This is a genomic window from Ferdinandcohnia sp. SAFN-114 (genome assembly GCF_059415045.1).
The window spans coordinates 1-57,671 of sequence record NZ_JBPFDQ010000002.1; the positions used below are offsets into that span (position 1 = coordinate 1).

Here is a 57,671-nt window from a genome sequence, read left to right on the forward strand (position 1 = left end):
TATCAAATTAATGAAAAAGTGTTAAATTTAATATGGATAGGTGTTTTATATATGTCTCATTTGGCTAGGTCAGTTCAATCACCCGCCTTTTTGTTTTTGCAATGCTACCGAATTCAATCAGGTGATATTTCGGCAGATTTTACAACTCTACAAAAGAATGTTCCTGGTGTGGATAGAAAACACATAGTAGCTAGTGAAGATTGGTGGACCTACCACATCATAGATTCTCAAACTAATCTTAAAGCGGAATCTGTATTAGCTGGGCATGCAAATATTGCAAGAGGACTTCATGCTGAAAGGATGAGGCAAGACCCTGCCTTCACCGTGTATGAAGGGAAAATAGAAAGTGATACGTCAGAGTTTGATCCTCGTAACAACCAAGATATTACGATTTCTGCAGGAAAACTTGAAAAGATTGCTAAATGCCCATATGCCTATTTTTTAGAAAATGTTTTGAGACTAAAAGTAATTGAGGATATTTCCTATGACCCGACTCGATGGCTTGACGCAAAAACGAGGGGAAGTTTGCTACACGAGATTTTTGAGAAGTTCTATAAAGAAATCAAAGCCCGTAAGGAAAGACCTTCCTTCGAAAAACATATACTCTTGCTAACCAAAATAGCAAAAGAGAGGTTAGAATTTGTAAAAACGCTCGTTCCACCACCAAATGCACGAACGGAAAGACTTGAGAAGGAGGAAATAATCGAGTCGTGTGAAACCTTTTTGAGAATCGAAGAAGAAAATAATGAGTTAGGGGAACCCTTGTATTTTGAATATTCCTTTGGTGAAGACGCACCAGCAGTGATTGAACTTCCATCAGGAAAGGTTCATGTTAGGGGAATCATCGACCGAGTTGATCAGTTACCTGATGGTTCATACCATATTATTGATTATAAAACGGGAAGTAGTTGGGGATATAAGACACAAGAGTTTTTTAAAGGTGGAAGACAACTCCAACATCTCCTCTACACACTTGCAATTGAAGCGCATTTGGGAATAAAAGATGGAGCGGTGAAAAAGAGCTCTTATTTATTTCCAACCCGAAAGGGAGCAGGGAAACGATTTGAACGAGAGCAGGAAGAAGCCACCCGTACAAATGGAAAGGACATTTTAGACAAGCTTCTTTCGATTGTGGAACATGGGCATTTCACGATGACTGATGATGAGAATGAATGCAAATTCTGTGAGTTTAAACAAATATGCAGACGTTCCACATATGACAAAGAAACATTAAAACAAAAACAACAAGACGAGACGGCAAAAGGATTAACAAGTTTTAAGGGGGTGCGCGCCTATGACTAAGGTAATTGTTGATCAAGAGGCAAGAGAAAAGATTACAAATGTATTGAATCAAAACTTTCTCGTAGAAGCTGGAGCGGGTTCGGGGAAAACGACAAGCCTAGTTGATCGAATGGTCAATCTTATATATACAGGAACGGCGAAAATAGATGAGGTTGTCGCGATCACATTTACAAAAAAGGCAGCAGATGAGCTTAAAACACGATTCTTAACCGTTCTCGAAAAAAAGTGTAAAGAAGAATCAGACCTGGATGTAAAATTTCTGCTTGAAAAAGCATTGCAAAATATTGAACAAACCTTTATCGGTACGGTTCATTCCTTTTGTGCTCGATTACTACGAGAAAGGCCAATTGAAGCGGGTCTTGATGTTAATTTTAAGGAACTTGAAGATTCAGAAGATGAAAAAATTGCTGAGGCTGCATGGCTTGTTTACATACATAAGTTAGAACAAGATAACCCACAGAAAGCGAAAATGATGAAGGAACTTGCGATTGAGGAACAGGATTTGTTAGATCGCTTCCGATATATGAAAAACTATCCAGATGTTCATTGGGCTAGTGATGCAGTGGAAAAACCATATCTTGATGATGTGTTTCGTCGTTTTATATCACTTTTATCAGAAGCAAGTCGTTGCATACCAGAGGATATTCCCAAGGGACCCGACAAACTCTAGGAAGCCGTGGAAGAATCACTACGTCAAATAAGATTCAATGCCAAAACGGACTCTCTAATGATTACCATTTTTCGATTGTTTGATAAAAACTTAAAGGTTACGCAGAACCGATGGACTTCAAAAGAAGATGCTAAGGAATATGAAGCTAGAATAACCGATTTTGTTGATGCGCAAATCAAGCCATTGCTGAATAAGTGGAATGAATTTTGTCATCCATTTGTCATTGACTTATTTAATGAAGCTCTAAAAGAATACGAAAAAATGAAACAAGAACGCTCATTAATGAATTTTCAGGATTTATTGATGAAAACAGCAGCCCTTTTAAAGGACAATTCAGAAGTACGTACGTATTTTCAGCAGAAATACAAAAGGTTGCTTGTAGACGAGTTTCAGGATACGGATCCGATTCAAGCGGAAATTATGTTTTATTTAACAGGAGACGATGTTTCGGAACGAAATTGGACAAAGTGTAAACCACGTCCTGGCTCCCTTTTTGTTGTGGGAGACCCAAAGCAAGCAATCTACCGTTTCCGACGTGCCGATATTGATATTTACAATCTAGTGAAGGAACTGATTGAAGCTCATGGTGGTGAAGTTCTTCAGTTAATCATGAATTTCAGAACGGTTGAAACTGTTACAAGCCTACTAAATGGCGTATTTCAGGAGCATCTACCCGAAAAAGAAACAGTCCATCAGGCCGCATACCGTCCATTGTATTCCTATAAAGAAGCAGGTAATTCCGTTATAGCAGGGATTAAGAAACTAGTATTGTCGGATAATTTCGCAAAAAATAAAACGACAACGCTAGATGAAGATGCAAAGTGTATAGCGGGTTATATCCAAAAATTAATCAATGAAGGTCATGAGCCAGCTGAATTCATGATCTTAACTCGTCAGAAAGAGGGTATTGATGTTTACACGCGCGTTTTGGAGGGAGTAGGGATTCCAGTGAGTGTCAGCGGTGAAATGGAAATTGGAACAATTCCCGAATTCATGGACCTTCTTCGCCTTCTCGATGCTCTTGTGGATACGACTGATCAAATTGCTTTCGTTGCAGCACTTCGAAGTGTCTGGTTTGGTATCAGTGATGAGGAACTATTCCAATGGAGACAGGCAGGAGGAGCATTTTCTTTATATTCGGAAACTCCCGAAAGTCTAAATGGAGTAACGAAACAGCATTTTGATGTTGCAATCTCAAAGCTACAACAATATGCCAAATGGAAAACTACCTTTTCACCGCTTGTCGCAATTGTGAAAATAGTGGAGGATATCGGTTTATACCCAATATTCGCCGTTAAAACCTATGGTAAGAGGGAAATGACAAATCTCATCCAAATCCTTGAAGCACTGAGGGTAAAAGAGGAAGAAGAGGCATTAACCTTTAGACAAGCTGTTCAATTTGTAAAAACGCAAATTGAGGAAAAAACAAATGTTATCAGCCTTGAGGAAGACGAAAATGCGGTACGAATCATGAATGTTCATAAAGCAAAAGGCTTGGAGGCATCGATTGTATTCTTAGCCCATCCCGGTAAAAAACCTGAAATTCGCAATAAAATATGGTCCCATATCAAACGTGAAGACAATGGCGCTACGGGGTATTTTATGTTTGGAAGAAAGCATGGTCAAACGACGAAACCTGTTGCACAACCCCTGTTTTGGGAGGAACACTTAGACGAGGAGGAAGCATACTTACTAGCTGAAGAAATTCGCGTTCTGTATGTTGCTGCTACTAGAGCTGAGAAAGCCATGATCATTAGTACATTTGAGTCTAAAAATACGAAAAATCCATGGAGTCTTCTATTAGATGGACTACCTGTGCTCGAGGATATAGATATCCCAGAAGTGATAACGGATGAAAATGACAGAAAGGGAAATATCACAACTCAAGATGATTACAGACTTGAAACACAAGGATTACTGGACTGGCTCGAGGACCGAAAACAACCTTCCTATGCTACATTTAGCCCTTCTGGAGAAAAACAAGATATATTCACGCTCGGAATTGAACGTGAGGAGGGTGGAGGATTGGCATGGGGAACTGCCGTTCATGAGGTTTTTGAGGGGGTCGTTAAAGGTAAAGAAGCTGAAATCGTTATTGTATCCACCATGAAAAAACACGAAATCTCTTTAGGACGAATGGAAGAAATCGCGCAAGTTGTGGAACGTTTTAAACAATCGACGATTTGGGCAGAGCTCAAAATTGCAGATCAAGTTCTAACAGAAGTTCCTTTCACTATACAAATCGATGCAAAAGATCCTTTGTATCAATATGTCAAAAAAAGGGACAATGCTGAGATTGTTTTTGTAAATGGAATCATTGATCTCGTTTATAAACTGAACGGTTTTTGGAAGATTGTTGATTATAAAACAGACAGGCCAAGGGATGTTGAGATGCTACCAGAATTAACAAAATACTATCGAAGCCAAATCGACCTATACCAGCGAATTTGGGAAAGAATCACGGGTGAACAAGTGGCAGACAAACAGCTCTATTTTGTCACCCCAAATAAAATCATGACCCTTTAAACATCTTTTTTGAGGTATGTTTTTTTCTAAAAAACAAATTTTAACAAGTAAGTCAAATCTAAAGGGGACCAATACAATGAAAAAGAAAATTGCCATCATCGGAGGGAATGGATTAATCGGTTCAATTCTGGAAGCAGGGCTTGGTGACAAGTACGACATCACTATTCTCGATAAAAAGGTAGACAACCATCCAAATCACGTCGAGGTAGATGCAACGGATTTTGAAGAACTGATTCATAAAATTCCTGCTGACTGTAATGCACTCGTTAACCTGTTGAATGTTAAAACGAAAAACGATTTTAAAGATGTTACTCAATTTCGCAAAAAGACTGAGATTCATTTCCTTGCATCTTTTTACATTTTTAGGGCGGCAATTGAGCTCGGGATAGCTAAGGTGGTCTATGCAAGCAGCAACCATGTAACTGATTTTTATGAGAATGGTGGAGTTTCAGTATTTGGTCGTGAAATTACTGTTGATGATTATCCCTACTCAAAATCATTATATGGCACTCTCAAATTGGCATCAGAAAATATCGGGCATATTTTGGCTTATGAGGAGGAAAACAATCTTTCTGTCATTAATTTGCGAATCGGTAGTGTCAGGCGTAATGAAGTGGAGGATTTACAAACTAATCCCCGGATAAACAAAACATTACTTAGTCACAAGGATGTGATTCAGTTATTTGATTTAGCCATTCAATCAACGGTAAAATTTGGGACATATTATGGGGTATCAGATAACAAGGACAAACCTTGGTCAACGGTTAATGCAACACGTGAGCTTGGATATGTTTCAAAGATGAATGCGCAGGACGTTTTAGAACAAGCTGATATCAAAATGGATAGTTCACAGCCATATTACGAAGATCTGGAAAATCAAAATTGGCTAAACTAAAATAAAGCTAAGGCACACCAAGTGTAGGATTTTACGAATGGTTTTATACTGCAAAGCTAGATAAAAGCATACGCAAATCTTTTTTACGTATGCTTTTATCGTTTTGTTCCTAAAAAACGATACACAAATGGATGGATTTTACAATTCCTATCACTTTTTGAATGATTACTTCCTTTTTTTGGATTTTACGAATGGTTTTATACTGCAAAGTTAGATAAAAGCATATGCATTATTTATTTAAGTATGCTTTTATTGATTTTTTTCTTAAAATCGATACACAAGTGGTTAATTATTACATTTTTTATCTCTTTAGAAATTACTTCTACTACATTCTCCTTTTGATATAATAATAGAATAACCTTGAAGGGGTTGTTACTAATTTGAAAAAGAGGAAAATGATGCTACTTTTTATTGGAATTTTACTCATTATTGGGGTTGTATATTTCGGAAGTATTCATTATAAGATATCTCAGTACGTGGATGCAGTTCCTCCCAAAAACGCCGATTATTTGATTATTCTTGGTGCCAAGGTGAATGGTGAAATTCCATCACTTGCGTTACAATACCGAATCGATGCGGCAGCCAAATATGCGAAGGAAAATAAGAACACAATCTTAATCGCTTCAGGTGGCATGGGGCCGGGTGAGGATATTACAGAAGCGGAAGCGATGAGAAGAAAGCTTTTGGAAACAGGGATTTCTACATCAAGAATATATCTTGAAGACCGCTCAACAAGTACTTATGAAAATATTAAATTCTCAAAAGAATTAATACCTGAGGATGCGAAGTTAGGGATTGTAGTGACAAATGATTATCATCTTTACCGTTCAGTCCAAATTGCCAAAGACGCTGATTTGAAGGTCAAGGGACTACCGGCAAAAACTCCAAAAATTACTTTGGTAAAAGCATACGGTCGCGAGTATTTGTCCGTAACAAAATATTATGTAGAAAAGTTTTTCCTTAAATAAAATAATCATGCATCACAAATGGCGAGGAGATAATCTCGTCATTTTTTTGTAGGAAACGAATTCCATTGACTAGCCTAATAATTTTCAAATAAAATCCATAAACTACCCAAAAGCTCAATGATAAAAGGGGGCACTTTTTTGGGAAGATGTATAGTAATGGTTGTTCTTTTCCTATTTTTAAATCATTTACCTACAGAGGCAACAGAGCGCTTTGACTTTGAAAAAACGGGTAAGGCTACCTGGGAAGTGAAGACAGATGAGAAGATGGTAGCCATCACATTTGACGATGGACCAAGTCCAGTTTACACACCACAAATTTTAGATGTTTTAGCAAAGCATAAAGCAAAAGCCACTTTTTTTGTTGTTGGAAAACATGCAATTAAACACCCCGAAATCATTCGTCGAGAAGTATTGGAGGGGCATGAAATTGCAAACCATACCTTTAATCATTCAAACATAGTACGTGATTCCCAAAAACTTGAAAATGAGATTGAAATAACCACCGACACTCTTAAGGAAATAACTGGATTTAGCCCAACTCTTTTTCGTCCAGTTGGTGGGAGTTACAATGACGTTATTATTAACACTGCAGCAGAAAATGGATACCATGTTGTGCTATGGTCTTGGCATCAAGACACGAAGGACTGGAAAAATCCAGGGGTTAGCAGGATCACGAAAAGGGTTATTTCAGGTGTAAAACCAGGGAACATCATTCTTTTTCATGATTCAGGTGGAAATCGAACGCAAACCGTTCAAGCATTAGACCAAATACTCACAGAACTAGAGGAAGATGGATATGAATTTGTTACTGTATCAGAAATGCTGTTCCGGACCCAAATAAAACAAAGCAATTAGATATATATGTAAACCAAAGAATCGTCTAGGATTACCAAGACGATTCTTTTTTATCTTATTCAATGGATTCAAGTAATAAATCAACAATATGGACAGCACGGATTTGTTCCGACAAACCTTCCCGTTCGATGCCAAGTTTCATCTGTAGCAAACAACCGGGATTTGCTGTGACAATTGTTTTGGCTTGTGTATCTTTAACGTTTTTCATTTTTGAATCTAATATTTTCATCGACATTTCAGACTCTACAATATTATAGATGCCAGCAGAGCCGCAGCAGCTGTCCGCATTTTTCATTTCCATATAAGTTGCGCCATCAATAGATTGAAGTAGCGTTCTAGGCTCAGACGCCGTCTTCATTACATTTCGCAAATGGCATGAATCCTGGTAAGTGATAACTTGTGCAGGAAGGGAAAGATCTTTTTTATGAAACTCTAATTCTACCAAAACAGATGAAATATCTTTCAGCTTATTCGAAAAACTTTTCGCTCGTTCTGCCCACTGGGGGTCATCTTTTAGTAAGTGGTCATAATCGATTAAAAATGCACCGCAGCCGCCTGCATTTGTGATGATATAATCAGCTTCTATCTCTTCAAATGCCGCAATATTTTGTTTCGCCAGTTCCTTTGCTTTGTTTTTCTCGCCACTATGTCCATGTAAGGCCCCACAACAAGCCTGTGTTTTTGGGATGACAATCTCACAACCAGCCAATTGAAGAAGCTTCATGGTGGCATCATTTGTTTTCATAAACATCGTATCCATTAAACATCCTGTGAAAAAGGAGACCTTTTTCTTTCGTACACCAATTGGTTCAAGATGGTATGGCCTGTTCTTTAGTTCCTTTAAGGATGGCACTTCAGGAAGTACGCGTTCCATTGTCGCAAAGCTATCAGGTAAAAACTTCAAAAGACCACTTTTTTGAATCACTTTTTGCATGCCAGAGCGCTGGTAGACTCCAAGTAAACCTGTTAACGTACGCATCCTATTTTGATGAGGGAAGAGACCTTCAAAAACCGTACTTCTTACAGCTTTCACAGGTAGCGAATGCTTTTTATTTTGATGAACGATATCCCTTGCTTCTTCTAAAAGGTGCCCGTAATTGACGCCTGAAGGACAAACTGGTTCACAAGCTCGACAGCCCAAACACATATTTAGTGATTTTTCAAAGTCTTCATCAGGTTCAATAAGTCCGTCTACAACTGCCTTCATTAATGCAATTCTGCCCCTTGGTGAGTGAGATTCTTGATAGCCGGATTCGATATAGGTAGGGCAGGTAGGAAGACAGAACCCACAACGCATACAGTTTAATAATTCATTTTGGTCCATCCGTGATTGGAATTCTTTTTGGATTTTATGTTGCTCTTGAATCGTTGTCATTTTGAAACCACCACACGTTTTCTAGAATCCTTTGCAAACATTTTGCCTGGATTCATGATGTTGTTAGGATCAAGCCCCGTTTTAATCGCTTGCATCGCTGCAATCCCTGCAGCACCTAGCTTCATTTCAAGATAGGGTGCTTTCATTACGCCGACACCATGTTCACCCGTAATTGTACCGCCAAGCTCAATCGCCTTTTTAAAAATTTCTTCAAATGCCTTTTCAACGCGCTCAATTTCTTCACGGTCTCTAACATCTGTTAAGCAAGTAGGGTGTAGGTTTCCATCTCCGGCGTGTCCAAAGGTACAAATATTCAAGTCGTATTTTTTTGCGATTTCACCAATTGCATTTACCATGTTTGCAATTTCAGAACGTGGTACAGTTGCATCTTCCAAAATGGTAGTCGGTTTTAAGCGTGCAAGAGCAGAAAGTGCAGCCCGCCTTGCTGTACGTAAGGCTTCTGCTTCTTCCTCAGATTCCGCAGATTTCACAGATACTGCATTTTCTTCCTTACAAATCTCTTTGATTCTAGCAATATCTCGTTTTACTATTTCTGCAGGACCATCCTGTTCAATGAGAAGGACTGCTTTTGCATCGGTTGGAAGTCCAATTTTTGCGAAGGCTTCGACCGCTTCAAGAGTAGGTTGGTCAAGGAATTCTAAGGTAATTGGGATGATTTTACTTGCAATAATCTTTGAAACCGATTTTGCTGCCGACTCCAAATCCTGATAAAGGGCAAGAATTGTTTCTTTCGTTTCAGGCATTGGAATGAGCTTAAGCGTGGCTTCGGTAATGATACCAAGTGTGCCTTCTGAGCCGACAAAGAGGCGAGTGAGGTCATATCCAGCAACATCTTTTGCTAGCTTTCCTCCGGTTTTAATAATTTCACCATTCGCCAATACAGCCTCTAGCCCCATGACATAATCTCGTGTTACCCCATATTTAAGGCCACGCAAACCCCCGGAATTCTCATTGATATTGCCTCCAATTGTTGATATTTTCATCGAACCAGGATCTGGTGGATAAAATAAACCCTTCGCCTCTACAGCAGTTGTCACCTCCTGAGTAATTACCCCAGGTTGGACTGTGATTGTTAAATTCTCTTCATCAATTTCTAGTATCCTATTTAAATGTTTAAAAAGAAGGACTACTCCACCCTCAGTTGGACAAGTACCTGCACAGAGATTTGTCCCTGAGCCGCGAGGGACAATTGGAATCTTGTATTCATTACAAACCTTGACGATTTCGGATATTTCCTCTTTGTTTCGAGGAGAAATCACTGCATCCGGCATCGACTGGAATTGTGGTGTCGCATCATACGAATACACAAGTCGACCTGTTTTTGAATCATCGTAATTTTCAGGTCCGACAATTTTAATAAATTGCTGTTTTGCTTTTGTATCAATCATGAGAACGCCTCCAAAAAATCTTCTTATGTATAAGCATAAAAAAAAGCGGATATTTCCGCTATGTAGAAATCCACAAATATTTGTGGCGTTAATCAAAAATTTTTATAGATTTATCCAAAAGTAATATCCCCAGATAAAGTGCTGCTAAATCTGTAAAGTTCTTTGGATGTAAGCCGGTGTGCTCTTCTATTTTATCAAAACGATAAGAAAGAGTGTTCACATGAATATGAAGAGACTCAGCAGTTTCTTTGATGGACTGATTATTTAAAATAAATTCAATTAACGTCTTAACTAGTGTTCGATCCTTATCTAAGAGCTTAATGATGGTACGTCTCACATATTCCGACTGCACATGTCCGCTAGTTTCATGAACAAGCATTTCTAAAATGAGTTCTTCATCAAATTGTATAGAGTCATTCCGTTTTGCAACTTTAAGAGCGCGTTCAGCTTCCTCAAAAGATCTTTTTAGTAAGGGTTCCTCGCTCCCAACTCCAAACGATATCTTTACAGTAAAACTATCTTCTAAATTTCTTTTAATTAATTGAAGAATGTTTTGTGTTTGCTCTTTTGAACGGTCAGTTAAAAGGAGTAGGAAACGTTCATTTCCCCATCTGACAAAAATTTCATTCTCTGTTAAAAATGGACTTTGTTGCAGGTGATTGGATATATCCCGGAGTGGAATTTCTGTTTCACTCTTAATGAAGCCCATTACCACTTGACGTTTAAGATTAAGATCAATATTCAAATGCTCTGCACGCTTAACAAACTCTGGGGTTTTTTCATTAATGTGAAGCCAATCAAACACAAAGGTTTCAAGTGCTCGAGACTCTAATTCCATTTGCTCAGCATAATAGCTCTCTTGGATTAAGAGCTCCGTCATTTTTTTCAAGAGCTCCCCGTATGAGGATACTTTTTCAGGGTTTCCGGTTATACCGATTACCCCAACAACATTGTGCTGATAAAGAATGGGTAAATTGATGCCTGCCTTTACCCCTTTTAGGTGATTTTCCAAGTCTTTTGTGATGATCATTTTCTTTTGTTCCCTACTTGAAAGGAGGGCACCTTCGTGAAAACTTCCGATTCGACTTGAATCCGTACTTGCAATAATCGTTCCCGAAATATCTACGATAATAATATCTTCATCAATTAATCTACGTACTTCTTTAATAATTTTTTTAGCAAGGGATGGTATAAGCATAAAGATTCCTCCGAAATCAATCATTATATTCATTCTATCATTTCAAAAAAATAATGTAATTGCATCTTTAAAGCTAAAGAAGTTATTCTGTTTTATAATAGGAGAGAGAGAATGTGGAAATAGTGTAGATAGACACTTTGGAAGGGATGTTCAAATAGTCCGGTGAAAATTGACACTTCGATAGAGGAACTTCGACTAACTACCGACACGTCCTGTGTCGAACTTCGAAGTCACCACATCCTGTGGAAGCTCGTTGGCTTGTTTTTTCCGTTCCTTGGAAAAGAAAACCACTTTTACGGCGTTCAAAATCGTCTGCTCACGTATCAGTAACATACGTTCCACTACTCAAAACTGCGCCGCCTCGAAATTTCGACGCACAGGATGTGCTAGTGTCGGCGTCGCCACAGGACGTGGCGCCATCGCTGAAGTGGTCCTTTTCAACCTCCAATTTGAACATATAATAGAAGGGAAGAAAATAGATGTTTCAAGATATTTCTGTTGATGAATTACGGGAATTACAGAAGGAGAAACCGATAGCCATTGTTGATGTGCGTTCCCCTTCTGAATTTACTGAATCGAATATACCTGGTAGTGTAAATATCCCCATTTTTACGGATGAAGAACGTGCAGAAATTGGAACAGTTTACAAACAAATCAGTCCAGACGCAGCTAAGGAAAAAGGACTTGAAATTGTTTCTGCCAAGCTTCCTAATTTTATAAAAGAGTTTTCGAAACTCCCTGAAGATGAAAAGGTTGTTTACTGTTGGCGCGGAGGAATGCGTAGTAAAACATCAGCAACCCTTATTGATTTAATGGGAATCAGCTCGAAAAGACTTATTGGGGGAATTCGCGGGTATCGAGAATGGGTGGTAGAAAAACTAGAAGAGGTTGCCACCGATTTTAAACCAAAGGCCTTGGTCATTAATGGATACACAGGCTCCGGGAAAACAAAAATTTTAAATGAGCTTCAAGGTAAAGGATATCCTGTTCTTGATTTAGAAGGGATGGCAAACCATCGTGGTTCGGTTTTTGGGATGATTGGGAAGCAGCCACATAACCAAAAAGTGTTTGACTTGATGCTTGTAGAACGGATTCTGCAGATAAAAAAATCACCATATGTATTGTTGGAGGCAGAAAGCAAACGTGTTGGACGTGCGACTCTACCTGACTTTTTACTGAAATTAAAGGAAGAAGGATACCATATTTTTGTTGACCTGCCGATGGAGGAGCGCGTGTTAAACATTTTAGAAGATTACCGTCCATGGGAGTTTCCAAACGATTGTATGGCTGCCTTCCAACGCATCAAAAGGAGAATTCATACTCCAATTGCAACACAAATCGAGAAAGATCTTGAATCCGGAGATTATCATTCAGCCGTGAAACTACTATTAGAATATTATTATGATCCAAGGTATCACTTCACAGCAGAACAAATACCAGAGGACCGAAGCAAAGTACTGCATGTGAAAAAAGTAGAAGAAGCTACCCAATTAATTAAAGAGCTTATTACAGAAAAAATGTTAAAGTCACCAACAAAGTCCTAATGGAGTAACTAAGACCTAGTGCCAATTGCACTAGGTCTTTTGGCAATCTTTTAACATTTCTATAGACTTATGAATCATCTATTACTTTTTAAGTGATAAACGGACATATATTTGTCAGCTTTCGTCGAATTGCTTTTAACGTAATTTATAAATAGGGGGATCACATAAATGACGAAACGGGATTTCAAGAAAACGATTGTAAGTGGCACAGTAGCATCCGCACTTATTTTATCATTAGCAACACCAGCCGCTTTTGCAAATGAGGAAGGAACTGAGCAAGATACAGTTGTTGCGGAAGAAACGGTTGTAGAAGAAATTCCAGTAAACTATGGGGCTTCTAAAGAAGAGATTGTAGAAGAAAACGTTGGCGAAGAAGTGGCAGAGGAAGAAGCTACTGAAGATGTAGAATCAAATGAAAATGGAGAAAGCACTGAAAAAGAGTCAACTGAGGAGGAAGTTCAAGCTGAAGAAACACCATCTTTAGTACCTGGAGATTTCTTTTACTTTGTAAAACAAATGATTGAAAAAGTACGTCTTGCAGTAACAGTGGATGATTACAAGGAAGCAAAACTTCTAGCTGATTTCGCTGCAGAGCGTATCGCGGAAGCAAATGCATTATTAGTTGAAGGTAAAACAGAAGAAGCTGAAGAGTTACTTCAAAAAGCAATTGAAACTCAAGAAGCTGCAACTGAAACTCTACCAGAATCGGATGAGGTTTCTGACGAAGAAACAGAAGCTACAGAAAAAGATTCTGTTGAAGAAGAAAAAACAGAAGAAGATTCAGTAGTTACTGAAGAAGAAATAACTGTTGATTTAGATGAAGGCACAGAAGTTGAAGTGAAGCTTGCAAATAACATTGACGCATTAACGGCAGCACTAGCAAATGTTAAAAATCCAACTGCTCAAAAAGCGTTAATGAAAAATATTCAAAAATCATTTGCAAAATTAGATAAGAAGCTTGCAAAACTTGAGGGAAAGTCTGAAAAGTTTGAAGCTAAGCATAAAAATGAAGCGATCCAAAAAATAACTGAAGTACCAGTTGTTGAGGAAGAAGTAGCTGTTGAGCCAGTAGTAGTGGAAGAAACAACTGAAACAGATGTACAACCAGTAGTTGCTGCTCCAGTAGTAGAGAAGAAACAAGTAAAAGTAAACGAAAAGCGTGACCAAGCTCTTGAAAAGTCACAAGAGAAAAAACAACAAGCACAAGTTAATAAGACTGAAAAACAAAAAGAAGCAAAAGAACACAAAAATAATAATCATGCGAACAAAAACAATGGCCAAAGCAAAGGTAACAACGGTAAAGGTCAAGGCAATGGTAACAGCCAAGGCAAAAACGGAAACGGACAAAACTAATATGTAACGAATTATTTATTCAAGGGAAGAAATCAAATCGATTTCTTCCTTTTTGTCTTTTACATTATGAGTAGAAAACAACTTTTATCTTTTAACACTCTGTATAATGCAATCATACTAGGTAATAAGTAAAATGGACATAAAGTTCGTATTTTTCGGACAACTGCTCTAGCTTAGTCATAAATAAGGGCAGTTAATACTATTATTTATTGAAAACGCTTTCTATCTATAGGTTTATTTAGTTGCAATGTTGTGGCTTTAAGATATTGCAACTTCCACTATATAAAGGAGGTAAATCTATGAGTCTTTCAAACACAAGAATATCCTATCAGAATTTAAAAATGAATTTCAATGAAGTGAACCCTGGATTAACTGACCGCGAAGCCATTGAAGAATCGAATCGTTGCCTTTATTGCTATGACGCCCCTTGTATTACTGCTTGCCCTACCGGTATTGATATCCCTACCTTTATTAAAAAAATCGCGTCTGGAAATATAAAAGGATCAGCAAAAACGATAATGAAATCAAATCCTATCGGTGCTAGTTGTGCTCGTGTTTGCCCAACAGAGGAACTTTGTGAAGGAGCATGTGTTTTAAATCGTTCTACAAAACCTATCATGATAGGTAACTTACAAAGATACGCGACAGACTGGGCTATACGAAATGAACAGGTACTATTCGAACCAGGAAAGAAAAATGGAAAAACAGTTGCAATTGTTGGGGGTGGTCCTGCTGGTCTTTCGGCAGCAAGAGAACTAGGATTACTCGGTTACGATGTTACTATTTTTGAGGCAGCGGAAAATGCTGGAGGTTTAAACACTTACGGAATTGTCTCATTTAGGCTTCCACAGAACATTTCATTCTGGGAGGTTAAGCAGGTAGAAAGCTTAGATGTAAAAATCCAAACCAATACTAGAGTTGGAGAGGATATTTCGGTAGATGAAATTCTTACTAACTTTGATGCTGTGATTCTAGCAATTGGGATGTCAAAAGTACCTTCACTTGGTATTGATGGTGAAAATTTGGATGGAGTATTTGATGCCATTGATTTTGTAAAGGAAACCAAAACAAAGCCAATTTCGGACCGTTTCTTGGGTAAGAGGGTGGTAGTCATTGGTGCAGGAAATACAGCAATTGATGGAGCGACATGTTCAGTCCGATTAGGAGCTGAAAATGTAAAAATCTTATATAGAAGAACGGTTAAAGAGATGACTGCTTATGATTTTGAATATGAATTTGCCAAACAGGACGGTGTTGAATTTAGATGGCTAACAGCGCCTAAAAAAATTATTGGTGACGAACAAGGCCTTGTTAAAGCAATCGAATGCATCAAAATGGAGCTTGGTGAGCCGGGTAAAGATGGGCGGAGAAGTCCTATTCCAATTGAGGGCTCTGAGTTCATCTTAGAGGTCGATGCTGTAATTAAAGCCATTGGTCAAACAAGATATACAGAGCTTATAGAACAATTCGGTCTTGAGCATGATGGTGGAGTTGTGAAAATTAATCAAGAAACCCTCCAAACATCGAATGAAAAGGTATTTGCCTGTGGCGATGTGATCTTTGGAAAGGGCCAAGGAGAAGCAATGGTAGTTTCAGCCGCACAGCAAGGTAAGGATGCAGCATATGCGATTCACAAGGTCATGTTCGGTGCAGTTTCCGATATTGTGTAAAAAACTAAAAGGTGATAAGGAGGCTTATCAATGGCAGATTTACGAATAAATATAGCAGGTATAGAATCCCCTAATCCATTTTGGTTGGCTTCTGCTCCCCCAACAAATTCTGGTTACCAAGTGCAACGGGCATTTGATGCAGGCTGGGGTGGAGCAGTATGGAAGACATTAGGTGACCCCATTTTAAATGTCACCTCCAGATTTGGAGCTGTTAGTTTTAATGGGCAACTAGTAGCGGGGTTTAACAATATTGAATTAATTTCTGATCGTCCATTAGAGGTGAATTTAAAAGAAATAAAAGAAACGAAAAAGCTCTTTCCCAATCATACAATCATTGCCTCACTAATGGTTGAACCAAAACAGGAAAAGTGGCATGAAATCGTAAAGAGAGTGGAAGAAGTAGGTGTAGATGGACTAGAACTTAATTTTGGATGTCCACATGGTATGGCTGAAAGAGGAATGGGTTCTGCATCGGGTCAGGTACCTTCACTGGTAGAACAACAAACCTATTGGGTGAAAGAAGTTGCGCAAACACCGGTTATTGTGAAACTTACTCCTAATATTACAGATATCACGGCTACTGCAGAGGCTGCTACTAGAGGTGGAGCCGATGCCATCAGTATGATTAATACAATTAATAGTTTAGCAGGAGTTGATTTAGATACGTGGAATACAATTCCACATGTCGGGGGTAAAGGTGCGCATGGTGGATATTGTGGTCCAGCTGTAAAGCCGATTGCCCTTAATATGGTTGCGGAATGTGCAAGAAGTCCTCATATCAACATTCCAATTTCAGGAATTGGTGGAATTTCAACTTGGCAAGATGCAGTTGAATATATGTTGATGGGAGCCTCAGGAGTTCAGGTGTGTACCGCAGCAATGCATCATGGCTTTAGGATTGTTGAGGACATGATTGAAGGGTTAGAAAATTATCTGGATGAAAAAGGGATTGCTTCAGTTATGGATATCGTCGGAAAAACAGTGCCGAGATATTCTGACTGGGGTGACCTTGATCTTAACTATAAAATTGTAGCACGGATCAATAATGATGTTTGTATTAACTGTAATAAATGTCATATTGCATGTGAAGATACATCCCATCAATGTATCGACATGCTTAAGGATGGAAATGGCTACAACATTTTAAAGGTAAGGGAGGAAGACTGTGTCGGCTGTAATTTATGTTCGATTGTATGTCCTGTTGATGGGGCAATTGATATGGTTGAAGTACCAAGTGGATTACCTCCAATGACATGGAATGAGCGGCAGGCGGCACTCGGTGCAGTTAGTTGTAAAATTGACTCTGTAAAATAAAAGCTATTTCGTTCTTTGAGGGGGACTTTGGATGAAAAAAGTAATCAAGAATGGAACAATTGTAACAGCAACAGATACGTATCAAGCAGAAATTCTTGTGGAAAATGGTGTGATTAGTCAAATTGGGAGAAATTTCTCGACTGAAGGTGCAGATGTAGTTGATGCAAATGGATGCTATGTTTTTCCAGGCGGAATTGATCCGCATACTCATCTAGAAATGCCGTTCGGAGGAACAGTCTCTAAAGATGATTTTGAAACTGGAACAATTGCAGCTGCCTTTGGAGGAACAACGACGGTTATTGATTTTTGCTTATCGAATAAAGGGAAACCTCTAAAGGATGCCATTCAAACATGGCATCAGAAGTCAAAAGGGAAAGCAGTAATTGATTACGGATTTCATCTCTCTATCGGAGAGGTAACGGATGCTGTCTTAAATGAGCTTCCATCCGTGATTGAAAATGAAGGAATCACATCCTTTAAAGTATTTATGGCGTACAAAAATGTGCTTCAGGCAGATGATGAAACTTTATTTAAAACTTTAGTTGTGGCAAAAGATTTAGGGGCACTGGTCATGGTTCATGCTGAAAATGGTGACGTAATTGACTATCTTGTTAAAAAGGCTTTAACTGAAGGAAAAACAGATCCAATCTATCATGCGTTAACAAGACCACAGGAAATCGAAGGGGAAGCTACAGAAAGGGCTGCGACCTTCGCAGGACTTGCAAATTCTCAACTTTATGTTGTTCATGTTACTTGTGCAGATGCAGTAAAAGCAATCACAGCAGCAAGAGAAAAAGGATTTGATGTGTGGGGAGAAACATGTCCCCAATACTTAGTACTTGATCAAACCTATTTAGAAAAGCCAGATTTTGAAGGAGCTAAGTACGTTTGGTCTCCTCCACTTCGAGAAAAGTGGAACCAAGAGGTGTTATGGAATGCACTGAGAACCGGACAACTTCAAACATTTGGATCAGATCAATGTTCGTTTGATTTTAAAGGACAAAAAGAGCTAGGGTTAGGTGACTTCTCGAAAATTCCTAATGGAGGTCCAATGATTGAGGACCGCTTAACAGTGCTTTTCTCAGAAGGTGTCAAAAAGGGAAGAATTTCACTTAATCAATTTGTCGATCTAACATCTACCAGAGTGGCTAAACTGTTTGGGTTGTACCCAAAGAAAGGCACGATTGCGGTTGGTGCTGATGCCGATCTTGTCATTTTTGATCCGAATATCGAGCGAACAATATCTGCCGAGACTCACCATATGGCAGTCGATTACAGTGCATTTGAGGGAATGAAATTTACCGGAGAACCAGTATCCGTTCTTTCTAGAGGAGAATTTGTTATCCGTGATAAGAGGTTTGTTGGAAAATTAGGAGCAGGTCAATTTATTAAACGTGCAAAGTACGGAGAAAATTACGAAGTTGTAAAAGATAAAACGACTACAATTTAATTCCTGGGTTAAAGAGGAGGGAGTATAACTCCTTCCTCCATTTGAAATGAGGAAATGAGGTGAATATACGCTGATGTAATTCAGAATATTTAAAATAATTTTCGGGAAGGGTGTTGGAATGAAAAAAAGCAGTAATTATCTGAAATCTCCAGATTTGTTTCCAATAGGGCATGGGGCTAGAAGGATAAGTGCGTTTGGTTTCTCCGTAATTTGGGTAGGCATGGCGATATTACTAGCGGCATTCGCAATTGGAGGAGACGGCATTAAGCATTTACCTCTTGGTTGGGTAATTGTTGCAACAATTATAGGTTCAGTGTTAATTGGTATTTTCATGACGTTTATTGGCGATATTGGAGTTGAGCATGGGCTCTCGTTTCCGGTCTATATGAGGGCTCCTTTTGGTACAATCGGAACTCATATACCTTCAATAGTACGTGGTGTAACAGCTTCTTGTTGGTTTGGTATAAATACCTATTTTGGTGCAACAGCTATGAATGCGATATTAAATACTCTCGTAGGGTTTGATAACTGGTTCGTCTGTTTTATTTTATTTGCAGCCTTTCAGTTAGTAAACACTGCCCTTGGGATCAAAGCAATTGAGAGATTTGCAGATTTGGCTGCTCCAATCATCATTCTTATCTCGATATGGATGTTTATATCCCTTTCAGGGAAAGCAGCTGATCAAGGTAGAGATATTTGGACATGGGTTGAAAGTCCAGTTTCTGGCGGTGCTGCAATAACTGCTTTTATGGTTGTCGTAATGGCAAACATGGGCTTTTGGGCAACGCTGGCTGCTGACATGCCCTCATTATCCAGGTTCTTTAAAGCCCCAAAGTATGAGAGGAACTGGTTAAAACGAAACAAGGCACAAATTGCAGGAAATGTAGTTGTTATGCCACTTGTTAACTTATTTATGATTATCATTGGTGCAGTTGCATACCTTGCTGTATTAAATTATGACCCTGTTGTTGCATTGCAGGAAGCAGCAGGAGGAATTGTACTCGTTATCCTTTTATTAATGATTGTACTTGCACAATGGTCAACAAATACATCTGCTAATGTAATACCTGCTGCAACAATCTTTTCAAACGTGGGAGGGCCTAAATTTCCATTTTGGGCAGGGGTTATTACTGCAGGGATTGTAGGAATTGTTGTTCAGCCTTGGAATTTATTTGGAGTAATTATTCCAGCACTTTTAATAATAGGGGGAATTCTTTCAGCTATTGTAGGGATTTTATTTACTGATTATTACGTTTTAAGAAAGAGAAGGGTTAATGTTCCAGAACTTTATGAGAGTGAGGGGCAGTACAGGTATTCAAATGGAGTCAACTGGGCTGGTATGATCGCTTGGGTAATCGGAGGAACTGCCGCTTATTTCTTTTCTGCTTACTCTTTCTTTGTAGGCTTTGGCGTAGGAGCAGTTATTTACTATGTATTAGCGAAATATTGGTATTTTCAAAAGTTTACTCAAGCAGAAATTGTTGACCCAGACGATGAGAAATACTTAGGAATTACAGTAGGACGTGATTGGGAAATCTCTGAGAATGAAATCGTTGATGTCATTAATAAAACAACTGTTGACTTAAAGAGATAGCTTTAAACAATTCCAACAATAGCAAAAGCAAAGGGGGATTTGGTATGAGCAGTGAAGATTCGAAGGTTGTTTTGGGGATAAACGAGACACCGCCACCAGGTAAGTTTTTGATTTTAAGCATCCAGCATTTGTTTGCCATGTTTGGTGCAACCATCTTAGTTCCGTATCTCGTTGGCTTGAGTCCAGGTGTAGCCCTTATTTCAAGTGGAATTGGGACACTCACTTTTCTGATTATAACCAAAGGTCAAGTTCCAGCATATGTTGGTTCGTCATTTGCATTTATTGCCCCGATCATTGCGGCAACAGCAGCAGATGGTCCTGGTGCAGCAATGATTGGAAGTTTTCTAGCCGGTCTAGTCTATGGGATTGTTGCTTTAGTTATTAAAGCTACAGGCCATAAATGGCTAGTTAAATTACTTCCACCAGTAGTTGTTGGGCCAGTTATTATCGTAATTGGACTTAGCCTTGCACCGACAGCAGTTGGTATGGCAATGAATAACCCAAATGGTGAATATAGTCTCCTTCATTTTACAGTTGCATTAGTGACCTTAGCGATTGTTATTTTAAGCTCCATTTTCCTTAAAGGCTTTTTAAATTTAATTCCCGTTTTAATTGGAATAGTTGGAGGATATATTTATGCTGCCATTGTCGGCTTAGTGGATTTATCCGGTGTTAAGATTGCAAAAATTTTCGAAGTACCTGATTTTCTTTTTCCATTTGTTCATTATTCTCCTACTGTAACCCTAAGTATTATTGCACTCATGGTACCTGTTTCAATTGTCACATTATCTGAACATATTGGACACCAAATGGTGTTAAGTAAAGTCGTTCAAAAAGATCTCATTCAAAGGCCAGGTTTACATCGTTCGATAATGGGAGACGGTCTTGCCACAATGCTAGCAGCATTAATGGGAGGTCCGCCGAATACGACGTACGGTGAAAATATTGGTGTATTGGCCATTACGAGAGTGTTTAGTGTCTTTGTTATCGGCGGGGCAGCAGTGTTTGCGATACTATTTGGGTTTATCGGTAAAATTACAGCTCTCATTAGCTCAATACCAACAGCAGTAATGGGTGGCATATCTCTCCTTTTATTTGGGATTATCGCTGCATCTGGATTACGGATGCTTGTTGATAGTAAAGTAGATTTGGGTGATAAGCGTAACCTCATTATTTCATCCGTTATTTTAGTTGTCGGAATCGGTGGAGCCATTATGAAGTTTTCAGCTAACTTCGAAATACATGGGATGGCACTTTCAGCTATTTTGGGCGTGTTATTAAATTGGGCTCTACCTGGAGGGACTGTCGAAGAAGACACCAATATGTATGAGGCTGATATCGATAGAGAAACGACTGCATAGTACCTGAAACATTAAACAAAGGAGTGTCAGTACATGTCAGAGTATCAAGTATTTTTGCAAGAGAGAGACAAAGTGGATTATTTCCTTCAAAAAGGCTATAAAATCACTAATGTAATAGAAAACCTTAGCGGAGCGTTTGTAGATTTTGAGAAAGAAGATGAAAAAGAAACCTTACACATTATCACCCCAGAAGGTCGTAAGTATTTTGCGGTAATGCTTATTAAGCAACAAAAGGAAGGTGCATAATGTTTTTTTGTTCCAATATAAAAATAGTTGAAAGCCAGTACCAGTGGAAGGGTACTGGCTTTTTTGGGCCATTTAACAGGAAAGTATAAAAATATTTGGAAAAACACTCCTTTACTGACAAGTTATCGCGTATAATGGAACTAATCTGAAAATTCAATTTAGGAGAGCTGTAGATTGAAATCATATATTACAGTTGATGATATTTTAAGTCGAAAGAACTTTGAAAGTGTTAAAGTTATCGCAGGTAAAGAGGGACTCGGGCGACAAGTAAAATGGGTCCACGTTGTTGAAATTGTTAATATTAAGAATCTCTTAAATGGAAATGAATTAATTCTTTCAACCGGTGTTGCTTGGAGGGATAATAAGGAGAAATTTATCTCCGTCATTGAGCAATTAATTGATTCGCAGGCAGCAGGTATTTGTATTGAATTAGGAATATACACCTCATCGATCCCACCAGAAATCATTGAACTCGCAAACAAGTCCCAATTTCCAATAATCCTTTTTTTAAAGGAAGTACCTTTTGTTGAAATCACGCAAGATATTCATGGGCTACTTATTAACAGCCAATATCAAATGATTTCCAATCTTGAAAGTTACTCACAGGCATTAAATAAACGATTATTAACCATCGATCATTATGTTGAAATTCTTAAATTTATTAGAAGTTATCTCCAAGTCCAAGTAATTATCCTCTTTACGAACAGGGAAACTCAATTTATTCCAGAAGCTACCGAGCAAAAACGAAAGAAACTACTAGAAAACCTGCAATCCCAGACTGAAGATTCGACTTATATAGCCAAAATTCCGATCCATTTGCTAGGTGAAAGCTATGCAGAACTTGCAATCATTTCGGAGGAAAGAGAGCTAACCGAATTTGATCAACTCATTCTGGATCGAACTGCAACTGCCCTTGCACAGCTTTTTCTTCGTAATCTTTATGTAGAGGAAAAACATAAAGTAGAAGAAACAGAATGGATCAATGATTGGTTGGAAGGTGAACAAAACGAAGAATCGATAAAAGACTATCTAGCTCTTACTTCAACTAGTAAACCAAAAGGAGCGGTTGTATGTATTTGTAAAATAGATTCCATTGAAGATTATTCCACAAGTGATTTAACTTATTTCAAAATGTTTACCCGTGCCGTTTTTGAACAACAGGGTTTTTCCCTTTACGTAGCAGATAAAAGAAACACAATTGTTTTTATCCTTCTCAATGAACGAAATCATGTGACGTGGAAAGCGAGAGTCCAAGATGGAATCCAAAGATTAATGGACTCTGAGTCACAACTAGGTAATGACAAAGTCAAACCGATACTTGGCGTTGGAAAATTTATAGAAGAGCTCACAGATCTACATAAAAGCTATCAAACTGCGATAGAAACAATTCGAATTCAAAACCGTATGTCGGTACCAGCCCAAAGCTATTTTTATGATGACTTACATATTTTTAGGCTTATTTCGTTACTTAACAGACATATCGATTTGCAGGAGGTTGTATTAGAGTATTTGGAGCCGGTAATCGAATATGATAAAAAATATAATGGAAAACTAATGGATACACTTAAAACCTATTTATCATGTAACGGCTCGAAACAAGAAACGGCAAAGCGTTTATTTGTAGTAAGGCAAACATTATATCACCGCATTCAAAAACTAGAAAAGCTACTAGGCTCAGACTTTATGAATCACGAAAAACGGCTCGCGATTGAATTTATGATTTTATCATATGAGTTTTTAATTTCATCAAATCAACTAAAAGAGAAAAAGCAAGTTTTATAGCCCACTAGAGTTAGTGGGTTTTTTCGTGCAAAGAGTATTCATAATGTGGAAAAATAACAAGCAGTTATTTTACAGAATGTCTAATGAAAGCATTTTCATTATGAGGGATAATTTACATATAGGTTAAGGATTAACGAATATTGAAATACGAAAAAGGAGGCTGTACAAAAAATGTCAGTAGTCAAAAATGAAACAGTTGTTCTGAAAAATTATATAAATGGGGAATGGGTGGACGCCCTTGGAACTCAATCACTTGAGGTACCCAATCCAGCAACAAAAGAAACATTAGTACGTGTGCCGCTTTCTTCAAAGGAAGATGTAGATTTAGCTGTAAAAGCGGCTAGAGAAGCATTTAAAACATGGAAAAATACTCCTGTTCCCAAAAGGGCAAGGATCTTATACAAATATCACTATTTATTAATGGAGAATCATGAAAAACTAGCAAGACTTGTTGTCCAAGAAAACGGTAAAGCATATAAAGAGGCACATGGTGAAGTTCTACGAGGGATTGAATGTGTTGAATTTGCAGCAGGTGCACCTACTTTAATGATGGGTGAGACATTATCAAACATTGCAGAGGATATAGACTCTGAAATGTTCCGATATCCATTAGGAGTAGTAGGAGGAATTACTCCATTTAATTTCCCGATGATGGTCCCAATGTGGATGTTCCCATTGGCAATTGCTTGTGGAAATACGTTTATTTTAAAGCCATCAGAGCGGACGCCAATGCTAGCTAATGAGCTTGCTAGATTATTTACAGAAGCGGGTGCACCAAACGGCATTTTAAATGTTGTTCATGGGGCACATGATGTTGTAAATGGTTTGTTAGATCATCCAAATGTCAGTGCAATTTCATTTGTAGGCTCACAGCCAGTTGCGAAATATGTATATGAACGTGCAGCGCAACAAGGGAAACGCGTTCAAGCTTTATCAGGTGCAAAAAACCATCATATTGTTATGCCAGATGCAGATATGGAAAAAGCAGTAGCCAATATCATAAGCTCAACATTTGGTAGTGCAGGGCAACGATGTATGGCTTGTAGTGCCGTTGTCGTTGTAGGAGATGGAGAAAAGTTTGTATCTGCGTTAAAGGATGCTGCAGATCGTCTCACGATTGGAAATGGAATGGATGATGAGGTGCTCTTAACACCTGTTATCCGCGAGTCACATCTAAATAAAGTACTTGGTTATGTAGAAAAAGGGCTTGAAGAAGGTGCGCAACTTATTAGAGACGGCAGAAAAGAAATGGATGAAATGCCAGAAGGAAATTTTTTGGGTCCAACCATTTTTGACCATGTAACCCCAGAAATGACGATTGCTAAAGAAGAAATCTTTGCACCCGTTTTAAGCCTATTACGTGCCAAGGATTTAGACGAAGGTCTTGAATATATTCAAAAGTCCCGATTTGGGAACGGCGCGACCATCTATACAAAGGATGCTAGGGCAGCAAGACAATTCAGAGAAGAAGCAGAAGCGGGTATGCTTGGCATTAATGTGGGTGTACCAGCTACAATGGCCTTTTTCCCATTTTCTGGTTGGAAAGATTCATTCTATGGCGACCTCCATGTGAATGGTAAAGATGGAGTAAATTTCTATACGCGCAAAAAGATGATTACATCCCGATTTGATTACTAATTTGGATGAGGAGGGAAGCGGTATGACGAAGGTTACGCAAGGGGAAGACCTTTTAACAAAGGATAAGGATTATGTATGGCATGGCATGAAACCATATAATCCAAATTCTACGCTAGTCATTACGAAAGCAGAAGGGTCATGGGTGACAGACCATAATGGGAAACGGTATCTTGATGGAATGTCAGGGCTTTGGTGTGTAAATGTGGGATATGGAAGAGAAGAGTTAGCACATGCTGCATATGAACAGCTAAAGCAAATGGCCTATTATCCATTAACACAAAGCCATGAACCAGCAATCCAACTTGCAGAAAAGCTTAATGAAATGTTAGGAGACGAGTATGTTATTTTCTTCTCTAATAGTGGGTCGGAAGCAAATGAGACAGCCTTTAAATTGGCTAGACAATACCATCAGCAAAAAGGAGAACACTCTCGTTACAAATTTATTTCTCGATATCGTGCTTACCATGGTAATTCCATGGGATCTCTAGCCGCAACTGGCCAAGCGCAGCGTAAATATAAATATGAACCACTCGCACCAGGCTTCATTCATGTATCGCCACCAGACCTATACCGATCTGATGAGAAGGTGGATGCAGAAGTATCGGATTTAAAGTCTGTACAGGAGATAGACCGTGTGATGACATGGGAGCTTAGTGAAACTATAGCAGGTGTGATTATGGAACCAATCATTACTGGTGGTGGAGTCATTGTTCCACCTGATAATTACATGGCTGGTGTAAAGGAAGTGTGTGAAAAGCATGGTTCACTACTAATTGTTGATGAGGTTATTTGTGGATTCGGGCGAACAGGTAAACCATTTGGATTTATGAATTATGGTGTTAAACCAGATATCATTACAATGGCAAAGGGGATTACCAGTGCGTATCTCCCATTATCTGCAACAGCCGTCAAGAAAGAAATTTACGAGGCATTTAAAGGGTCCGAAGAATATGATTATTTCCGGCATGTTAATACATTTGGTGGAAATCCTGCGGCTTGTGCATTGGCACTTAAGAATCTAGAAATTATGGAAAATGAGAAACTATTTGACCGTTCAAAGGAACTCGGGGACAAATTAAAGGATGGCCTGATAGCAGCTTTAGTTGATCATCCTCATATAGGCGATATTCGAGGAAAAGGCTTATTGATTGGGCTTGAACTTGTCAAAGACAAACAAACAAAAGAACCGCTTGAAGTAAGTCAGGTCAACAAAGTGATTGCCGGATGTCTACAAAAGGGACTAATTATTGGTAAAAATGGAGCGACAGTAGCGGGGTACAATAATGTGTTAACTCTTGCGCCACCTCTTTCGATATCCAATGAGGACCTCGAATTTGTTCTTAGAACAGTAACCGAAGAATTAAAAGAATTGTAAAAAGGTAAGTACCAACACTCGTAATCTATTTTCATAATGAAATAGATTGCGGGTGTTTTTCCCAAGAAAAAAGAAAGGTGGATGGAGATGAGAATTGGAGTACCAAAGGAAATTAAAAATAATGAAAATCGTGTGGCCTTAACTCCTGCAGGTGTCATGCAGTTGGTTCAACATAATCATGAGGTTTTTGTTGAAACTGGTCCGGGCCTGAACTCAGGCTTTTTTGATGAACTTTATATTGATGCTGGAGCAAGAATAGTTCCAACTGCTGCAGATGCATGGGCTTGCGATATGGTGATTAAAGTAAAAGAACCAATCCAAGAGGAATTTCAATATTTTTATGATGGATTACTATTATTCACTTATTTGCATCTAGCCGCAGATCGAGAGCTTACAGAGGCTTTAATCCAAAAGAATGTTGTTGCGATTGCATATGAAACAGTGCAGTTAGAGGATAGAAGCCTTCCTTTACTCACCCCAATGAGTGAAGTAGCAGGTAGAATGGCGACACAAATTGGAGCCTCTTTTCTTGAAAAAACAAAAGGTGGGAAAGGTGTTCTACTAGGTGGTGTACCAGGTGTTAGTCGTGGAAAAGTCACCGTTATTGGCGGTGGTGTAGTCGGAATGAATGCTGCAAAAATTGCAGTGGGCCTTGGTGCGCAAGTTTCGATATTAGATGTCAGTGCTACAAGATTGCGAGAGTTAGATGATATTTTTGGAAATTCCATCACAACCTTGATGTCGAATCCATTTACGATTGGCCAAGCGGTTGCAGAATCTGATCTCGTGATTGGTGCTGTTCTTATTCCAGGCGCTAAAGCTCCGAAATTGGTGACAGAGGAAATGGTTCGTTTAATGGAGGAAGGGTCAGTGATTGTCGATGTTGCAATTGACCAAGGGGGTATATTTGAGACGGCTACCCATGTTACCACACATGCAAATCCTACATATACGAAACATGGAGTCGTTCATTATGCAGTAGGTAACATGCCTGGTGCTGTTCCTAGAACATCTACGATTGCACTTACGAATGTAACAGTCCCATATATTCTACAGGTTGCAAATAAGGGCTATGAACGTGCCTTTGCGGAAAATAGAGCCTTGCATAAAGGACTAAATGTGATTGGTGGAAAAGTCGTTTACGAAGGGGTTGCAAGAACTCATAATCTACCGTTTGTAACCACTATTTAAATAGGAGGCTGATTCTATGAATATCCAAACATTAACCATTAATAAGGAACGACTTGAACAGAGAATTACAGAGTTATCAAAAATAGGGAAAATCGGTGAAACGGGAGTGTGTCGACTAACCTTATCTAAGGAAGACCGGCAAGCGGTAGAAACGGTTAAAGGCTGGATGGAGGAAGTGGGGTTAACTGCTAGAATTGACCACTTTGGAAATCTAATTGGAAGAATGGAAGGGAAAAATCAGGATGCCCCGATATTAATGCTAGGATCGCATATTGATTCCCAGCCTTATGGAGGAAGATTTGATGGAACAATTGGTGTATTAGGCGCACTTGAAGTCATTCAAACAATGAAAGAAAATCACGTAGTTCCAAATCGCCCAATTGAGGTAGTTGCTTTTTCAGATGAAGAAGGTTGCCGCTTTAATAAAGGATTATTTGGTGTAAGGGGAATCCTAGGGAAACTCGAAGAAGATGAGTTAGATCGTCAGGATAAAGATGGCGTTACAAGAAGAGAGGCTCTCATTGAATTTGGTTGCGATCCTTCAAAATTTAAAGAGTCAGAGTATCCAAAAGGAAGCATTGGCTCATTCCTTGAGATGCATATTGAACAAGGACCTGTTCTAGAAAATATGAATAAACCAGTTGGAATTGTGTCAGGTATTTCGGGTCCATTATGGTTAACAGTTGAATTAGAAGGCTTTGCTGGGCATGCAGGTTCCGTTCCAATGCCAATGAGGAAAGATGCCCTTGTAGGTGCTGCAAAAATCATCATAGCACTCAACGAGATAGCAAGCCAGGAGCCTGGGGCGCCAACCGTTGGTACAGTGGGAAGTTTACGGGTTTTCCCGGATTCACGTAACATCATTCCTGAAAAAGTAAGTTTTACGGTGGACTTAAGAGATATTGATTTAAATAGACGTCACAAGCTTGAGGCACAATTACATGAAAAGATTAAGGAAATTACCGAGGAACACGGGCTACGAAGTAAAATTACAGAAGATACTAATAGCGAACCTCGTTATTGTGCAGAAAGAATCAAAGATATTATGCGCAATGAAATGCAAAGCATAGGATTGGAACCAATGGAATTAATGAGCGGTCCTTTTCACGACTCATTAGCCATGTCATATGAATGTGAATATGGAATGATATTTGTCCGTTGTAAAGATGGAATTAGTCATAATCCTAAGGAATTTTCAACCTTTGAAGATATCTCACTAGGTACTGAGCTACTGTATCGTACAACGGTAAGAATGGCTCAGAAATAACCTAAATAAAAAACGAATGTAGAGCTTACTTCTACATTCGTTTTTTTATCTTATTTATTTATTTGTAAAGAAATCTTTAAAGGCTTGTGTAATCTCGATACCTTGAAAGATGAACAGGCTAGTCACCGTTAACGAACATAATCCGATCATAATGAATCTAAACCACATAATTTTTCTCCTCCTTGATTTTTATAATGATGTAAAAAAATCAAAGAGCTTTTACCACATAATTAGATTGATAAAAAATGGGTGTTATCCAGATAAATTTTCGGTAGGTTTTGTTGACTTCGATGTTTTTAAAAACACCTCGCAGGACGATAAAACCCGATGTGATTGAAAAAAGCACCCAAGAAATTTTTGGTTTACCATCATCATTGGAAGAAAAATTGTCGATTGAAACACTGCTAATAGTTACTGTGTTTTCTTGAATGTCGGGTGATTTAAACGCATGGGAATGTGCGATTGTAGCTGAAAAAGACATGATCGCAACAAACATGATGATGGCTAGAGCGAATCGTTTCCTCATTTTCTACCATCTCCCCATTGTTAATGTTACTATCTTACACCCGATGAACTGTAAAATCCACAAAAATAATTTTACAAAAATTGCGAAATTTTATTTTGTAAATTGAAAAATGTGGGAACTATGTTACCCTAAAGAAGGGGTGAAGTAATGAGTAAAAGTAAACGAAATCTCCTCATTGCAATCATTGGGAGTCTTGTGATTGTAACGTTTGGTGTTGTAAGAATACTAGAAATTAGAGATAACCACAAAATGAACACACAGATTTTAGAAGCGTGTATGGACAAAGGGGAAACTGTTGTATTTGAAGCGAAAAATATCTTTAGTCTAGACGAAGTTAGCTGCGAGTAAATATGAGTATTGATCAAAATAGATTAATTCTTTTCTAAACAGGAGTTGGTAGGCTATGACAATCGAAAGACTTACTGAGGAACAATTTTTAGATTCTGTGCGTTTATCAGAATATGCATTTACATATAAGCTTTCAGAACAACAGCTTGATGAGGTTCCTAAAAAACTTAAAAACCATCAAATTTATGGAATCTATGAAAATAATAAGTTAGCTGCAAAGTTTCATCTCATACCACTCTCCACATATGTGGGGGATCAATCGTTTAAAATGGGTGGAATAGCAGGTGTTGCGACGTATCCGGAATACCGAAGACGTGGGTATGTGAAGGAATTGCTTACGTATGCGCTTGAAACGATGAGGACACAGGGATTTACCGTTTCGATGTTGCATCCATTTGATGTATCTTTTTACCGAAAATATGGCTGGGAACTATTTAGCAATCGCCTTAAAACGCTTCATAAGCAAGCTGATTTGACTATGTTTGAACCTGCAAATGGTACAATCAAGCGTTATCAATTTGAAAACGCCAATCTGGAAGAGCTTAAACAGATCTATGCGCAGTATGCAACTACATTCTCGGGGATGCTTGTTCGGGAGGATGATTGGTGGAAAAGCGTGGTTGATGATCTTAATATTGCGGTTTATTACGATCCAGCAAATAAGCCAAATGGTTATGTCCTTTATGAAGTTAAGGACAGTAAGATGACGGTTGAGGAATTTGTCCCTGTTAATGTCGAGGCCAGACAAGGCTTATGGAATTTTATATGTCAACACGATTCAATGATTTCTGAGCTCGAAATGATTTCATATGAACAAGAACCATTGTTTTTCGCATTAAAGAGACAAAAGACCGTGAAACGTGAAGTGAGTCCATATTTTATGGTGCGAATTGTTGATGTAGAGTCATTTCTACAAGAATACAAATTTGCAGGAAACGAGATGATTAAGCTTCAAATTACAGACCCATTTGCACCTTGGAATGAAAAAACATTCCTTATTAAAGATGGCAAGGTTCGTATTACCGACGACACAGATGGAGCGATTAAACTTTCGATTAATGCATTGTCCACGGCCCTCTTCGGTCATCAACGTCCGAACGAACTTTTTGCAGTTGGTATGATTGCAGGATCAGAAATTGAAATAGAAGCATTTGAAAAAATGATTCCGAATCGTCCTGCATATATGTATGATTTCTTTTAAGGGGGAATCTGTTTTGAATTCTTTAGAGTATGCAAGAAAACTTGATAGAGAGGATCCGTTAGCTCCGTTCCGTGATGAATTTTATATAAAACCGGATACCATCTATTTGGATGGTAATTCACTTGGACTGTTATCAAAGCGGGCAGAACGTACATTACTTAGTTCATTAGAGGATTGGAAAGAATATGGGATTGATGGATGGACACAAGGGAGGAAACCTTGGTTTTATATGTCTGAACAGGCAAGCGAATTACTTGCTCCGCTTGTTGGAGCATCACCTGAGGAAGTGATGGTAACGGGTTCAACGACGGTGAATCTCCATCAATTAGTTGCCACCTTTTATAAGCCAAAAGGGAAACGTACAAAGATTGTTGCAGATGAATTAAATTTCCCATCTGATATTTATGCCCTACAAAGCCAGTTGCAAATTCATGGACTTAACCCAGATGAGCATCTTATCAGGGTAAAAAGTCATGATGGAAGATATATTGCTGAAGAAGACATCATTTCGGCTATGACCGATGAGGTGGCTCTGGTGGTTTTGCCCAGCATATTGTATCGAAGTGGTCAAATCATAGATATGCAACGTCTCACTTATGAAGCGCATAAGCGCGGAATTTTAATCGGGTTTGATGGCTGTCATTCAATCGGTGCGATTCCACACTCCTTTTCTGAATGGGATGTAGACTTTGCCTTTTGGTGCAATTATAAGCATCTTAACGGTGGGCCTGGAGCGGTTGCAGGATTGTATGTGAATCGTAAGCACTTTGGTATATTACCGGGTTTAGCGGGATGGTTTGGATCGAATAAAGAAAAGCAATTTGATATGGAACATACGTTTACGCCAGCGGGCAATGCGGGGACCTTTCAAATTGGGACTCCTCATGTATTAAGTTTGGCACCTTTACTAGGTTCACTTGAAATGTTTGCTGAGGCAAGGATTGAAAATATTCGGAGTAAATCTCTTGGATTGACTAATTTTTTAATTGAACTAATCGCTTCTGAACTAACATGTATGGGTTTCACGATTGGCTCACCCCGTGATAATTCTATTAGGGGAGGTCACGTAAGTCTCGAGCATAAGGAAGCAGCACGAATTTGTAAGGCGCTAAAAGAAAATGGAGTGATTCCAGACTTTCGAGCTCCAAATATCATCCGACTTGCACCAGTGCCCCTTTATAATTCCTATGAGGACGTTTGGAAAGTTGTTCAGATGTTAAAAACAATAATGGACGAAAAACAATACGAAAAATTTAAAAATGAACGAGACGTAGTAGCGTAAAGGTATACCAACCCGGTATACCTTTTACAGCTTAAGGGAGGAATTCATGTGGCAATCGTGGCTGGTTCGAAGTTCGAAACATACAAACAAAAAATTTTATCCTTGCCCAGGGACTATAAGGAAGAAGGCATTAAGAGCAAGACATTTTTATTGGAAGTGGATGAAAAAAAGCACCTCGAAATTTATTATGCCCCATTTGAATACGTAAATGAGTCTGCAAAAGTTATGATAGTCGGAATTACACCAGGACTACATCAAATGAAAAAATCATTTTCAACAATCCTTGATCCGAAAAATAAAGGTCTATCTGATGAGCAACTCTTACACGAGGTGAAAAAGAATTCAAGTTTTGAAGGTCCGATGAGGAAAAATCTGATTGGGATGCTCGATGAACTTGGGTTACACTCATACCTGGGAATTGAATCTACCAGTGAGCTTTTTACGTCTGCCAGTCATCTTGTTCAAACAGCTTCTGTTATTAGGTATCCAGTATTCTATAAGGGGAAAAATTACAGTGGCTCAACTCCAAAGATGTTAAATACGGAATTGTTAAAGAAGCATATTATGGATAGTTTTACAGAAGAGTTAGTGCGTATTCAAAATCCACTCATCATTCCTTTAGGGGTTAATGTGACAGCAGTGTTCAACTACCTAGCAGAAAATGGGTATGTATCCTCAGATAACGTTCTTTATGGATTTCCACATACCTCAGGTGGAAATGGTCACCGCCATAGACAATTTGCTGAGAACAAGGAGCAGATGAAGAAAAAGTTAGCTAGTTATTTTGGATAAAAAAACTGCACCTTTATTATAGGTGCAGTTCTAGTTATCTAGCTTCACTAGCCATCGTCTTTGGGTTACAAGTCAATAGCTTCTGAAGGTAAAAAGCACTTTTCTTGTCTTTTTGTTGGTGAGGGTGACTTGAGCTTTACGTTTTAGTCTTCGATTTTTATCACGATTTTTCCGAATTGTTCAGCTTCGTCAATACGCTGCATTGCTTTTTTAGTTTCTTCCAGAGGGTATACTTTATCAATTACAGGTTTAATTTTATGTTCATTGACAAATTGCAACATTTCATTAAACTCTTCTGTACTCGCCATGGTGGAGCCAAGTAATGTATATTGACCATAAAAGAATTCACGAAGATTGAAGTCCACAGAATCACCAGCAGACGCACCGAATGTTACCATTTTTCCACCCTTTCGAAGCTGTCCAAGTGATTTATGGAATGTCGCTGCTCCAACTGTTTCAACTACGATATCTGCTTTTTCTCCATTTAACGCCTCATTCCAGTTACCATTGCTATCAATCGCTACATCAGCGCCTAATTCAAGAGCTTGTTTTAGCTTCGCTTCAGAGCGAGAAGTAACGATAACACGAGCCCCGATTGCTTTCGCAAATAGTAAAAGGAACGTTACGGCACCACTTCCGATTCCAGGTAATAAGATAGTATCAGTTGGCTTTACATTTGCACGAGTGAATAATGCGCGATAGGCAGTCATGGCTGCAAGAGATAAGACTCCAGCTTCATCCCATGATAAATGTGCTGGCTTTGGACCAACATTATCCGCAGAGATTGTGATTTTTTCGGCAAAGGTTCCGTGATCGGGTAATCCAAGAATCTCATGACCTTCAGGTGGAGCATCGCTATTTTCTTTCCAGCCTAAGGAAGGATTGAGGATTACTTCATCCCCAATCTTAACATCTTCAACACCAGGGCCAACCGCTTCAACAATCCCAGCGCCATCCGACCCAATTACTAATGGGGGATCTGTTTCTTTATGTCTATGTAAAACAAATAAATCACGGTGATTGAGTCCAGCGCTTTTTAGCTTAACCTTCACTTCACCTTGTTTTGGTTCAATCTCATCAATATCGGAATAGGATGTTCCGTCCATTCCAGGAACTTTGTAATGTACAAACGCTTTCATGTTTTTCCCCTCCTAAATTGTCTAAACGATAGTTTCATTTTAATAGAATTCTACAGAACATTTCAACTAATTGGATTGTAGAGGGGATGCGTGTCCGATTTTTTGACTTGGAGTAAGGAAAGGTAACGCAAGAGTGGGATACGTACCGGATTGTTAGATTTGAAGAGTAGAAGAGTAATGAAAAGGCCAAATTTGTGGCTAGGTAGCCTACTACACACTTAAAAGAGGTCACTTATTGGATAAAATTAGGAGAATGCGAACCAACAAAATCGCAAAACACGCCCGCATCTGGATAAAATTAGGGAACAGCGAACCAGCAAAGCCGCGAAAGACGCCTGCATTTGGATAAAATTAGGGAACAGCGAACCGGCAAATCCGCGAAAGACGCCCGCATCTGGATAAAATTAGGGAACAGCGAACCAGCAAATCCGCGAAAGACGCCCGCGTCTGGATAATATTAGGGAACAGCGAACCAGCAAAGTCGCGAAAGACGCCCACATTTGGATAAAATTAGGGAACAGCGAACCAGCAAAGCCGCGAAAGACACCCGCACCTAGATAAAATTAGGATACACCGAACCAGCAACACCGCGAACATAACACTCTGTTCCTAATAAAACAAAAATATCCCTACCCACCTATACTCAACCCGCCCATCTATCCTATACTAATAACAAATATCAATCGGAAAGGGTTACACAAAAATGCAAATAAGACTAAAAGATTACGGGATAAATATCGGTAACTTACCAACAGGAACTTTAAATAAAATCACAGATGTAAAAGGCGTGAGAGTCGGCCACTCCACCATATCCGACGGGGATATCCAGACAGGGGTGACAGCCATCATCCCGCACGACACAAATATTTTTAACAATAAAGTGGTTGCTGCTTCATATGCTATGAATGGGTTCGGAAAGACGATGGGGACTCTTCAAATCGATGAACTGGGCACAATTGAAACACCTATTCTGCTAACAAACACGCTAAGTGTGGGGGTAGCAGCCAATCACCTTATCAGTTATATGCTTGAGCAGAACAAAGAAATCGGTGATACAACCGGGACAATAAATCCTGTCATCGGCGAGTGCAATGATATGTTATTAAATAATATCCGAAAACAGTCAATTAAAGAAACGAATGTCCTGGAAGCGTTAGAAACAGCAACAACCAATTTCGAAGAAGGCAGTATAGGAGCAGGTGCGGGAATGAAATGCTTTGGGCTAAAAGGGGGGATCGGTTCCTCGTCACGAATCCTTACATATCCTCATGGAAACTACACCCTGGGCGTCCTGGTGCTATCGAATTTTGGGGAGATTGATCAGTTTCGCCTAAACGGAATCCATGTGGGTCCAATCATCAAAGAGAAGATCTCGTCAAAAAGTGAGAAGGGTGACAAAGGCTCCATCATGATCATCATTGCAACTGATTTGCCGGTGACTTCACGTCAATTAAAGCGAATCATCAAACGTGCATCAGTGGGACTTAGTAGAACAGGTTCTTTTATTGGAAATGGGAGTGGGGATGTTTTCATCGGTTTCTCAACCGCAAACACAATCAGTCATGAAAATAAAGGGGAACTCCAAACTATAAAAGTCATTCATGAAGATGACTTGGATCAAGCCTTTTTAGCAACAGCAGACGCTACAGAGGAAGCGATATTACAATCATTACTAACTGCGAAAACGACAATAGGCAGAAATGGAAATACACTGTATTCATTGGCAGAACTGATGAGTGAGATCATTTCATAATGAGGGGGAATAAATATGAATAAGCCGATTATTGGTGTTACCTCGCATGTTGAGTTGGATTATAAACATACGCTGTCGAATGATTATATTCAAGCTGTAATTGGAGCAGGAGGAATTCCGGTTATTTTGCCAATTGGCATTGATGAAGATGTTTCACAGATTGCCAGTAAGATAGATGGGCTTCTACTGACAGGGGGAGGGGATATTGACCCAACCTTATTTGGAGAGGAGCCACATCCAAAGCTCGGGACGATTTCGCCAGGAAGAGATGATTTTGAGCCAGCCATCATTCAGGAGATATTAGATGCAAATAAGCCAATCCTTGCAATTTGTCGCGGTATCCAGATTTTGAATATTGCACTTGGTGGGGATATGTATCAGGATATTTATGATCAACATGAAACCGGGCTACTTCAGCACTCACAGAAGGCAACAAGATATCATCTTGCCCACTTTGTGAAAGCAAAGGAAGGGAGTTTGCTAGAATCTATTGTTGGGTCTTCTGAATTTAAGGTGAATACGTATCATCACCAGGCAGTTCGCCATGTACCATATCCACTTGAGGTTTCAGGGGTTGCATCAGATGGAATCATCGAGGCAATCGAAAGCAAGGGACATTCTTTTGTGTTAGGCGTGCAATGGCATCCTGAAGGCTTGGCGGTCAATGGTGATGAGATTGCGAAACGTATTTTTACAAGATTTGTAGAAAGTTGTTAAGAAAAAAGGAGTTAAGTCTTATACACAGGACTTAACTCCTTATCTTTATCCCCAGTACTCTAAATACTCATAATTGTCAGTGGGAACTCTTTTGATTACTTCATTCGCTTCATTACGATAAATTTCATATTCACGGTAGATGTCAACCTTATTACCGTTGACAATCTCAGTGTCAACATACTGCATCTCCAATTCTAGAATCAGTTCCTCTTCTGAAGTATCCTCTTCCGGATTTGCTGTTACTTCTTCGTCCGAAGACATACCAGATACAGAAATTGCATTTTTGTATTCATAGACATCATCTGATTCAATTACACCGGTCACAAATATAATGGATAGAATCCCGATGGCGGTCAACAATTTATTCAAAGTTACCAAACTCCTTTGTTCCATATCTATTACTCATCTATATGCATTCGAGAAAAAGATTAGGACAACTAATCCCACGGGAGTTGGTAAAAGTCTGTTATCGGATACGATCCTTTCGAAAACCATCATATATACTAATTGCCGCAGATACTAAGAGAATAGTAATTACACCAATAATAAACCTAGAGTTAAAGTGATCTGGGTTCATGGTGAAAAGGTCTTCGGACATATAGGTGATAAAGGCCTGGTTCATGATATTCGGATGTATGAATATCACGATGAATACAATGGCTCCGATTAGTTCGACAGCAGCATTAGAGAAGGCCAAGCCTTTCGTCCATTGTCCCTTAATTAATTTATATAAAGCAAGTGAAATTTCTGTAACAATCACAATAAGAACGATTGGCCAGAACTGTAACAAAACGTCTTGATTTAAGGCTGGAATTACAAATTCAAGTCCATCTTTCCCGCCTTCGTAGATACCTAAAAGCTGATTTGCTTTAAAATATAGAGTTGCCCAAATGGCAGTCCATAGTAAACCTCCAAAAACTTCAAACTTTGAGATCGCTTTTTTCTTTGGGATATAGGTTATACTTTTTAAATCATCTGGAGTCCATTTTTTTAGACTGGCTGTTAATGGTTGGTCATCTTTTGATTTATCCGTTCTTTCGATAATGGCAAACACAATTGTCAGCCAAAAGAATGTTTGTATTGATACTTCAATAATTCTCCATATGCCGAAACCGACAATTTCCAATACCATATTAATGATGGTTTCCTCACCTTGTTGCCCAAGAAAATACTCAGGGATGATTGCGATGAGTGAGATAACAGCCGCAATCGGTATAATCATTTTTAATAAAGTAACATACACATCAAAATAACGTGGTCCAATAAGGTACATGGGCCGATCAAGATAACCACTGGCCAATTTTGCCGGGCTCCCTAATTTTTCTAACGCGATTTTTACATCTTTTTCATTGTAATCATCGGGCAACATGTCCTCGATTGTCGACTGCAGTTCAAGAGCAATGTCATCTCTCACTTTTTCAGGAAGTAGTCGCGTGACTTCCTGAATGTAAATTTCAATCAGATTCATAATCTTCCTCTCCCTCTAATAATTTATATAGCTCTCTCGAATTTTGAATCCATTCCTTTTTTAATTGTAAAAAGGTTTCGAGACCGTATTCACTCAAAACATAGTACTTTCTGGGCCTACTCTCCGTTGTGTCCCAATTGCTTGTCACTAGTTCCTGTTTTTCCAGCCGACGAAGCAGTGGATATAACGTACTTTGCTCAATGTTGATACCTGACCCCTCTAATAACTGGACTAGGGAATAGCCATATTGTGGGGTTCGTAATTGACTCAAAACCGCTAGTGTCAACGTTCCTCTTCTTAGTTCAGTTATTAATGAGTTAAATAAATCACTCATTTACCCACCTCATTTTTATTACTATATGACATACAGTATTTGATTTATACTATGTATCGTACACTATTGTTGTGAAGAAAACAATTCTTTTTTTAAAATTGGGTGAATTAATTAATTCGCTTTATTAGGGATAAAATAAATCTCAACAAACTAAAAAGGAGTTTTATGATGGCTGCTTCACAGCTCTTACTAAGGATCGCTATTGCTTTTGTTGTGTTATTTGTACTTGCAAGAATAATGGGAAGAAAAGAAATCAGTCAAATGACATTTTTTAATTTTGTTTCTGCCATTGCTATAGGCTCTATTGCCGCAAATTTTGCAATGAATTCAAATGTAAGTATATTAAATGGGGTACTAGCGTTAATAGGCTGGACTGTTTTTACATTAACGATTGCTTTTATTGATATAAAGTCGAAAAAAGCAAGGAAAGTAACAACAGGGGAACCGATCATTGTGATAAAAGAAGGAAAGGTTATGGAGAATTCACTTCGTTCAACACGACTAGATATGGATACCCTTAATTCAATATTAAGACAAAAAGGGTACTTTTCTATTAAAGATGTACAGTATGCCATCTTTGAAACTAGTGGCCAACTTTCGGTGATGCCATACGAACATAAAATGCCTTACACAAAAGAGGATGCCAGTGTTAAGAGTAATCCCTATATATATCCAACCTCGACCGAGGTCATCTCAGACGGTGTAATTAATAACATGAATCTTTCTAGATTAAATTTAGATACAAACTGGCTAAACCAACAATTAAAAAATGCTGGGGTGACGGATGCATCTGAGGTCTTTTATGCAGAGGTACAAAAAGATGGGACACTATACATAGACAACATAGACGACAATCTGATGCATTAAGCCTCTGGAAAAAATGTATAGGACTTAAAAAGAATGACAGCACAGATTCATATGCTATAATAGAATCAAATTGAATAGTGCAGGGGAGCTCACACTTGTGGGCTGAGAGTAAGCAAAATGTAGCTTTGACCCTTTACCTGATTTGGATAATGCCAACGTAGGGAATGTGTGTAAGTATGACGATTCATGCGGTATATCTGTTTCAGGTATACCGCATTTTTTATTTGAATGGAGGATTACCATGTTTGAGCAAATCTTAAAAAACGTTAGACAAAAAACACCGCTCGTCCATAATATTACAAACTATGTGACGGTTAATGATGTTGCAAATATTGTCCTTGCTTGTGGAGGTTCACCAATTATGGCGGACGATCCAAAAGAAGTGGTGGATATTACAAGTATTTGCAATGCGCTTGTGATTAATATCGGTACATTAAATGAGAGAACGATAGAATCTATGATTTTAGCAGGGAAGGCAGCAAACAAACTAGGACATCCTGTTGTTTTGGATCCAGTTGGAGCAGGGGCGTCCAGCCTAAGAACTAATACTGTTTATCAGCTTTTAGATGAGATACGATTTGCTGTTATCAGAGGGAACCTATCAGAAATAAAAACGGTGCATGCAGGCAGTGGAAATACCAAAGGTGTGGACGCAGCTGCAGAAGACGTCATCAATGAAGGTAATCTCGAAGAAATGATTCAGTTTGCTAAACAGGTAAGTAAACAAACAGGTGCAGTCATTGTAATCACAGGTGCTATAGATATCGTTGCGAACACGAACGAAGCATTTGCAATCAGAAATGGCCATCCGTTGATGTCGAAAATTACAGGGACAGGCTGTATGCTTACTTCTGTTGTAGCTGCTTATTGTGGAGCGAATCCTAGTGAAATTTTAAAGAGTACAGCCGCAGCTGTGAGCGCAATGGGATATTGCGGTGAATTAGCTCATCAAAAAATAGAAGAAATGGATGCAGGAACTTCATCATTCCGTATGTACTTGATTGATGTGATGAGTAAACTAAATTTTTTGCAACTGCAAGGTGGTATGAACATTGAAAATCGATAAAAAATTTATGCAACTATATGCAGTAACAGACCGTGCCTGGACAGGCAGCCAAACCTTAGTGGAACAAGTCGAAGCTGCGTTAAAAGGTGGTATTACATTCCTTCAACTAAGAGAAAAGAATCTTGGGTATGATGATTTTTTACAAGAAGCTATTGAACTTAAAATGTTAACGGCTTTTTATGATATTCCTTTTGTTATTAACGATAATGTTGAAATTGCGCTAGCTTGTGATGCAGATGGTGTGCATGTTGGTCAAGAGGATATGCGGGTTGAAAAAGTACGTGAAATGATTGGCACGGATAAAATTCTAGGCGTGTCGGCTCAAAATGTAGAACAAGCTATTGCTGCTGAGAAAGCTGGTGCAGATTATCTTGGTATTGGTTCGGTATTCCCAACAGGTACAAAAAAAGACGCGAAACCAATGACATTCGAAACCGTGCAAGAAATTTGTAAGAGTGTTTCGATTCCCATCGTTGCAATTGGTGGGATTAATAAAACAAATATTTTAGAGTTAGTTGGAAGTGGGGTAGACGGTGTTGCGGTTGTATCGGCAATCTTTGCACAGTCCGATATCACAGCCGCTACAAAGGAGTTAAATAAGCTTTCAGCAACGATGGTAGGGAGTGGAAAATAATGAAAAAGGTATTGACGATTGCAGGATCTGATTGTAGTGGAGGAGCTGGAATTCAGGCAGATATTAAAACAATTACAGCCCATAATATGTATGCAATGAGTGCAATCACAGCTCTTACTGCTCAAAATACAACTGGCGTATACGGGGTTCTCGATTCGACTCCTGAATTTGTCGGGCAACAGCTGGATTGCATCATGACTGATATTTTTCCTGATAGTGTAAAGATCGGCATGGTGTCATCTCCTGAAATCATCCATAAAATCGTGGAAAAACTAGAAGAATATAAGCCTTCAAATATAGTAGTGGATCCAGTCATGATATCAACTAGTGGGAGTAGACTTTTGAGTGAATCGGCAATGGACGCCTTGATTAGTCAATTAATTCCGCTTGCTACTATTATTACACCCAATATTCATGAGGCTGAGGCGCTTGGTGGGATGGAGATTACCACGAAGGAAGACATGCAAGTGGCTGCCCAAAAATTGTCCGAAACCTATAAAGGGGCCATTTTGATTAAAGGTGGACATCTTGAAGATACTGCGGATGACCTATTATATAATAATGGCGAGTTCACATGGTTCCCTGGAGAACGGATCAGTAACCCGAACACGCATGGCACAGGTTGTACACTCTCATCAGCCATTGCTTGTAATTTAGCAAAAGGCCATGATATTAAAACGAGTATAAAAGAAGCAAAACAATATATTACGGGAGCAATCGAAGCGGGACTAGACCTTGGAAAAGGCAGTGGACCATTGAATCATTGTTACGCCCTAAAGAACTAATTAGAGTTGCAGCGTCTGAAGCAGTTGTGTCAACTTCTGACAAGGCACCGCCGAACAAGGGGGATAGTGTCTGAAGCCGAGGAGACTTCGGACAAGGGACCGCCGAACAAGCGAGATAGTGTCTGAAGCGGAGTTAAATTCGGACAAAGAATCGCTGAACAAGCGGGATAGTGTCCGAAGTCGAGGAGACTTCGGACAAGGGACCACCGAACAAGTGGGATAGTGTCCGAATTCGAGCAAACTTCGGACTTGGGACCACCGAACAAGCGAGATTGTGTCAGAAGTCGAGCAAACTTCGGACAAGGAATCGCCGAACAAGCAAGATCGTGTCCGAAGTCGAGCAGACTTCGGACTTGGAACCGCTGAACAAGTGAGATTGTGTCAGAAGTCGAAAAAACTTTGGACAAGGATTCGTAGAACAAGTGAGATAGTGTCCGAAGTCGAGCAAACTTCGGACATGGATTCGCCGAACAGGCAAGATTGTGTCTGAAGTCGAGCCAACTTCGGACAAGGAATCGCCGAACAGGCAAGATTGTGTCTGAAGTCCAGCAAACTTCGGACAGGGATTCGTAGAACAAGTGAGATAGTGTCCGAAGTCGAGCAAACTTCGGACAAGGAATCGCCGAACAGGCAAGATTGTGTCTGAAGCCGAGCCAACTTCGGACTTGGGTTCGTAGAACAAGTGAGATAGTGTCCGAAGTCGTGCAAACTTCGGACATGGATTCGTAGAACAAGTGAGATAGTGTCCGAAGTCGAGCCAACTTCGGACTTGGGTTCGTAGAACAAGTGAGATTGTGTCCGAATCCGAGCAGACTTCGGACAAGGGACCGCCAAACAAGCAAGATTGTGTACAAAGTCGAGCAAACTTCGGACAAGGAATCGCCGAACAAGCGAGATAGTGTCCGAAGTCGAAAAAACTTCGGACTTGGATTCGTAGAACAAGCGAGATAGTGTCCGAAGTCGAAAAAACTTCGGACTTGGATTCGTAGAACAAGTGAGATAGTGTCTGAAGTCGAGCAGACTTCGGACTTGGAACCGCTGAACAAGTGAGATTGTGTCCGAAGTCAAGTCAACTTCGGACAAGAGACCACCGAACAAGTGGGATAGTGTCCGAAGTCAAGCAAACTTCGGACAAGGAATCGCCCTACAAGTAAGCCAGAGTCTGAAGCGGATACAACTTCTGTCTTGGCACCACCGAACAAGCGAGCCAGTGTCTGAACCTGAGAACACTATTAACATTAGATGTGTTTTACTTCGGAGATGATTGATTCTATTAAGTTTGCAACGCTTTGATTCTTAGCTAATCTTGGACTTTGTCCAGACCAAAGGGACATGAAGTCTTTATTATTCTGCGAATTTGATGCCTTTCGGATATCCTGGGTAAGTGAATTTTGAACAGGGAACTCTGGGAGGTTTTTTTCGTGTTCCTTCATGTTTTCAATAAAGGGATTGATGAGTCCTCGTGCCCATTTACCAGAAAATGTACGGGTTACGACCGTTTCGTCATCAGACGCATTCAGAATGGATTTTTTATGGATAGGATGTGCCCCACTCTCAATGCATGTCAAAAATGCGGTCCCCATTTGAACAGCCTGTGCACCTAAGCAAATAGATGCCTTTAATCCTCTGCCATCCATGATTCCACCAGCGGCTATGACTGGAATCTTAACGTTATCAGCCACTTGTGGTATAAGTGACATTAAGCCAATTAAGCCCTTGTGCCCGTTATGAATAAATCCTCCACGATGCCCACCAGCTTCACTGCCTTGAACAACAACTAGATCCAATCCTGACTTTTCGATTTCTATGGCTTCTTTAACAGATGTTGCTGTTCCCATTAAAACCATCTGATGTTGTTTTAATTTGGAAATCAATTCTTTTGAAGGAAGACCAAATGTAAAGGAACAAATAGAAACCTTTTCCTCAATGATAACGTTAATTTGCTCATCAAACTTCTTTATTGTATCCGTAAATGAAGGGATCTCAACATGTTCATTTGGAGGTATGTTTAATTTTTCACGAATCGGATTAAGTAATTGATTTGCTGACTTCACTTCATTTTCTTTAGTATGAAATTTGGTTGGAACAAATAGATTAACTCCAAAAGAATGGGGCGTAAGCTTTTTGATTTCACTAATCTGTTCCTGTAATTGCAAAGGCGTCATGTATCCGGCACCTATCATACCTAAGCCTCCTGCATTTGATACAGCAGAAACTAATTCTGAAGTTGTAACACCACCAGCCATTGGAGCTTGGATAATTGGATGTTCAATCTTTAGCAGTTCAGTAACTTTGTTTTTAAGCAAAACGAATCCTCCTAAATGAAAGAAAGTGGGGGTCTTGCCCCCACTTTGATCTTAAAGTTTTGTAGCTTTTAAAACAAATGCTTCTCCTTGGAAGGAGATGATTTTATCATTCTCAATCTGAATACGAAACTTTTGTTTGACCTTTTCGGAAGAGTTTCGCATGTATTCATTCAGTTCGGCCATTTCGTTATCTGAAAGATTCATACGGTTACACCAACTTTCAAAGTCAAATGGCTTGTCAAAACGATAGAGTTCTTGGATTTCAAAGCCTTCATTTTCTAGCATTTGTAGCCATTCAGTCTTTTTCCAAGCACGAAAATGACTATAGTCTCTCTTTTTTTCAACAGTATTATAAAATTCATCAAATTCCTTGTTTTCAGGAGCTACATTATCATCTAACAAGAACTGTCCACCTGTTTTTAAAACACGCGATACTTCACTCACGAAGCTTGTAATGTTAGGGAAATGGTGAGGAGCAATTCTGCAAGAAACAATATTGAATGATTCATCTGAAAATGGTAGTTTTTCGGCATCACCTTCAACATATTCAACGTTGTCATGGCCATTTCCTCTAATGAAATTTTCAGCAGCAGCTAACATTTCTGGTGTTAAATCTAATGCAATAACCTTTCTTACACGAGGAGCAAGGGCATTCGCAGTATGTCCGCCACCTGTAGCAACATCGAGTGCTAGCTCTGTTCCTGTGGCATCGGCTAATGCAATCAATGTTTGTAAATCTCCACCTTTACGGTGACCTTCACTTGTTACATAAGAGGCAGCACTGCGGCCAAATTGTTTTTTAACGTCTGATTTAATATCCATTCTTTCTCCTCCATTGCGTTTGTTACTTTTATCATATAGTAATAATTGATATAAGAAAATTATAAATATTTTATAAATTAACATAAGAAAAGATTATGACAAATCAAAATAAGAATATTTTCCTACTTCCTTAATACATTAAAATGAATACTTTTGAGGGGGTCAGCGAGTGGTTGAAGGCAAAAAAATTTTTGTTGGGAATTATAAAGGGGGAGTGGGCAAGACCACTAGTATTTATCAGATTGCGCTTCACTTGGCAGAAGCGAAAAAGAAGGTACTCCTAATTGATTTAGATCCACAATGCTCACTGAGTGAAATTTGTCTTACAAGAATTGATCGAAACCTTGAACAGCTTAAGAACAACGAGAGTCTAAACTTTGTCTATGATATGTGGGCACAATTTAAACAGTACCCTTATTTGAAATATACCATTGATACAACTCGTTTAATCAAACAAACCCCTGAACAGATCCACTTCATTCCATCTAATTTATTTTATACAAATGGTGGCCTCGATCAAATTGCTTTAAGATTAAGAGATGATTTTGAAGACCTAGCTGTGCTCCAACAGTTTTTCCAAAGTATGAAGCTCGAAAGTAAGTATGATTATATTCTGTTTGACTGTCCACCAAGTAACAATGTGATTACCCAAGGCGCATTTCTTCTATCAGATTATTATTTAATTCCGTCGATTATTCAAACGATGAGTATTCGCGGGGTGGTTCATTACATTAAGTCTGTCGAGAAAATTTATAATACCTTTAGTGTGGAACATGAAAAGGCATTGCTAGCGAAATTATTGTTTGGTACGAAACCAAGATTAATTGGGATTTTTGAAACATTGAAAAAAACAAATGTGAATAATGTAAAAGAAATGAAGGATTTAAAAGCAGAATTAAAAGAAGCAAACATTGATTCGATTCTATCAGATTTGGAAGAAGGGAATTATCTTTTCAAAACAGTAATCAGACACATTGAGGAAATTGCACGAGATACAGCAAATGGAAAAAAACGTTCCGAATATGCAGAGCTAACGGATGAAATTCTATTCTGTATCGAACCAAACATTTTTAATAGTCTCTTTTAAGTGGAGGAAGAATTAGATGAGTACAATAACCTATCAAAGGGTAGCAGATCATTTGGAAAAATTAAAAACGATCTATGAAACATTGCAAATACCAAAAAAGGAAATCAAAGAAGTTGAGAAAATAATTGAGCTTTTTCATGGTTACGGAGATATCTCGGTTGAGGAAAAAACGGGCAAGGCGAATATAGAAAAAAAGTCCAACAAGACAACTAAACCATCTTTTTCTGATATTGTCGATTCTTTATTTGAAGAAAAATATAGTGGGTTGGTAGGAACGAAACTACATTTTACGAAGCTGAATACCGTCGAACAAATCATTACCTATATTGATGCTACCGCAAAAACTAAGGTAATGAAGGAGGCAACTGCATTAGATTTAAAACTTTTGTATTGTCTACTTACCGAAGAAAAACAGGAAATAAAAGGAACGAAAAATGAAGTTTACGAGGCTATTAAAAGGGATATTCGAACTAAAAGGAGAGGAAAGGCTTTTTTAGAATACGCATAAAGCACCCCCACGTTCTCAGGCGTGGGGTTCGTTTGTGGAAAGGACAGATGGAAATTGAAATGTGAATTCAGTTCCTTCGCCAACAGAACTTGATACTTTGATCGTACCTTTCATTGCTTTCACAATACTATAAACGACCATCATTCCAAGACCTGTTCCTTTTGGTCCTTTAGTAGAGTAATAAGGTTCACCTAGTCTCTCAATTTGTTCTTTTGTCATACCCATACCAGTGTCGCGGATTATAATGCTTACAGTGTATCGGTCATAACTAGTTTCAACATATAATCTTCCTCCACCAGGCATTGCCTCTATCGCATTTTTCATGACGTTGATAAAGCATTGATGAAACTTTTGCCGGTCACCTTCCATCGCGCCTATCAAAGAAAAATTCGTAATGACTTCTACCGAATGCTGGTTTGCAGTAGGCTTTAAAATAGATATCACTTGTTGCAATTCGCGTTTGATTTGAAGGGTTTCGACCGTATCTAATGCTGGTTTGGAAAAAGTTAGATATTCTTGAATAACATGTTCAGCAGAAGCCAACTCTTCTTTAATTATCATCAAGTACTCTTTTTGCTTATGTCTTGGTAGAGTATTAGACATCAGCAATTGAACAAATCCCATTGCTGCAGTTAAAGGATTTCGAATTTCATGAGAAATCGCCGCTCCCATTTGTTCGACTGCATGGAGCTTTTCAGATTTTACAATAGTTTGTCGCAATTGAATATTATTGCGAACAAATTCGGTTAGGTAAGACAAGATTCCTAAACCAATAGGTGGAATGACTAAATAAGCAAACCAAGCATCGTAAACATTGATTGGTGGTTTCGAAATTAAAAGTGCAACTGCTGTAAAGACTGATAAAATAAAGGTTACAAGTACAGAAATGCATACACGCTTATTGGAACTCTGTTTCCAAAACCAAGGGTACAGCTTCCATAAAGACACAGCTAATGGAAGATAAAGGAAAAAGGTAGCGTAAAAACCAAAATTTATACCATATAACCCTCTAATAATAATGACAGTTAGACATAGGATAGGACCAATTCCAAGATAAAGACCACCTATTAATATAGGTATAAGACGAAGGTCAAAAAATTGATTAGGGGTAGGTTGATATGAAACGATAAAGCAAGCCAAAATAAGCACAACTAACCCAATGTACGCTTCCCATTTTGATAAGGTAAGATTTCGTTTTCGTTCGAACCATATTAAGCCTATAAATGAAAGAATAATTAATAATGATAGGTTAAAAAGAATGTGTTTAGTAATTTCCATGAATTCACCTTCGACGGATTATGATAAGAATTTTAATATAGTAAATAGTTAGATAATAATTTTATTTCTATTATAATACAGATGAAGCAACTTTTGTCTAAAATTAGTGAAAATTTTGGAAAAGGAAATAAGATAAGAACGAAAAGTGGTGCTTATTACCTAATTCTTCTATTATTTTCTCTATGAAACTCCCTTTTTTCGTAATAAAGTACTGCAACAGATTTTACATACGAATACTGAGTGCATTTGGTTAGAAATAATAGGGGTATACTTATGAAGAAAAATTAGCATTTTCTTTAAATGAAAGGACGTTGGCAAAGTGGAAGAAAAGACGGCACTTATTGCTGGGGCTACAGGTTTAATTGGGAATGAATTATTACATATATTATTAGAGTCCTCTGAATATAAAGAGGTGTATGCTCTAGTTCGAAATCCACTTAAGATGAATCATCCAAAATTAAAAGAAGTAATAGTCGATTTCGAACGCCTTAATGAATTTAAACAATACTTCACTGTGAATGATGTGTTTGTATGTTTAGGCACTACTATCAAAAAGGCAAAGACACAAGAAGCCATGTACAAAATAGATGTAGATTATCCAGTTGAGATTGGGAGGATTGCACAAGAGGCAGGTGCTAGACATTATTTAGTGGTAAGTTCAATGAACGCAGACCGTAAGTCTAAGCTATTTTATCCAAGAATGAAGGGAGAGCTTGAAGAAAAGGTTCGTCAACTTAACTTCGAACAACATTCCATCTTTCGTCCTTCACTTCTTCTTGGAAACAGAGGCGAATTTCGTCTTGGAGAAGAAATAGCTGCTGTCTTGTTTAAATGCCTAAAGTTTATATTTACTGGCCCCTTACAAAAATATAGAGCAATCGAAGGAAAAACAGTAGCAAAAGCGATGTACAATGTGGCTCAGGAAAAAGAACAAGGTAAAGTGGTTTATACTTCGGAGGAAATTGAAAAAATTGCAAAATAAAAAACTGCTCAGAAGCATCACTAAGAAACCGTTGGGTTAAGCACAGTTAATGTTTTGGCTGTTGAATTTAGATTCACATTAGCTCCTATTGGAATAGCAGCTTTATAATAGCCGTGACCGGTAGTAAGGTTGATTAACAGTGGTTTTCCTAGGGGGACCAATAAATCATGAATTAGATCTTCGAATGTTGTCCCATAGGATACAAGGCAATTCGTACATTCCCCTATAATTATGCCAAGACAATCTTGAAATTTACCTGACATTGATAATTGAGTTAAATACCTAAAAATCATGGTAGATGGAGCGTGGGTTTCTTCTAAAAAAAGTATTTTTCCCTTTGTATTAATCTCATATGGTGTTCCGAGTGCATTTACTAACGAAGTCATATTTCCACCAACAATTGGACCTGTAACATTTCCTGGTACTAAACTCCTTATGGCTATGTTTGGTGGGTTTTGGATGAGCCTGGGGGAATTCAACGTTGATGTTGCTTCAAAAAATTGATTGAAGTTATAAACAGGGGTTTCTGGTCTAAATTCAATAAGCATTAAACTATGGAACGTAATTAAATCACTAAACTGATATAAACTATTTAATAATACTGTCATGTCACTATATCCAGATATAATTTTAGGATTCTGTCTTATGACATCAAAGTTCAGATAAGGAAGAATGGTCTGAACTCCAGTCCCTCCACGGGTGGCAAGGATCATTTTGATATTCGGATCTCTGAACATATGCATTAAATCATCTGCTCTTTGTTGGGCTGGCGCCGCAACGATACCATTAAATGAGTATACATGATTACCAAAGACGATATTAAAACCGATATCTCTCAAGAATTGTACTCCGGCATTAATAATATTTGCATCAAGAGGGCTGCCAAGTGTAACTAATCCAATTGTATCTCCTCTTTGTAACAGCGGGGGTCTAATTGCCATAATATCCACTCCCTCTCTACATTTGAATTTTACGATATTAAAAGGTATTATAAAGCGCTTTGAAATATGTCAAATTCAAAGTAATTCCTAATAAAGTACGTTTGATTCAATGTACGAAAAAAACATAAGAAGATCTAATATTAGCAAAGAGACTAGGAAAGTTTAAACCCTAGTCTCTTTTTATTGCTACGTATTATGCTAGTTGAAGTGTAATTAAATAAGTGTCTTTATAATTTACACCAATTGATGTTCCTTCACATAGCGATTATGAGGGTGGTCTTTACATTCCTGGCTACAAGATCTGTAGTGTTCATGTTCACAGTCCTCACATAATAGGAGATGCTTGTTGCAATCCGGATTTCCGCATTTTACATACCGTTCTTCTGGTTTCCCGCAGTGATGACATTTTCCAACCACTGTTTCTTCACCAGTTCTGTTTACTGGTACAGAAATGCGTTCATCAAATACATAGCATTTTCCGTCCCAAAGTGCACCTTTTACCTCTGGATCATATCCGTACGTAATGATGCCACCTTCAAGCTGAGAAACATCCTTGAAGCCTTCATTTACAAGGAATCCAGAGAATTTTTCGCAACGGATTCCTCCGGTACAATAGGTTAGTATTTTTTTATCCTTATGCTCGCTTAAGTTCTCTTCAACCCATTTTGGCAGTTCTCGGAAAGTTTCGATATCAGGTCGAATGGCCCCTCGAAAATGACCAAGATCGTACTCATAGGTATTTCGAGCATCAAGAACGATGACATCGTCTTGTTGTAACGTTTCAAGGAATTCCTTTGGTGAAAGATGTTTACCCGTAATTTCATTTGGATTTAAGTCTTTATCCAGACTTAAATTAACAATCTCTGGTTTCACCTTAATTTTAAGCTTTTTAAAAGCATGTCCTTCACTTTTCTCAATTTTGAAAACCATATCCGAAAAACGGGCATCGCTTCGCATAAACTCCATATATTTTTCCGTCTGCTCCACCGTACCTGACACAGTACCATTGATCCCCTCTGTTGCAACAAGAATTCGGCCTTTCAAACCAATGGAAGCACAGAATTCAAAATGTTGGTCTCGAAAAGCCTGCGGGTCATCAATTTCGATGTATTTGTAATAAAGTAAAATTTGATAATCCAATTTCTTCACCTTCATTAATACTTTTTCTTTAAGTATGATATCAAATATTGAGATTCAAATAAAAGTACTTTTTATTTCCTGTTACAACTTTATTTATTGCTTTGGTGACATTTTTTAATATTACTCAAAATGGTTATGGGCATTAATCACGATTTTCCCCATTTAACAGATTTCAGTTCAAGAATTTTTTGATAAGTCTCCAAGCTTAATTCTTTAAAAGGAGAATCAGGGAGGTGATCAAATAAATCAACTGCTTTTTTCGCAGCTCCTAAAGCCTCCTCTATTTTTCCAAGTTCAACTAGACATTGCGCCATATATGTTTCTTTTAGATAAAATTGTGATAAGTCAAAAGGGTGGTGATGATAGTCAGGAATGACTACCTTTTCGAAATAGTTAATGGCTTCTTCGTAGCGTTTTAATCCATGTAATGCTTTTCCCTTCTCAAGATGAAACCATTCAATTAATTGATGATGTTTTAATTCTGGATCGTTTAAAAGCTGATCGACCATTGAAAGAGCTTCCGCGTAATCATGTTTATAGCCATTGAGGGACTCAATGAGAAAGAGTTTTGATGTAACTTGAGACATTGTATCGTCTGAAAACATCGCATATTGATTCAACTTCTTCAGGTAATATTCATATTGCTCCCATTCTTCTTCCATCATCGAATAGGCTGCTGCCAACCTGTATAAATCATCAATTCGATAAAACGTTTTGTTTTTTTGAGAGAATGAAATGGCTTCATCCATGACTTGTTTTGCCGCGTTAATATCCCCAACAGCAAAATACATAACGGCCTCATTATAATCTAGGTCCAATCTTGAAATGGGGTCAATATAGACGTGCTTTTTTTCAATTTCTTTTCGTTCATGTAAGATTGTTTCCAATGATTGCTCATAGTTATGTTCGATAAAATCGGCAAGGCAACGAAATGAGGCTATGCCTACCCGTTTCGTTGTTACATTCATTTGATCGTACAGGACGGCTGCTTGTTCAAGAGACTGTTTCCAGTCACCTTGCTTTTCCCAGTATAAACTGTACCCATATAGCTCCAACAATCTTGCAGCTACATAGCCTTGGTTTAATTGGGGAACAACCGGGTCAATGAGAGTGAACAGATTTTTATATTTTTCGGGGTAATCATCTGAGTTGCGTGAAAATATTTTTTCAGCCTCATCCAATACTTCCCTTAATTCCTCAAAATTCACTTCATTTAAAAGCTGTGACAAATCTATTTCAAGCCTCTCTGCAATATAGGTTAAGCTCTCCATAGATGGATTTGCTTTATTATTTTCAATTAGGCTGAGCATGCCTTTTGTCAGTTTTGTACCTGCAAGTTCTTCTAATGTTAATTTCTTTTGTTTACGTAATTTACGTATGCGTTCACCTAGCATAAGAAATAGGCACTCTCCCTATTTTTATTATTTTGTTTAATTATATTAAACTTTTTGTTGAAAAGAAAGTAATATGATGATAAGATTTGTTTAATTAAATTAAACTTTTCCAAAACTGGAGGAATTAGCATGACTGAACAACAAAAGCTTAAAAGGGCATCTTATCATTTGTTTACATTCACAATAAGTAAAATCATTTCCTCATTCGGCGCACAAGTATACGCATTTGCAATCAGCTTTTATATACTTCAACTTACAGGATCAGCAACAAGCTTTGCGACAAATCTAATATGTAATCTTTTACCGAGGGCACTTGTAGCACCGCTAGCAGGTTATGCAGCAGACAAATATTCTCGAAAAAAAATCGTCATTATCTCACAGCTTGTTGCAACACTAGCGATTGTAGGGTTACTCGTTGTTAGTTTGACCTATGGTTTATCTTTAATTGCAATTTATACAACAACGGTAATATTATCAATCGCAACTTCATTTACTGGCGTAACCTTCACTTCATCGATTTCCGGTTTGGTGGATGAAGAACGTATTCAAAGAGCAATGTCACTTAACCAAATTTCAATTTCTTTTGCGGCCATTGGTAGCCCAGCAGTAGGTGGACTGTTATATGGTACAGTATCAATGGAATTATTTTTAGGAATGTACATTGTGGCTTCTGTCATTGCTGTATTACTTGAATCTACCATGAACTTCAATCTGTTCTCAAATCGCAAAGAGAAAGATGAAACAGAACAGAAGGAAACAATGTGGGAAAGTATTAAAGCAGGTATTTCCTATTTAAAAACAAAACAGGTCCTGATGACGATGATCTGGATGGCATTAGTCATCAACTTCCTTTTTGGAGCTTTTGAGGTCGGTTACTCATTTATATTAATTGAAAAATTAAAGTTGGCTTCAGAACATTTCGGTTTCACGCAAGGAGCCTTTGCCATTGGAATGCTGTTATTCTCGATTTACTTCTCGATTCGAAAAGAAGTGAAATATCCCTTCCTTGTTTCAAAACGTGGAATCATTGGGTTAGGGGTCATTATGGGAGCGATGGCTGTTCCATTAATGATTTCATTATCGTATTGGTCAGTGTTTGCGTATTATTTTGTTGCAATGTTTATAAATGGTTTGATGATTATCGTTGTCAATACACCGCTTCAAGTTATGATGCAAAAAATGATTGATGATGATTATAAGGGACGCGTGTTCTCGATTTTAGAATCAATGGCAGTAGCTTTAATGCCACTTGGAATGATTATATTTGGATATCTATACGATGTATTGCCTGGCCAATATATTCTCATCACTTCGGCGGTTATCTTAATTGGGGTCGTGTTAGTTCTAGCAAGACCAAGTGTTGTAAGAAAAGCTCATCCGGAATTGAATGAACCAAAGCCCGTAGTGGAAAAAACAAGTACTGCTTTATAACAATTATGCCTTTCTCTTACTTGGAGAAAGGCTTTTCTCTGTATGTGAACATAGTGTGACAATGTGTCATAATTAATTGACTTGTGACATGGTGTCATCTAAAATGTAAATTGTGAGGTGACAAGATGTCATGATAAAGACAGAACCTAAAAATGAACTGAACCAAATGAAACTACGAAAGCTTGCGAAAAAACTGCAATCGTTAGGTGTCAAGGCTTCAATTTGTAAAAGACCAATAGCTTCACACTAAAAGGAGACGAATTATGTCTATAGGAATTAGAATGAATCAGTTTAAAGATATGAAGGTAGAACTGATACGATTTATGATGTCATACAAGTTTGCGCTTGAAGAAATGATGACCAAAATAAATATTTTAAAGCAGGAGTTTAAATATATACATGATTACAACCCAATTGAGCATGTATCATCTCGATTGAAATCACCAGAGAGTATACTGAACAAAATCCAACGCAAAGGATATGACTATAGTTTTGAGTCCATCACAGAAAATATTCGTGACATTGCGGGGATTCGAATTACATGCGCTTATATTTCCGATATTTATAAAATCAGTGAAATGCTGCAAAAGCAAAAGGATATTACCTTAATTGAGTGTAAAGATTACATTAAAAATCCAAAACCAAACGGATATCAAAGTCTACATTTAATTGTGCAAATTCCAATTTTTATGTCCGATCGTGAAGAACATATTTTTGTTGAAATTCAAATTCGAACAATTGCCATGGATTTCTGGGCAAGCTTAGAACACAAAATTTATTATAAATACAATAAAGAAATCCCTCAGCATATGAAGGATGAATTAAAAGAAGCGGCTGTAACAGCAGCACAATTAGATAAAAAGATGGAAAAACTTCAAGGAGAAATGAACAAACTAAAGGAATCAACGAAAATGGAAGAGCTTTATACTTTGGATGATAAAATCCTTCTTCCTTATGACTTTTTATCCTTCGACAAATAGGGAGAGGTGAAAATGCCGAAGATTACTTTTTTTAATTTACCTGATGATAAGAAACAAACTCTGATTGAAGCGGCAAAAAAGGAATTTTCAAGCGTTCCATTATTTGACGCTTCGATTTCCAATATTATAAAATCAGCTGGAATTCCACGCGGTAGTTTTTATCAATATTTTGAGGATAAAGAAGATGTTTATTTCTTTATATTAAGTGAATATGCTAAGGAAAAGAAGGTTGCATTTCTTTCAATGTTAGAAAAGCATGATGGTGATTTGTTTCAAACGATGGTTGACTTCTTCGAACTGTTTTTGCAAGAAGATGAGGGACTAACATTTTTAAAAAATGCCTTGCTCAACATGACCCATAAAATTGAACGTACGTTTGACAGAATTACAGGTGATGTTGAAATGAACGAAAACTTTAAAGAGCTAAGTTCTCGAATTAATATAAGTAAATTGAATGTAGAGAATGATGAGGAATTGTTTCATTCGATACAAATCATTACGTCTGTAATGCTGCGTAATTTAATCCATGCCTTTGCTTATGATTTATCATCAGACTCCGCATTAAGGGGCTTTACAATTGAAATGAACCTTTTGAAAAAAGGACTTGTCCGGTAGAAGGCACGATTTGTGTTATCTGCCGGACTTTTATTTTTCTAGCCAATTTTTAACAGATATGGAGTATAATAGAGTGCATTAGTGAAAAGATGGATCACATCAGAATGGATTGGTGAATGTGCGAAAACTTTATTTATACGGCATTCTGTTATTTGTTATGGTTGCGTGGGGGCTTAATATTGTAGCGATTAAAATATTGGTTGAAAATTTTCCGCCAGTATCCATTACCGGTCTACGAATCTTGGCAGCGGGCCTTGTAATTTTTGTCTTTCTATATGTGAAAAAAGATCTCCAAAAAATGAGTCTCCACGAGTTTGGGTATGTTTCACTTAGTGCTTTGACTGGAATTCTTGGCCACCAAGCATTACTTTCTGTCGGCTTGACGGGCACGAGTGCCACAAATGGTGCATCCATTCTAGCCTTAATTCCGCTTGTTACAAATATTTTGGCGGTGCTTTTTCTAAAAGCGAACATGACATTTTTAAAAATCAGCGGTGTCTTTTTAGGAATAATGGGTATTTACTTTATCTTAATCCTTGGTGGAGGGTCATTTACAAAGCTTGCACTCGGGGATTTGTACGTGTTTTTATCAGTCATTGCGCAAGCGGTAAGTTTTATTTTTATTCGAAAAGCTTCTTACACATTAAATGCAAAAACCATTACGTGTTACGCTTTATTAATGGGGGCAGGATTTTTATTGATAGTAAGCTTCGCATTGGAGGGGCAGTCTATTGCTGCAACTGGAGCTGTACCTGCTTATGTGTGGGTAGTTTTTGCTGCATCTGCAATTATCTCAACGGGTATCGGAAACCTATGTTATAATTTTGCCATTTCCAAAATTGGACCAGGTGAAACGGCTATATTCTTAAATCTTGCACCATTCTTTTCTCTGATTGGATCGGTGTTATTTTTAAATGAATCATTTAAATTCATTCAGTTAGTTGGCTTCTTTTTAATTGTGTGTGGAGTGTTACTAGGAACTGGTATTTTCGAACGGAAACCTAAGATTGATAAGCAGGTTGAGATGTCAGTCTCGAAATAGAATAGAAGGGTCAGCTCTTTTTTGTCTGAGCTGACCTTTTAAGGGTTAGTGCACAATTAATTTGAGTTAGGGAACAAATATTGAGTGGTTGGACTCAATTCAATAAAGTTTGGGAAAAATTCAACATTCTAAGCTCAACACAAAATTATGAAAATGGGCTAAAATGGAAGAGTAAACTCAAATTTAAGGAGTGAATGACATATGGATTTACATTTAAGCGGGAAAACCGCCATCGTTGCCGCATCTAGCCAAGGGCTCGGAAAAGCAATCGCAACCCAGCTCGTAAAAGAAGGCGCCAATGTGATGCTTGCAAGTCGCAGTGAGGAAAGATTAAAAGCAGTTCAAGAGGAACTTTCAGCATTAAATATGGGAAAAGTCTCTTTTCTTCAAACGGATATTACCAACAAAGAAGAAATTGAGGCTCTGATGAAACATACAATAGAAACGTTTGGCACAATCGATATTCTTGTAAACAATGCGGGAGGTCCTCCAGCAGGAACATTTGACCAGTTAGATGATGAAGCATGGCAGGGGGCATTTGAATTAAATCTATTAAGTTATGTTCGAATGATCCGTGGCGCTCTACCGTATTTGAAAGAAAACGGTGGAAAAATCATCAATATTGCATCTTCATCTATCAAAGTGCCTATTCCTGGTCTTATTCTTTCCAATACTTTTCGGCTAGGCATTGTTGGTTTATCAAAAACATTAGCTGACGAATTAGCGCCTTATAATATTCTCATCAATACGGTCGCACCCGGACGTATTGCAACAGACCGCGTTGCACACTTGGATCAAATCAATGCCGAAAAACTAGGAAAGCCGATTGAAGAAATTGAACAAATGTACAAAGAAACCATTCCGTTAAAACGTTATGGTGCACCTGAAGAATTTGCTAATATCGTTACGTTTTTAGTATCGGATGCTAATTCCTATATGACCGGACAAGCATACTTGGTTGACGGTGGAATGGTAAAGGCGATTTAAAATGAAAAAGAGGACTGTCACCAGTCCTCTTTGTTTATGCTCGTTGCAACAATGAAGAACCTGAAATCCCTGGTTCTGTCATTTCATATGGATTTAAGATTAAATCCAATTCTTCTTCAGTTAATACATCATATTGTAAACATAGTTCACGAACTTGTTTACCGTTTATAATAGCTTCCCTTGCAATTCGAGAGGCGACTTCATATCCGATATGTGGATTAACGGCAGTAATGAGTCCGACACTTCTTTCAACATAATCCTTT

52 protein-coding genes and 1 riboswitch (1 of these 53 running past the window's edge) are annotated in these 57,671 nt (G+C 38.3%); of the genes, 37 read left to right on the forward strand and 15 right to left on the reverse strand.

Annotated elements, in window-relative coordinates; translation table 11 throughout:
• The 6 genes from ACR65M_RS00775 to ACR65M_RS00800 form a co-directional block, all read left to right on the forward strand.
• On the forward strand, positions 1 to 1,302 hold a 1,302-nt coding region (locus ACR65M_RS00775), incomplete at its 5' end, for a PD-(D/E)XK nuclease family protein (RefSeq protein ID WP_440272294.1).
• Positions 1,295 to 1,972, forward strand: coding sequence for a UvrD-helicase domain-containing protein (locus tag ACR65M_RS00780; protein WP_440272295.1), 678 nt, complete (start codon positions 1,295 to 1,297; stop codon positions 1,970 to 1,972). The genes ACR65M_RS00775 and ACR65M_RS00780, both read left to right, overlap by 8 nt.
• A gap of 6 nt (positions 1,973 to 1,978) precedes the next feature.
• Entirely contained in the window at positions 1,979 to 4,498 is a 2,520-nt protein-coding gene (locus tag ACR65M_RS00785) for a UvrD-helicase domain-containing protein (RefSeq protein ID WP_440272296.1), read from the forward strand.
• Positions 4,499 to 4,574: 76 nt separating this feature from the next.
• The gene (locus ACR65M_RS00790) at positions 4,575 to 5,393 is read left to right on the forward strand and encodes an NAD-dependent epimerase/dehydratase family protein (RefSeq protein ID WP_341332199.1); all 819 of its coding nucleotides are present in this window, start codon (positions 4,575 to 4,577) and stop codon (positions 5,391 to 5,393) included.
• Positions 5,394 to 5,788: 395 nt separating this feature from the next.
• On the forward strand, positions 5,789 to 6,361 hold the full coding sequence (locus ACR65M_RS00795) for a YdcF family protein (protein ID WP_341333554.1): 573 nt from the start codon (positions 5,789 to 5,791) through the stop codon (positions 6,359 to 6,361).
• Between the two features lie 117 nt (positions 6,362 to 6,478).
• Positions 6,479 to 7,216 carry a polysaccharide deacetylase family protein gene (locus ACR65M_RS00800; protein ID WP_440272297.1) on the forward strand — a complete coding sequence of 246 codons (738 nt, stop codon included), beginning with the start codon at positions 6,479 to 6,481 and terminating at the stop codon, positions 7,214 to 7,216.
• A gap of 55 nt (positions 7,217 to 7,271) precedes the next feature.
• On the opposite strand, the gene ACR65M_RS00805 is transcribed toward ACR65M_RS00800, so the two are convergent.
• The 3 genes from ACR65M_RS00805 to ACR65M_RS00815 form a co-directional block, all read right to left on the reverse strand.
• Entirely contained in the window at positions 7,272 to 8,591 is a 1,320-nt protein-coding gene (locus tag ACR65M_RS00805) for a (Fe-S)-binding protein (protein WP_341332197.1), read from the reverse strand.
• The gene (glcD, locus tag ACR65M_RS00810; RefSeq protein WP_440272298.1) at positions 8,588 to 10,000 is read right to left on the reverse strand and encodes a glycolate oxidase subunit GlcD; all 1,413 of its coding nucleotides are present in this window, start codon (positions 9,998 to 10,000) and stop codon (positions 8,588 to 8,590) included. The genes ACR65M_RS00805 and glcD overlap by 4 nt, the downstream gene beginning before the upstream one ends.
• An 88-nt stretch (positions 10,001 to 10,088) precedes the next feature.
• Positions 10,089 to 11,198 carry a CdaR family transcriptional regulator gene (locus ACR65M_RS00815; RefSeq protein ID WP_341332195.1) on the reverse strand — a complete coding sequence of 370 codons (1,110 nt, stop codon included), beginning with the start codon at positions 11,196 to 11,198 and terminating at the stop codon, positions 10,089 to 10,091.
• A gap of 479 nt (positions 11,199 to 11,677) precedes the next feature.
• Between ACR65M_RS00815 and mnmH the strand changes: the two genes are divergently transcribed.
• From mnmH to ACR65M_RS00880, 13 genes are all read left to right on the forward strand, one after another.
• A complete protein-coding gene (mnmH, locus tag ACR65M_RS00820; protein WP_341332194.1) occupies positions 11,678 to 12,742 on the forward strand; it encodes a tRNA 2-selenouridine(34) synthase MnmH in 1,065 nt (354 codons plus the stop codon).
• A 168-nt stretch (positions 12,743 to 12,910) separates the two neighbouring features.
• A complete protein-coding gene (locus ACR65M_RS00825) occupies positions 12,911 to 14,095 on the forward strand; it encodes a DUF5667 domain-containing protein (protein ID WP_341332193.1) in 1,185 nt (394 codons plus the stop codon).
• A 299-nt stretch (positions 14,096 to 14,394) separates the two neighbouring features.
• Positions 14,395 to 15,765 carry an NAD(P)-dependent oxidoreductase gene (locus tag ACR65M_RS00830; protein WP_440272299.1) on the forward strand — a complete coding sequence of 457 codons (1,371 nt, stop codon included), beginning with the start codon at positions 14,395 to 14,397 and terminating at the stop codon, positions 15,763 to 15,765.
• A gap of 30 nt (positions 15,766 to 15,795) precedes the next feature.
• A complete protein-coding gene (gene preA, locus ACR65M_RS00835; protein WP_440272300.1) occupies positions 15,796 to 17,079 on the forward strand; it encodes an NAD-dependent dihydropyrimidine dehydrogenase subunit PreA in 1,284 nt (427 codons plus the stop codon).
• A 31-nt stretch (positions 17,080 to 17,110) separates the two neighbouring features.
• Positions 17,111 to 18,529, forward strand: a complete 1,419-nt coding sequence (hydA, locus tag ACR65M_RS00840; RefSeq protein ID WP_341332190.1) for a dihydropyrimidinase — start codon at positions 17,111 to 17,113, stop codon at positions 18,527 to 18,529.
• A 118-nt stretch (positions 18,530 to 18,647) separates the two neighbouring features.
• Positions 18,648 to 20,123, forward strand: coding sequence for an NCS1 family transporter (locus tag ACR65M_RS00845; protein ID WP_341332189.1), 1,476 nt, complete (start codon positions 18,648 to 18,650; stop codon positions 20,121 to 20,123).
• Positions 20,124 to 20,167: 44 nt separating this feature from the next.
• Entirely contained in the window at positions 20,168 to 21,484 is a 1,317-nt protein-coding gene (locus ACR65M_RS00850; protein ID WP_121445228.1) for a solute carrier family 23 protein, read from the forward strand.
• A gap of 33 nt (positions 21,485 to 21,517) precedes the next feature.
• Entirely contained in the window at positions 21,518 to 21,730 is a 213-nt protein-coding gene (locus ACR65M_RS00855; protein ID WP_121445227.1) for a hypothetical protein, read from the forward strand.
• Positions 21,731 to 21,904: 174 nt separating this feature from the next.
• Complete coding sequence (locus ACR65M_RS00860; protein ID WP_341332188.1) at positions 21,905 to 23,512, forward strand: PucR family transcriptional regulator; 1,608 nt, start codon at positions 21,905 to 21,907, stop codon at positions 23,510 to 23,512.
• A gap of 171 nt (positions 23,513 to 23,683) precedes the next feature.
• The gene (locus ACR65M_RS00865; protein WP_341332187.1) at positions 23,684 to 25,150 is read left to right on the forward strand and encodes a CoA-acylating methylmalonate-semialdehyde dehydrogenase; all 1,467 of its coding nucleotides are present in this window, start codon (positions 23,684 to 23,686) and stop codon (positions 25,148 to 25,150) included.
• A gap of 22 nt (positions 25,151 to 25,172) precedes the next feature.
• Positions 25,173 to 26,525, forward strand: coding sequence for an aspartate aminotransferase family protein (locus tag ACR65M_RS00870; protein WP_341332186.1), 1,353 nt, complete (start codon positions 25,173 to 25,175; stop codon positions 26,523 to 26,525).
• Positions 26,526 to 26,612: 87 nt separating this feature from the next.
• Positions 26,613 to 27,716, forward strand: a complete 1,104-nt coding sequence (gene ald / locus ACR65M_RS00875) for an alanine dehydrogenase (RefSeq protein WP_440272301.1) — start codon at positions 26,613 to 26,615, stop codon at positions 27,714 to 27,716.
• Positions 27,717 to 27,732: 16 nt separating this feature from the next.
• A complete protein-coding gene (locus ACR65M_RS00880; RefSeq protein WP_341332184.1) occupies positions 27,733 to 28,983 on the forward strand; it encodes a M20 family metallo-hydrolase in 1,251 nt (416 codons plus the stop codon).
• Between the two features lie 208 nt (positions 28,984 to 29,191).
• On the opposite strand, the gene ACR65M_RS00885 is transcribed toward ACR65M_RS00880, so the two are convergent.
• Positions 29,192 to 29,509 (reverse strand): hypothetical protein, encoded by a 318-nt coding sequence (locus ACR65M_RS00885; RefSeq protein ID WP_341332183.1) that lies wholly within the window; start codon positions 29,507 to 29,509, stop codon positions 29,192 to 29,194.
• 147 nt (positions 29,510 to 29,656) lie between these two features.
• Here ACR65M_RS00885 and ACR65M_RS00890 point away from each other — a divergent pair, with 147 nt between their 5' ends.
• From ACR65M_RS00890 to ACR65M_RS00905, 4 genes are read left to right on the forward strand one after another with little or no spacing between them, the layout of a single operon-like run.
• Positions 29,657 to 29,857, forward strand: a complete 201-nt coding sequence (locus ACR65M_RS00890; protein ID WP_341332182.1) for a hypothetical protein — start codon at positions 29,657 to 29,659, stop codon at positions 29,855 to 29,857.
• Between the two features lie 55 nt (positions 29,858 to 29,912).
• A complete protein-coding gene (locus ACR65M_RS00895; protein WP_341332181.1) occupies positions 29,913 to 31,058 on the forward strand; it encodes a GNAT family N-acetyltransferase in 1,146 nt (381 codons plus the stop codon).
• Complete coding sequence (gene kynU / locus ACR65M_RS00900; RefSeq protein WP_341332180.1) at positions 31,045 to 32,340, forward strand: kynureninase; 1,296 nt, start codon at positions 31,045 to 31,047, stop codon at positions 32,338 to 32,340. The genes ACR65M_RS00895 and kynU overlap by 14 nt, the downstream gene beginning before the upstream one ends.
• A 48-nt stretch (positions 32,341 to 32,388) precedes the next feature.
• Positions 32,389 to 33,132, forward strand: a complete 744-nt coding sequence (locus ACR65M_RS00905; RefSeq protein ID WP_440272302.1) for a hypothetical protein — start codon at positions 32,389 to 32,391, stop codon at positions 33,130 to 33,132.
• A 143-nt stretch (positions 33,133 to 33,275) separates the two neighbouring features.
• Here ACR65M_RS00905 and ACR65M_RS00910 read toward each other — a convergent pair whose 3' ends face one another.
• Entirely contained in the window at positions 33,276 to 34,271 is a 996-nt protein-coding gene (locus tag ACR65M_RS00910) for a zinc-binding dehydrogenase (RefSeq protein ID WP_121445216.1), read from the reverse strand.
• Between the two features lie 703 nt (positions 34,272 to 34,974).
• On the opposite strand from ACR65M_RS00910, the gene ACR65M_RS00915 reads away from it, so the two are divergent.
• Both ACR65M_RS00915 and ACR65M_RS00920 read left to right on the forward strand, forming a co-directional pair.
• A complete protein-coding gene (locus tag ACR65M_RS00915; protein ID WP_341332177.1) occupies positions 34,975 to 36,024 on the forward strand; it encodes a DmpA family aminopeptidase in 1,050 nt (349 codons plus the stop codon).
• A gap of 15 nt (positions 36,025 to 36,039) precedes the next feature.
• Positions 36,040 to 36,741: a gamma-glutamyl-gamma-aminobutyrate hydrolase family protein gene (locus tag ACR65M_RS00920; RefSeq protein ID WP_440272303.1), complete on the forward strand. Its 702-nt coding sequence runs from the start codon at positions 36,040 to 36,042 to the stop codon at positions 36,739 to 36,741.
• Between the two features lie 45 nt (positions 36,742 to 36,786).
• On the opposite strand, the gene ACR65M_RS00925 is transcribed toward ACR65M_RS00920, so the two are convergent.
• From ACR65M_RS00925 to ACR65M_RS00935, 3 genes are all read right to left on the reverse strand, one after another.
• Positions 36,787 to 37,110 carry a hypothetical protein gene (locus ACR65M_RS00925; protein ID WP_121445213.1) on the reverse strand — a complete coding sequence of 108 codons (324 nt, stop codon included), beginning with the start codon at positions 37,108 to 37,110 and terminating at the stop codon, positions 36,787 to 36,789.
• A gap of 97 nt (positions 37,111 to 37,207) precedes the next feature.
• Positions 37,208 to 38,209, reverse strand: a complete 1,002-nt coding sequence (locus ACR65M_RS00930; protein WP_440272304.1) for an HAAS signaling domain-containing protein — start codon at positions 38,207 to 38,209, stop codon at positions 37,208 to 37,210.
• Positions 38,196 to 38,543 (reverse strand): PadR family transcriptional regulator, encoded by a 348-nt coding sequence (locus tag ACR65M_RS00935; protein ID WP_440272305.1) that lies wholly within the window; start codon positions 38,541 to 38,543, stop codon positions 38,196 to 38,198. The genes ACR65M_RS00930 and ACR65M_RS00935 overlap by 14 nt, the downstream gene beginning before the upstream one ends.
• 168 nt (positions 38,544 to 38,711) lie before the next feature.
• Here ACR65M_RS00935 and ACR65M_RS00940 point away from each other — a divergent pair, with 168 nt between their 5' ends.
• From ACR65M_RS00940 to thiD, 4 genes are all read left to right on the forward strand, one after another.
• Complete coding sequence (locus ACR65M_RS00940; RefSeq protein WP_440272306.1) at positions 38,712 to 39,410, forward strand: YetF domain-containing protein; 699 nt, start codon at positions 38,712 to 38,714, stop codon at positions 39,408 to 39,410.
• 71 nt (positions 39,411 to 39,481) lie between these two features.
• Positions 39,482 to 39,591: riboswitch (TPP riboswitch) on the forward strand.
• 60 nt (positions 39,592 to 39,651) lie between these two features.
• Positions 39,652 to 40,476: a hydroxyethylthiazole kinase gene (gene thiM / locus ACR65M_RS00945; protein ID WP_440272307.1), complete on the forward strand. Its 825-nt coding sequence runs from the start codon at positions 39,652 to 39,654 to the stop codon at positions 40,474 to 40,476.
• A complete protein-coding gene (thiE, locus tag ACR65M_RS00950) occupies positions 40,463 to 41,110 on the forward strand; it encodes a thiamine phosphate synthase (protein ID WP_341332172.1) in 648 nt (215 codons plus the stop codon). The genes thiM and thiE overlap by 14 nt, the downstream gene beginning before the upstream one ends.
• Positions 41,110 to 41,895, forward strand: coding sequence for a bifunctional hydroxymethylpyrimidine kinase/phosphomethylpyrimidine kinase (thiD, locus tag ACR65M_RS00955; RefSeq protein WP_440272308.1), 786 nt, complete (start codon positions 41,110 to 41,112; stop codon positions 41,893 to 41,895). The genes thiE and thiD overlap by 1 nt, the downstream gene beginning before the upstream one ends.
• A 1,238-nt stretch (positions 41,896 to 43,133) precedes the next feature.
• Here thiD and ACR65M_RS00960 read toward each other — a convergent pair.
• Complete coding sequence (locus ACR65M_RS00960) at positions 43,134 to 44,201, reverse strand: NAD(P)H-dependent flavin oxidoreductase (protein WP_341332170.1); 1,068 nt, start codon at positions 44,199 to 44,201, stop codon at positions 43,134 to 43,136.
• 51 nt (positions 44,202 to 44,252) lie between these two features.
• Positions 44,253 to 45,023, reverse strand: a complete 771-nt coding sequence (locus ACR65M_RS00965; RefSeq protein ID WP_440272309.1) for a class I SAM-dependent methyltransferase — start codon at positions 45,021 to 45,023, stop codon at positions 44,253 to 44,255.
• Positions 45,024 to 45,192: 169 nt separating this feature from the next.
• Here ACR65M_RS00965 and ACR65M_RS00970 point away from each other — a divergent pair, with 169 nt between their 5' ends.
• The gene (locus ACR65M_RS00970; protein WP_341332168.1) at positions 45,193 to 46,110 is read left to right on the forward strand and encodes a ParA family protein; all 918 of its coding nucleotides are present in this window, start codon (positions 45,193 to 45,195) and stop codon (positions 46,108 to 46,110) included.
• A gap of 16 nt (positions 46,111 to 46,126) precedes the next feature.
• Positions 46,127 to 46,618, forward strand: coding sequence for a hypothetical protein (locus ACR65M_RS00975; protein ID WP_341332167.1), 492 nt, complete (start codon positions 46,127 to 46,129; stop codon positions 46,616 to 46,618).
• 15 nt (positions 46,619 to 46,633) lie between these two features.
• On the opposite strand, the gene ACR65M_RS00980 is transcribed toward ACR65M_RS00975, so the two are convergent.
• Complete coding sequence (locus ACR65M_RS00980; RefSeq protein ID WP_341332166.1) at positions 46,634 to 47,896, reverse strand: ATP-binding protein; 1,263 nt, start codon at positions 47,894 to 47,896, stop codon at positions 46,634 to 46,636.
• Between the two features lie 319 nt (positions 47,897 to 48,215).
• Between ACR65M_RS00980 and ACR65M_RS00985 the strand changes: the two genes are divergently transcribed.
• Complete coding sequence (locus tag ACR65M_RS00985) at positions 48,216 to 48,878, forward strand: oxidoreductase (protein WP_341332165.1); 663 nt, start codon at positions 48,216 to 48,218, stop codon at positions 48,876 to 48,878.
• Positions 48,879 to 48,898: 20 nt separating this feature from the next.
• Here ACR65M_RS00985 and ACR65M_RS00990 read toward each other — a convergent pair whose 3' ends face one another.
• The 3 genes from ACR65M_RS00990 to ACR65M_RS01000 form a co-directional block, all read right to left on the reverse strand.
• On the reverse strand, positions 48,899 to 49,819 hold the full coding sequence (locus ACR65M_RS00990) for a S66 peptidase family protein (protein ID WP_341332164.1): 921 nt from the start codon (positions 49,817 to 49,819) through the stop codon (positions 48,899 to 48,901).
• Between the two features lie 234 nt (positions 49,820 to 50,053).
• A complete protein-coding gene (trhO, locus tag ACR65M_RS00995; RefSeq protein ID WP_440272310.1) occupies positions 50,054 to 50,974 on the reverse strand; it encodes an oxygen-dependent tRNA uridine(34) hydroxylase TrhO in 921 nt (306 codons plus the stop codon).
• 131 nt (positions 50,975 to 51,105) lie between these two features.
• Entirely contained in the window at positions 51,106 to 52,353 is a 1,248-nt protein-coding gene (locus ACR65M_RS01000) for a helix-turn-helix domain-containing protein (RefSeq protein ID WP_341332163.1), read from the reverse strand.
• Between the two features lie 129 nt (positions 52,354 to 52,482).
• On the opposite strand from ACR65M_RS01000, the gene ACR65M_RS01005 reads away from it, so the two are divergent.
• The 5 genes from ACR65M_RS01005 to ACR65M_RS01025 all read left to right on the forward strand — a co-directional run bounded on the left by ACR65M_RS01005 (position 52,483) and on the right by ACR65M_RS01025 (position 57,408).
• Positions 52,483 to 53,784: an MFS transporter gene (locus tag ACR65M_RS01005; protein WP_341332162.1), complete on the forward strand. Its 1,302-nt coding sequence runs from the start codon at positions 52,483 to 52,485 to the stop codon at positions 53,782 to 53,784.
• A 263-nt stretch (positions 53,785 to 54,047) separates the two neighbouring features.
• On the forward strand, positions 54,048 to 54,764 hold the full coding sequence (locus tag ACR65M_RS01010) for a RelA/SpoT-related domain-containing protein (RefSeq protein ID WP_121445192.1): 717 nt from the start codon (positions 54,048 to 54,050) through the stop codon (positions 54,762 to 54,764).
• A gap of 12 nt (positions 54,765 to 54,776) precedes the next feature.
• Positions 54,777 to 55,379 carry a TetR/AcrR family transcriptional regulator gene (locus tag ACR65M_RS01015; RefSeq protein ID WP_341332161.1) on the forward strand — a complete coding sequence of 201 codons (603 nt, stop codon included), beginning with the start codon at positions 54,777 to 54,779 and terminating at the stop codon, positions 55,377 to 55,379.
• Between the two features lie 118 nt (positions 55,380 to 55,497).
• On the forward strand, positions 55,498 to 56,421 hold the full coding sequence (locus ACR65M_RS01020) for a DMT family transporter (protein ID WP_341332160.1): 924 nt from the start codon (positions 55,498 to 55,500) through the stop codon (positions 56,419 to 56,421).
• Positions 56,422 to 56,622: 201 nt separating this feature from the next.
• On the forward strand, positions 56,623 to 57,408 hold the full coding sequence (locus tag ACR65M_RS01025; protein ID WP_341332159.1) for an SDR family oxidoreductase: 786 nt from the start codon (positions 56,623 to 56,625) through the stop codon (positions 57,406 to 57,408).
• 34 nt (positions 57,409 to 57,442) lie between these two features.
• Here ACR65M_RS01025 and aspA read toward each other — a convergent pair whose 3' ends face one another.
• Positions 57,443 to 57,671, reverse strand: partial view of an aspartate ammonia-lyase gene (gene aspA / locus ACR65M_RS01030; RefSeq protein WP_341332158.1) — the end only. It continues 1,190 nt past the right edge of the window; only the last 229 of its 1,419 coding nucleotides appear in the window; the start codon falls outside the window, past its right edge; it ends in the stop codon at positions 57,443 to 57,445.

What these genes read in the sequence shown, in the direction of transcription:
- ACR65M_RS00780 (WP_440272295.1), top strand. Translation starts at nt 1,295, where the DNA reads ATGACTAAGGTAATTGTTGATCAAGAGGCAAGAGAAAAGATTACAAAT.
- ACR65M_RS00790 (WP_341332199.1), top strand. Translation starts at nt 4,575, where the DNA reads ATGAAAAAGAAAATTGCCATCATCGGAGGGAATGGATTAATCGGTTCA.
- ACR65M_RS00795 (WP_341333554.1), top strand. Translation starts at nt 5,789, where the DNA reads ATGATGCTACTTTTTATTGGAATTTTACTCATTATTGGGGTTGTATAT.
- ACR65M_RS00800 (WP_440272297.1), top strand. Translation starts at nt 6,479, where the DNA reads ATGATAAAAGGGGGCACTTTTTTGGGAAGATGTATAGTAATGGTTGTT.
- ACR65M_RS00805 (WP_341332197.1), bottom strand. Translation starts at nt 8,591, where the DNA reads ATGACAACGATTCAAGAGCAACATAAAATCCAAAAAGAATTCCAATCA.
- glcD (WP_440272298.1), bottom strand. Translation starts at nt 10,000, where the DNA reads ATGATTGATACAAAAGCAAAACAGCAATTTATTAAAATTGTCGGACCT.
- ACR65M_RS00815 (WP_341332195.1), bottom strand. Translation starts at nt 11,198, where the DNA reads ATGCTTATACCATCCCTTGCTAAAAAAATTATTAAAGAAGTACGTAGA.
- mnmH (WP_341332194.1), top strand. Translation starts at nt 11,678, where the DNA reads ATGTTTCAAGATATTTCTGTTGATGAATTACGGGAATTACAGAAGGAG.
- ACR65M_RS00825 (WP_341332193.1), top strand. Translation starts at nt 12,911, where the DNA reads ATGACGAAACGGGATTTCAAGAAAACGATTGTAAGTGGCACAGTAGCA.
- ACR65M_RS00830 (WP_440272299.1), top strand. Translation starts at nt 14,395, where the DNA reads ATGAGTCTTTCAAACACAAGAATATCCTATCAGAATTTAAAAATGAAT.
- preA (WP_440272300.1), top strand. Translation starts at nt 15,796, where the DNA reads ATGGCAGATTTACGAATAAATATAGCAGGTATAGAATCCCCTAATCCA.
- hydA (WP_341332190.1), top strand. Translation starts at nt 17,111, where the DNA reads ATGAAAAAAGTAATCAAGAATGGAACAATTGTAACAGCAACAGATACG.
- ACR65M_RS00845 (WP_341332189.1), top strand. Translation starts at nt 18,648, where the DNA reads ATGAAAAAAAGCAGTAATTATCTGAAATCTCCAGATTTGTTTCCAATA.
- ACR65M_RS00850 (WP_121445228.1), top strand. Translation starts at nt 20,168, where the DNA reads ATGAGCAGTGAAGATTCGAAGGTTGTTTTGGGGATAAACGAGACACCG.
- ACR65M_RS00855 (WP_121445227.1), top strand. Translation starts at nt 21,518, where the DNA reads ATGTCAGAGTATCAAGTATTTTTGCAAGAGAGAGACAAAGTGGATTAT.
- ACR65M_RS00865 (WP_341332187.1), top strand. Translation starts at nt 23,684, where the DNA reads ATGTCAGTAGTCAAAAATGAAACAGTTGTTCTGAAAAATTATATAAAT.
- ACR65M_RS00870 (WP_341332186.1), top strand. Translation starts at nt 25,173, where the DNA reads ATGACGAAGGTTACGCAAGGGGAAGACCTTTTAACAAAGGATAAGGAT.
- ald (WP_440272301.1), top strand. Translation starts at nt 26,613, where the DNA reads ATGAGAATTGGAGTACCAAAGGAAATTAAAAATAATGAAAATCGTGTG.
- ACR65M_RS00880 (WP_341332184.1), top strand. Translation starts at nt 27,733, where the DNA reads ATGAATATCCAAACATTAACCATTAATAAGGAACGACTTGAACAGAGA.
- ACR65M_RS00885 (WP_341332183.1), bottom strand. Translation starts at nt 29,509, where the DNA reads ATGAGGAAACGATTCGCTCTAGCCATCATCATGTTTGTTGCGATCATG.
- ACR65M_RS00890 (WP_341332182.1), top strand. Translation starts at nt 29,657, where the DNA reads ATGAGTAAAAGTAAACGAAATCTCCTCATTGCAATCATTGGGAGTCTT.
- ACR65M_RS00895 (WP_341332181.1), top strand. Translation starts at nt 29,913, where the DNA reads ATGACAATCGAAAGACTTACTGAGGAACAATTTTTAGATTCTGTGCGT.
- kynU (WP_341332180.1), top strand. Translation starts at nt 31,045, where the DNA reads ATGATTTCTTTTAAGGGGGAATCTGTTTTGAATTCTTTAGAGTATGCA.
- ACR65M_RS00910 (WP_121445216.1), bottom strand. Translation starts at nt 34,271, where the DNA reads ATGAAAGCGTTTGTACATTACAAAGTTCCTGGAATGGACGGAACATCC.
- ACR65M_RS00915 (WP_341332177.1), top strand. Translation starts at nt 34,975, where the DNA reads ATGCAAATAAGACTAAAAGATTACGGGATAAATATCGGTAACTTACCA.
- ACR65M_RS00920 (WP_440272303.1), top strand. Translation starts at nt 36,040, where the DNA reads ATGAATAAGCCGATTATTGGTGTTACCTCGCATGTTGAGTTGGATTAT.
- ACR65M_RS00930 (WP_440272304.1), bottom strand. Translation starts at nt 38,209, where the DNA reads ATGAATCTGATTGAAATTTACATTCAGGAAGTCACGCGACTACTTCCT.
- ACR65M_RS00935 (WP_440272305.1), bottom strand. Translation starts at nt 38,543, where the DNA reads ATGAGTGATTTATTTAACTCATTAATAACTGAACTAAGAAGAGGAACG.
- ACR65M_RS00940 (WP_440272306.1), top strand. Translation starts at nt 38,712, where the DNA reads ATGGCTGCTTCACAGCTCTTACTAAGGATCGCTATTGCTTTTGTTGTG.
- thiM (WP_440272307.1), top strand. Translation starts at nt 39,652, where the DNA reads ATGTTTGAGCAAATCTTAAAAAACGTTAGACAAAAAACACCGCTCGTC.
- thiD (WP_440272308.1), top strand. Translation starts at nt 41,110, where the DNA reads ATGAAAAAGGTATTGACGATTGCAGGATCTGATTGTAGTGGAGGAGCT.
- ACR65M_RS00965 (WP_440272309.1), bottom strand. Translation starts at nt 45,023, where the DNA reads ATGGATATTAAATCAGACGTTAAAAAACAATTTGGCCGCAGTGCTGCC.
- ACR65M_RS00975 (WP_341332167.1), top strand. Translation starts at nt 46,127, where the DNA reads ATGAGTACAATAACCTATCAAAGGGTAGCAGATCATTTGGAAAAATTA.
- ACR65M_RS00980 (WP_341332166.1), bottom strand. Translation starts at nt 47,896, where the DNA reads ATGGAAATTACTAAACACATTCTTTTTAACCTATCATTATTAATTATT.
- ACR65M_RS00990 (WP_341332164.1), bottom strand. Translation starts at nt 49,819, where the DNA reads ATGGCAATTAGACCCCCGCTGTTACAAAGAGGAGATACAATTGGATTA.
- trhO (WP_440272310.1), bottom strand. Translation starts at nt 50,974, where the DNA reads ATGAAGGTGAAGAAATTGGATTATCAAATTTTACTTTATTACAAATAC.
- ACR65M_RS01000 (WP_341332163.1), bottom strand. Translation starts at nt 52,353, where the DNA reads ATGCTAGGTGAACGCATACGTAAATTACGTAAACAAAAGAAATTAACA.
- ACR65M_RS01005 (WP_341332162.1), top strand. Translation starts at nt 52,483, where the DNA reads ATGACTGAACAACAAAAGCTTAAAAGGGCATCTTATCATTTGTTTACA.
- ACR65M_RS01010 (WP_121445192.1), top strand. Translation starts at nt 54,048, where the DNA reads ATGTCTATAGGAATTAGAATGAATCAGTTTAAAGATATGAAGGTAGAA.
- ACR65M_RS01015 (WP_341332161.1), top strand. Translation starts at nt 54,777, where the DNA reads ATGCCGAAGATTACTTTTTTTAATTTACCTGATGATAAGAAACAAACT.
- ACR65M_RS01025 (WP_341332159.1), top strand. Translation starts at nt 56,623, where the DNA reads ATGGATTTACATTTAAGCGGGAAAACCGCCATCGTTGCCGCATCTAGC.